The following is a 57,500-nucleotide window of genomic DNA, read 5'->3' as shown; positions in this document are numbered from 1 at the left end:
CGGGTAGTCAATGTAGCCGACGGGGCCCTTGGCGTAGAAGGTTTCCGGGCGGGCTTCATTCAAGGGGGCATCGCTGGCCAGACGCTCTGGCAGATCCGGGTTGGCGATGTAGGGCACGCCGAACGCCACTGCATCGGCTTTGCCTTCAGCCAGCCAGGTATTGGCGCTGTCCTTGGTGAATTTCTCGTTGGCGATGTACACGCCACCAAAGTCTTTTTTGAGCTGCGGACCGATGCTGTCGCCTGCGTCATGCTCACGCGCACAGATGAACGCAATACCGCGCTTGCCCAGCTCTTTGGCGACATAGCCGAATGTTTCCGCCAGATTGTCATCGCCCATGTCGTGCAGGTCGGCGCGAGGCGAAAGGTGCACGCCCACGCGGCCAGCGCCCCAGACCTCAACGGCAGCGTCGGTCACTTCCAGCAGCAGGCGGGCGCGGTTTTCCAGCGAGCCACCGTACTGGTCGGTGCGCTGGTTGGTGCTGGTCTGCAGGAACTGGTCGAGCAGGTAGCCGTTGGCACCGTGGATCTCCACGCCATCAAAACCGGCAGCCTTGGCGTTTTCCGCACCCACACGGTAGGCCTCGACAACGTCACCGATTTCCGCCAGTTCAAGCGCTCGTGGCGTCGGGAACGAGGTAATCGGGCGCACCAGGCTCACATGCCCTTCAGGCTGAACAGCGCTCGGTGCAACTGGCGCTTCGTCGTTCAGGTAGAGCGGGTGCGAGATCCGCCCCACGTGCCACAACTGCAGCACAATGCGTCCGCCCGCAGCGTGTACCGCTTTGGTGATATTGCTCCAGCCACGCACCTGATCGTTGGACCAGATGCCGGGCGTGTCGGGGTAGCCGACGCCCATCGGCGTCACTGATGTCGCTTCGCTGATGATCAGGCCAGCCGATGCGCGCTGTACGTAGTACTCAGCCATCATCGCGTTAGGAACGCGGCCTTCGTCGGCGCGGCAGCGTGTCAGCGGCGCCATGATGATGCGGTTTGGCAGTTGCAGGTCGCCAATGGTGATCGGGTCAAAGATAGTCGTCATGTGTCCAATACTCTTTATAGATCAATGAGTTGCCGGAGCCAGATCGGGATCGCCGGTCTGACGGAAAGTAATCAGGGTAATGAGCAGGGCGAGCACTGCCAGGACCGCTGCGGCCAACGGCACGCGAGTCAGGCCCAGACCGTGGGCGATGACGCTGCCGCCGACCCAGGCACCGAGTGCGTTGCCGACGTTGAATGCGCCGATGTTCAGGGTCGACACCAGGTTGGGTGCGGCCTTGCCGAAGGTCACCACATTGATCTGTAATGCAGGCACGGCGGCAAAGGCGGCAACGGCCCAGAGGAAGAGGGTGATCTCGGTCGGGATCAGCGCTGCACTCGTCCAGCTCAGCGCCGTGGAGATCACCGCCATCGAGATGAACACGCCTATCAGCGTCGACGACACTTTGCGGTCGGCCATCTTGCCGCCGATCACGTTGCCGACTGTCAGGCCCAGACCGATCAGCAGCAGTGTCCAGGTCACGCCTTGAGGCGAGACGCCAGTCACGTCACCCAGCAGTGGTGCCACGTAGGTGAACAGCGTGAACATCGACGCCGAAAACAGTGCAGTCATGGTCAGCGACAGCCAGATGCCAGCGCCCCTGAGCGCAGCCAGTTCGGCGCGCATGTCGAGTTTTTCTTCATCGCGTTTGGTCGGCAGAAAACGGATCAGGCCGATCAGGGCAATCACGCCGATGACAGTCACTGCCCAGAAGGTCGAGCGCCAGCCTGCGTACTGACCCAGCGCGGTGCCCAGTGGCACGCCCAGCACATTGGCCAGGGTCAGACCGGTGAACATCAAGGCCACGGCCGACGCGCGACGGTTGGCGGGCACCAGACCTGCCGCGACCACCGAACCGATGCCGAAGAAAGCACCGTGACACAGCGCCGTCACGACCCGCGCAAACATCAGCACGTCATAGTCGCTGGCCAGCGCGCAAAGCAGATTGCCGACGATGAAGATGCCCATCAGCGTGACCAGTGCGGCCTTGCGCGGCAGTTTTGCCGTGGCCATCGCCATGAACGGCGCACCGATGGCCACGCCCAGCGCGTAGCCGGTCACCAGCCAGCCGGCACCGGGAATGGACACGCCCAGGTCGGCTGCCACGTCGGGCAGCAGGCCCATGATGACAAACTCGGTGGTGCCAATGGCGAAGGCGCTCAGGGCCAGAATGATGAGTGAAAGAGGCACAGGGCATCTCCTTGGAAAAGTGGAAAGATCAGGCTGGGTTGTTCAGTTCCTGCACCAACGCCTGCACGAACGCCTGAAGGGTCTCTTCGTTGCGCCTGAAGAAATGCCACTGGCCGACCTTCTTGCTGCTGATCAGGCCTGCGCGTTGCAAGGTGGCCAGATGCGCAGAAACCGTGGACTGAGAGAGCCCGGCACGCTGATCGATCTGCCCGGCGCAGACGCCGTGCTCGATCGAGTGTTCCTGGGCGGGAAACGAGGCGCGCGGGTCCTTGAGCCAGGTCAGAATTTCTCGGCGGACCGGGTGGGCCAGCGCTTTTATGATGTCGTCGAGGTCGATAGGCATGTCGTTCTCACAGGCGATGTAGCGATATATCGCGATAGGGCGAACCTTATATCTGTATTTCGCGATATACAAATATGATTTTGGTCTAGGCTCAGTCTGAATCGGTATATCGGGTTATATCGATATATAGACCTGGCCCCGGAAAGCGGCGTACGCTTGGCTTATGAACTATCTGGCACATCTTCATCTAGGCGGCCATCGGCCCGCTCAATTGCTTGGCAGCCTCTACGGCGACTTCGTCAAAGGCCCGCTGCCGGGGCGTTTTCCTGCGGAGCTGGAAGCAGCCATCCGCTTGCATCGCAGCATCGACGCGTTCACTGACAACCACCCGATGATCAAGGCATCCATCGCCCGGTTTCCGGCGCAACGCAGGCGCTACGCCGGCATCATGCTCGACGTGTTTTTCGACCACTGCCTGGCGCGTGACTGGCATCGCTATGCCGATCTGCCGCTGGCGGTATTCACGGGAAAGGTCTACGGCGCATTGGCCGCCGAACCGCAGTTGCCGGAACGCCTGGCGCTGATTGCCCCACGCATGGCCGCGCAAGACTGGCTGGGTTCGTATCGAGAGTTCGAGGTGCTGGAGCAGGTGCTGGGCGGGATAGCCCGGCGTCTTTCACGACCCGAAGGGCTGGCAGGCGGCATGCAGGAATTGCAGACGCTTTACCAACCCCTCAGTGCAGACTTCGCTGAGTTCTACCCGCAGCTGCAGGACTTCGCTCAGGCCGCCCTGGCTGGGCGCGAGACCACTTCGCCGGGCTGAGCGCTTTCGCCGAACAAGGCGACCTGCACGGCTTGCTGCGCCTTGAACGCCAGCGCGGCGCGTTCCTGATCGGCGGTCTGGATAGGGGTGAGCAAATGGATGTGCACATCGCTTTGTTCATTGGCGAACAGACGACGCAAGTGTGACAGCAGGTCATCGTCACCAATGAACGGCGCAATCGGATCAGGCTTGCCGTCGCGGGTGTAGGCAATCGCAACCGGCTGAATCGCCACGCCCGCTTCGATGGCGCTGGACAACAGGCGACCGTGGAACGTGCGCAGGCTCTTGCCGTCAGTGGTGGTGCCTTCCGGGAAGATCAGCAGAGCGTTGCCCTGTTGCAGATGGTTGCTCATCTGTTTCTGGATCAAACGGCTGTCGCCCGAACCGCGACGAATGAACAGAGTGCCGGCTTTCAGGGCCAGCCAGCCTGCGACCGGCCAGGTGCGTACTTCGGCCTTGGACAGAAACGACAGCGGCGCAAGCATGCCCAGCAGTGCGATGTCAGTCCAGGACACGTGATTACTGACCCACAGCATTGGCTGGCGGGGCAGCTCGCCGGTGATGGTCACGCGAAACGGCAGCGCGCTGCTCAGGCGTGCCATGAACCAGCGACTCCAGCGCTGACGACGCTCCATGGAACCACCGACTTTAAGGCGTTCAAGCACTGCGAAGGCACTCGCAATCGTCAGTCCGAGCGCCACCACCAACAGCACCCGAACCACTCGGGCATAGCCGCGTACCCGGCTCATCACACCGCCGCCTTGAAGTGGCGTGCGTAGCGCGGGCACAGATCGTCGCGCTTGAGCAGGATGAACACATCGGCCACCTGGAAATCTTCATCCCAGCACGGCTCGCCGCAGATCTTCGCGCCCAGACGCATGTAAGCCTTGAGCAACGGCGGCATTTCGCAAATGACGTTGCCCGGAATGTCGAGGGCGGGCAGCGGGTTCTTCGGTTCTGCGCGCAGGTGCTCGTTGCACAGGTAGCGTTCGCGCAGGCGCTGCATGATTGCGTGGGCCTGAATACCGCCGTCCTGCATCGGGATACTCGCGCAGCCCATCAGGTAGCTATAACCGCCTTCGTTCAGGACCTCAGCCAGCTCGCTCCACAACACCGCGATGGTGCCGCCGTTGCGATAGGCCGGATCGACGCAGGTACGGCCCAGTTCCAGAATCGGACCCTGCAGATGCACCAGGCCGTGCAGGCTGAATTCTTCTTCGCTGTAGAAGCGCCCCAGCGTGCTGGCGGCCTTGTGATCCAGCAGCCGGGTGGTGGCGACCAGTCGCCCGGTGTTCAGGTCACGTACGCCGATGTGCGAGCAATGCACGTCGTAGTCGTCGATATCCAGACCTTGTTCTGCCCCGTTGAGACGGGCGTTGAACTCCTCGCTGAACACACTGAAACGTAAGGCCTGTGCTTCCTGCAAAGCTCGCGTTCCTATCAGGCGCTCGGCCTGAAGACGGCGTTCAGAAGTGTTGTCACGAATGCGTGCGATCTGGGTCATACGAATCTCCATGAACCAGCCTTGCAGAAATGGCCGGTCGACTGATTAGTCCAAGCGCTTTGCTGTATTTGCAGGCTAGGGAGATGGCGTGTCATGCCCATGAAGCTTTGGTGATGGTTGTGTGACGGCCGCAGACGTGTCGATGGAATACACATTGCGCGTACCATAGAGCCCACTGAAGCAACGTGATCGGTGTGGGAGATTTCGCTGCTTCTTCGGGGGCAGATCAGATTGTGGGAGGCGGCTTGCCGGCGATGAAGTCGACGCGGTGTATCAGGAGATCCGTGTCATCGTTCATCGTCGGAGTGCCGCCCAGACCGGTTGCCCTTCCACCGTTCCCCGATCAGGATTGTGCGGACCACTGTCACAATCGGCTGCTACTGTGCCCGGATCATATTGCGAGGACTCGTCATGCTGTCTCGGTTGGCTCGCCTGTGTCTGTGGGTTGTTCTGGTGGCAAATACCTTGAATGCACAGGCCCAAATCTGGCCCGGCGAGCAATGGTCTTCACGTCCATCCCCTCGCAGCGCCGCGCTCGATGCGCTGGAAACCTACGCCTTCCCGCCTCGCGACGAGGCCACGCGTGACGGCATCCGCACCGATGCGCTGCTGGTGATTCATGACGGCGAGATCGTCTATGAACGCTACACCGGCGTGACCACTGCGCAGACGCCTCACCTGACGTGGTCGATCAGCAAAAGCATCATGGCGACCGTGCTGGGCGTGGCATTCGGCGAAGGGCGCTTTCAATTGAACGATCCGGTGGCGATGTTCTACCCGCCGTTCAAGAACCATCCAGAGATCACCGTTCAAGATCTGATGCACTGGGCGTCCGGCCTGGACTGGCAGGAAGATTACGAGTACGCGCCTCTCAATTCATCGGTGGTCGCGATGCTCTACACCCGAGGCCGTAACGACATGGCCCGCTTTACTGCCAGCCACAAGGCAGCCACTCCTCCTGGCTCGCGCTACCTGTATTCCAGTGGCGACAGCAATGTACTGGCCGCCGCTTTGAAAAGCATGGTCGGGGTTGAGGCCTATCCGGATTATCCCTGGACTGCGCTGTTCGATCCGCTCGGCATCCGCAGCGCCATCTGGGAAAAAGACGCCAGCGGCACGTTTGTGGGGTCCTCCTACGCCTACATGACTGCCCGCGATCTGGCGCGTGTCGGCCTGCTCATGCAGCGGGGCGGGCAGTGGCAGGACAAGCCGCTCCTCAACAAGGCATGGATGGACTTCGTACTCACGCCCTTCAACGGTGAGCAAGTGCTGGCCAACGTCGAAGTGCCCGGCGGTCAATGGTGGCTCAACCACACGGCTGACGGTCATGCCGGACCCTGGCCGGACGCGCCGCCTGATACCTTTGCGGCGCTGGGCCATTGGGGCCAGGCGCTGTACGTGATCCCCAGTCAGAAGCTGGTCATCGTGCGCTACGCCGATGATCGCGACGGCCGTTACGACCACGACCAGATGCTCAAACGCATCCAGGCAGCGTTTGGCAAGGAGAACGTGCAATGAGCAGGCGTCGAGCGTTCATTCTGCGTCGTCCCTTCATCAGTCTGCTGTTGCTGATGCTTGCGGCCTTCATCGTGCTTATTTTCCAGTACCGCGTTGCCCTGCAGGCGTTTCCGACCATCATCAGTGCCTACACCGCCAAGGAATACTGCTCATGCCGTTATGTGGTGAACAACCCCGAGGACTATTGCCGGGCCTACGTCAAACAGTACGTGCCCAGCACATTGATCGATCAGCCTGAATTGAAAAAGGTGACGGCCAGCGGTCTTGGACGCACCAGCAGCGCCGTGTGGCAAGGGCCGCGCGAGGGGTGTCGCCTGATGCCCGAAACACCATGACAACCGATGGACGAACGTAGCGGTTTGCCAGCGGTCTGACAGGCGGATAAGGTGCTCCTCAATTGCCCGCCCGGAGTCTGCATGCTCAACACTATTCGCTGGCTGCTGGCCATTTTGGCCGCTGCGGCGCTTCCTGCCCACGCCAGCTGGTATCTGGATAACGAGTCATCACGCCTGTCGTTCACCTCCACCAAAAACGCCGACGTCGCCGAAGTGCATCGCTTTCTGGTGTTGCACGGCAAGGTTGACGGCAAAGGGTTGGCCGAAGTGGAAGTCGAACTGGAGTCGGTCAGTACCGGCATTGCCCAGCGCGACGAGCGTCTGCGTGATCAGGTGTTTCAGATTCGCAGCTTTCCCGCTGCCCGGATCAACGCCCAGCTCGACATGCGGCCCATCAACGCGCTGGCCCCCGGCGCACAGCTGGAACTGCGCCTGCCGCTGACGGTGAGCCTGCGCGGCAAGACTCACACTTACAACGCCGAACTGCTGGCAACGCGTCTGGATGATCGACGCTTTCAGGTGGTCACGCTCGAACCTCTGGTGGTTCACGCTCAGGATTTCGATCTGGTGCCAGACTTCAACGCATTACGCGGTAACGCAGGTCTCTCGGCGATCAGCCTGTCGGTCCCTGTCGGGGCCGTCCTGATCTTCACGGCGCGCTGACATGAACGGTGCGATTTTTCCGTGGCGTGAGAACAACCAGTTCCGCTTGCTCATCGACGGGCCTGCCTTCTTCCCGCGCATGATCACGGCCATCGACCGTGCCGAACAGCAGGTCGACCTGGAACTGTATCTGGTGGAAGCGGGCGCCTGTGCTGATGCCGTGGTTCGGGCGCTGGTGGACGCCGCCCGGCGTGGGGTGATCGTGCGGTGCCTGTTCGATGATTTCGGTTCGCAAGCCTTCGACGCTGGCCTGCGCAAACAGCTCACCGATGCCGGCGTGATCCTGCGCCTGTACAACCCGATCCATTGGCGGCGCGGCTTGCGCAACCTCTACCGCGACCATCGCAAGATACTGGTCGTGGACAAGGCACTGGCCGTAATCGGCGGCACTGGCGTGACCGATGAATTCTGGGAGCCGGACAAGGACGTCAGCCAGTGGCACGAAGTCATGGTGGAAATCACCGGGCCGCTGGTAATCGACTGGCAGGCGCTGTTCGACCGACAGTTTCACGTCAACCCACACCGCACCGCCTGGCGTCCGAAAGAGCACTTCGGACTGACGCACCTGCCCAGTGTGCCGACCTCAGGAGAAGGGCTGGGCCGCGTGGCTTACGCCGATTCACGCCAACACCGCGACATTCTGCAATCGCTGGTGCGCGCTTTGAACAGCGGCCAGACGCGCATCTGGCTGGCAACGCCGTACTTTCTGCCCACCTGGAAAGTACGCCGCGCCCTGCGCAGGGCCGCGGCGCGGGGTGTGGATGTGCGTTTGTTGCTGACCGGTCCGCGCACCGATCACCCATCGGTCCGATACGCAGGCCATCGCTATTACCCGCGCTTGTTGCGCGCAGGCGTGAAGATATTCGAGTACCAGCCGTGTTTCCTGCACCTGAAGATGGTGTTGATCGATGACTGGGTGAGCATCGGTTCGTGCAACTTCGACCACTGGAACCTGCGCTTCAATCTGGAAGCCAACGTCGAAGCCCTCGATCCCGGGTTGACCCGCGACGTGGTTGAAAGCTTCGAAAAAGACTTCGCCCTCAGCGCCGAAACCACTCTGGCCGACTGGAAAGCCCGGCCATTGTGGCGACGCGTCAAGCAGCGCCTCTGGGGCTGGATTGACCGATTGGTGGTCAACCTGCTGGACCAGCGCAACTGAAAAGGGAAGGGGCCGGCAATGGCCCCCGCAGCTCGGCTCGCTAGACCATACTGTCGAGCGAACGATCCACCATGGCCTTTGCCAACTCCGCCATATGCAGCACCGCAAACACCAGATCCCGACTGGTGCCTTCGGCGTTATCCCCGGACTCGTAAGCCGTGGTAATGATGCAGCGCAACAGGTCTGACGCGTAGTTGAGCGCCTGTTCCTGCGTGACGGACGGGTTGATGGTGTACAGGGCGTTCGGTGGGTCGGGGATGAGTTTTTCGCGCATTTTTAAACTCCAGCAGACAATGAAGGAGCCGTCAGTCATCGCTACCAAACGATAAGGTGGCGGCCGTGTGCAAGTTGGTAGACCGGCTGCTGGCACCCGGTGCATCCGAAGATGCCATGCGCACGGCCACCATAAATAGCAAGACGAAAAAGCTCGCCTCGCAGAGGTGACGCGTTGCGCCAGCACAGACAGGTCTACCAAACCTGATCGCTGATTTTGCAGCGACCGGGGCAGCCTAGAGACCGGAGTGAGCTGGCGCAAGGGGTTGTGATTCTCTCGGAAATTTCACTCAACGGATAGAGAGGCATCCTGCTATTGGGGGCGTTCGCTGGCTAATATCCACAGCCAGCGAAGACGTGTTTCAAGGAGCAACGTGCTGTCAGCCTGCCGGAATGCCTTCATCCAGACGTATCCCTTGGCTCCTGCCGCTCCATGAAAAGCCTGTGCTCCTGACACCGATTTACACGGTTTATCGCCGTCTGTTCAGCGTGTGGTCGTTTCTCGAGGGGGCGTCATGGCCGCCAGATTATTCTCGTCCAACAGGGCGTTAGGTTAGCCGGTAAAAAGTTTTATTGACTAAAATAAAATATCGGATAATTATTCCTGTGCATCTGCTCTCATGCAGAGTCATCTTCAGGGTTATCCCGATGAGTCTTAAAAAACCGTCTGTACTGGCGACTCTTTACGTCGAGGCCAATGAGTCGTCCGTTGCAACCCGCGTGTCACCTGTCCTGATGCAGGGTTTCCCGGCCGAGCCGGAACACCGGGTAACGTGGCACAACTGGATGCGCGCGCCCTTCAGTCAGTGGGGGTTCCGTCATCTAGCGCGGCTGCGTCCCACCATTGATGTGGCGGCGGGTCCAAGGCCTGCCGGTCCGCTCAAGGAAGCGCCTAAAGCGCTGGACCGCCTGTGTTTCGACAGCGAGTGCGGGCTTAGCATCAGTGTTATCGAGCACCTTGTGGCCAGCCAGACCGATGCCTTTTTGGTGATGCAGGGTGACACGGTGTTGTTCGAGCGCTACTTCAACGGCCAACGCGCGGATGACCGGCACATCATGTTCTCGGTGACCAAGTCGCTGGTCGGTACGCTCGGCGAACAACTGGTTTCCAAGGGCCTGCTCAAGCCCGAACTGTCCGTCGCGTACTACGTGCCTGAGCTGGTAGGCAGTGCGTTTGGTGATGCCACGGTGCGTCAGTTGTTTGATATGGCGGTGGGCATCGACTACAGCGAGGTCTATGACGATCCCGGCTCTGAGAGTTCACAGTACGGTTATGCCTGCGGCTTTCAGCCGGCACCGGCGCAGTACGCCCAGTTCGACTCGTTGTACCAGTACTTGCCGTCCCTCAAGAAGCGCGGCAGCCACGGTGGTTTTTTCCATTACGTGACCGCCACTACCGAAGTCCTGGCATGGGTCATGGAACGTGCCTCGGGCAAGGCGTGCAGTCAGATGCTGGAAGAGATCTGGGGGCGCTTGGGGTGCGACCGCGACGGTTATTTCATGGCCGATCCCTGGGGCCGTAACGTTGCCGGAGCGGGCTTCAGTGCCACCTTGAGAGACATGGCACGCTTCGGCCGGTTGCTGGCCAACGACGGTCGCCAGGACGGAGTTGAGCTGCTGTCACCCGAGACCATCGCCCGTATCGCTGCCGGTTCCGATCCGGCGATCTACGCGCAAAATGCCGAGTTCTCCAGTTGGACGCCGGGTGCGTCCTATCGCAGCCAGTGGTATGTGTTCAACGACCACAGCCAAGCCCTGATGGCCGGAGGGATCCACGGTCAATACCTGTTTATCGACAAGCCGTCCGGCGTGGTGATCGTCAAGCAATCGTCGCTCACCGATGCGGTCAGCCCGTTCGATACCGACAGCGTGCGCATGCTGCGCGCGATCGCCGCCCACCTAAGTCACTGATCCACAAAAAATAAGAGTTTTGCGTTCTATTCACCTGGCTTGCCCAGGTGTTGGCGACGCCCTGCGTCGCCATTGACTGCCCTGTAACAACAATAATTCCACAGGAGCTTCTTATGGTTTTCACCAAGCGTTTTCCCCAGGCGCTGTTAGCGCTCGGCTTACCCTTGACCACCCACGTCGCGCTGGCGGGTTATACCTTTGAGGACGGCAACCTCAAGGGTGAAGTCAATCTCACGGCAGGAGGGGCGACGCTGTTTAGCCGTGGCGTCAACTTCGGCAGCGGCCAGGTCGATACGCGCAACGGTAAAAACGGCGGTACCCGTATCAATTGGCAAGAGGTCTACGTAAAACCCGGGGTCAAACTCGAGTATGCGTTGCAACCGGATTTCAGCCTGCTGGCAGGCGGTTCGCTGGTGGGGGCGAGCACGTTTGGCGATGGCGATCCGGGTGGCCTCAGCCGCAGCTCCGATGGCAAGGTCGCAGCCGAAGAGTTCTACGGTGGTTTTCGCGCCGGCGAGTGGACGTTCACCGCCGGCCGCCAGAACTACATGATCGGTACGGGGTTCATCGTCATGGACGGTAACCTTGACCAGTTCAAGGATGGCGCCTACTGGCTCGGCCCACGAACCGCCTTCAAGGATTCGGCGATCCTGGCCTGGGATCATGGCGCGCTGAAGTCTCAGGCTTTCACCTTGCGTACCGATGATGACCTGGGCGATTTTCGCATGACCGGTGTCAACCTCGATTACAACGTCGATGACCAGGTAACGCTGGGGGCGATGGCCATGAAGATCAATGCCCTTGGCCCCAGAGGCAGTACGCTTCCGCGCCGTCGGGACGGCATGCAGGTGTACAACGTGCGGGCGCTCAACGCCAAGGTGCCCGGCGTAGAGGCGCTGACCCTGAATGCCGAGTACGCGCTGGAGCGCGGCAGCGGCGAGGGGGGCGACTACGATGCCAACGCCTGGTATGCCCAGGCCGACTATGCCTTCAGTACCTTGCCGCTGACGCCGGTCCTTGGCTACCGCTACGCCAGTTTTTCCGGCGACGACAACCTCTCCGACACCCGACAAAAAGCCTGGGATCCACTGAGCAAAGGCTTCGTCGACTGGAGTACGTGGCTGGTCGGGGACGTGGTCGGCAATTACCTGCTGTTCAACAGTAACGAAAACGTCCAGCAGTTCTCCCTCAAGACCCACCTCAACGAAACCCTGACCCTCGGCGCGATTCACTACCAGTTCTGGCTGGACGAGAAGAACTACATGGGCACCCCCGTCAGCGATCGGCGCTTTGCTGACGAAAGTGTGGTGTTCCTCGACTGGACCCCCACGCCGTCGCTCTACACGTCGCTGTCCTATAACTGGGTAAAACCACTGGCCGCCGCCAAACAGGTGTTCGGCGATGACCAGATGTTCAGTGCACTGGAACTGTATTTCACCTACCGCTATTAAGTGCTGCGAGCCATCGCGGCCGCGCTGGAGTGTTTTGATCATGAACAGATTTTTGCGTAATACCTTGCTGGGTATGTTTGCCTCTTTGTTCATCAGTGGTTTTTGCCTGGCTGAAGAACGAACCGTACGGATCTACAACTGGATCGAATACCTGCCACCCGAGGTGCTCAAGAGTTTCCAGGAAGAAACCGGCATTCGCCCGATTTATGACGTGTTCGACAGTCCTGAAACCATGGAGTCCAAGTTGCTGACGGGCAACTCCGGGTATGACGTGGTGTTCCCCGGCTCCGCCAGCCTGGGGCGTTTGATCACGGCCGGTGCCGTGCAGCCGCTGGACCGCAAGCAGTTGCCGAACTGGCAGCACCTGGACCCGCAATTCATGCAATCCCTGGAAACCGTGGGCGACACCGGTAACCGTTACGCCGCGCCTTACCTGTGGGGCACCACGCTTATCGGCTACAACGTCGACAAGGTTCGCCAGGTGCTCGGCCCCGACGTGCAGATGAACAGCTGGGAGATCATCTTCAACGAAGAAAACCTCGCCAGGCTCGCCAGTTGCGGCGTGGGTTTTATTGACGCAGGCAGCGAGATTCTGCCCATTGCCCTGCACTACAAGGGGCTCGACCCCAATAGCCAGAAGCGCGAGGACTATGCGCAAGCCCAGGCCGTGATGATGAAGATTCGCCCTCACATCACTTACTTCAACTCGTCGCGCTACGGCATGGACCTGGCCAACGGAGACATCTGCGTGGGCGTGGGCTGGTCCGGTGGTGTGGCGCTGGCCAAGCGATTGGCGGATGCTGCGGGCAAGGGCGTCAAGGTCGAGATGGCACTGCCCAGGGAAGGCGCGCCCATGTGGTCTGACGTAATGGCGATCCCGGCCAATGCACCCGATCTTGCGGAGGCCCATGCGTTCATCAATTACATCCTGCGCCCTGACGTGATTGCACGCATCAGCAACAAAATCGGCTATCCCAACCCGAACAAGGACGCCACAGCGCTGGTGGACGCGAGCATCCGCAACAACCCCAACATGTATGTGCCAGAGGAAGCGCGCAAGACCCTGTTCGCCCTGGAGCCTATTCCGGCCGCCGCAGAGCGCATCCGTACTCGCACCTGGACCGCCATCAAGAGCAACCGCTGATCAGTATGGCCCGGTGCGTGCGCGCCGGGCCTGGAGCTTGCCATGACTGAATTGATGGACATTATCCCCAACTTGCAGCGAGTGCTGACCCTTCGCGTAACGATAGAGGCGGGGGTAATGCTGGGCGCCAGCGTTGACGGCCTGCGCTGCAACTACCCGATTGTGGGCGGGGATTTCGAGGGGGTCGGCGTTAGCGGCCAGGTGCTGGCGGGCGGAGAGGATTGCTTTGTTTTGCGCCCGGATGGCGTCGGTCAACTGGATGCCCGCTACAGCTTGAGGACCGACGAAGGTGAGGTGATCAACATCCGTAACCGGGGCGTTTTGACCATGACTGAGTACGGGCGGCAGCTGGAGCGCGACGGTCAATGGCCGATTCCTGAGGCGGAGTACCGCTGCACGTGCACGCCGGTGTTCCAGGTGCCCAAGGGGCGGCTGGACTGGCTCAGCCGTTCAAGTTTTATCGGCCTGGTACATTACCCGAGCGCCGACCAGGTGGTGATTCGTTGCTATCGCTTTGACTGAGGCTCAACCCAGGAAACGGTCAGGCCTGCATACCGTAGAACAGCAGCTCGGTGATACGCCTGACCTGGGTAGAGTGTGCGTTGATATCCGGGGGTTCCTGGTTCACCAGCCGGAAGAGTTGCAGGTGCGAGTAGTCGTTCAACAGGAACGCGGCCAATTCCACGTCGAGTTGTGGACGCAGTTTGCCTGCCCGTTGCAATTCCCGTAGCAACTCGCTGATTTCGGCCCTGAGCGCATCGTTCATGGCCCGATAGCCCTCGGGCAGTTCGTTGCTGCCGCCGAACAGGATCAGCGGCAGCAGTTCACGCCACAGGCTGGGGTGCATCACTTCCAGTGCATAGCCCGTGAGCAAGCGTTCCAGGTGGCAAAGCGCTTCGACCGGGTCGTCTATTTCGTGGATCAGGCTGCGGGTGTCTGTGATTGCACGTTGATCGGCACCGTGCAGGATTTCCAGGATGATTTCCTGCTTGTTGCCGAAGTACTTGAACACCGTCGGCGGCGACACCCCGGCCTGGCTGGCGATCTGTTCGATGGTGGTGTTCTGGAAACCCTGGCGCTCAAACAGCTCGATCGCGGCCTTGCTGATGGCTTGCCGGCGTTCGGCCTTCTGACGTTCACGCAGTCCGCTCACAGGAGATCCTTGTCACTAATAAAAAGAGGGGCGCTTGCCGCCCCGGTGCTCTTGCAAAATACTTAATTGAATAAATTTTTTAAAGCACTAATTGCGGATGGTTTCGTGTACCACTGCCGTTTGCATGAAAGGGTAATGGCGCACTGCAGCCGTGAGTGCTGGACCGACCAGCCATATAAGTGGCATGTCGGCGAGGATGAGGAAGTGTTCGCAGTCCTCGACGGGACGGTAGATGAATCGGGAGGGGATCAACACCCCTTTACACACAAGTGATGTGCTGGTGTGGTTCTTCATGGCGCCGAACCAGACTCGTATATTGAGTCCACCGTGGCGTGCTGGCTCTTGCAGTGTGCTGATGATGAGACCCCCAAAACGAGACTTCATTATGAACAGTGCAATTCAACCGCATTCAAACCTGGAAGTATCTCCACACGAGATCGACGCTGAATACTTTGAATACAGCAAAGCGGCAAACCCGATCAGCGCAAACTTGATCACCCGCATCCCGTACCAGAGTTTCCCTGCTTCGCTCTATGATTCGGGCCCCTCTCGAACAGTTGCTCTCGATTTGAGCGAAAAACTAGGGTGTGAAGGCCCAGCAACCGGCCCAGGTCTTTGCGCTAGTTTTATTCGACTGAACGCTGGCGACGACATCACATTAGCGCCCAACGCGACCTCACAGGTTCTGTATGTCATCGATGGTAGTGGCAGCCTTGCGTACGGTGACGAGGCGTTTGAATGGACGAAAGGTTGTTTTATCGCCCTGCCAGGGATGAACAGCACACTCCTCAAGGCGTCGGCGGACGCACGATTCTACTGGGTCCATGATGAGCCTCTTCTTCGCTACTTAGGCGTGAGCAGAAGTGAAGACCGCTTTACCCCGACTCTGTACCCTGCGGATGTCGCATCGGCAAAGCTTCGTGAAGCCGCTGATGATCCACGTGCGCAGGATCGCAGCCGCATCAGCATTCTGCTGGGTAACAGTCACTTCCCTCAGACACGTACAGTGACCCATGTACTGTGGGCGATGTACGGCATCCTGCCAGCCGGCTCGATCCAAAAACCCCACCGGCACCAATCCATCGCCCTGGACTTCATCATTGACTGCCCAGCCGGGTGCTATTCGCTTGTCGGTACTGAACTGGAAGAAAATGGCCAGATTCGCAATCCAAAACGCGTAGATTGGACACCAGGGCTGGCGTTCGTCACACCACCTGGCTATTGGCATGCCCACTTCAACGAGTCGGATCGCGAAGCATTTCTGATACCAATTCAGGATGCAGGTCTACAGACCTATCTGCGATCACTGGATATTCGGTTCAGCTAAATGGACTCCCGGTATGACTGGCTCATACCGGGAATCATCACTGCCACACAGGCCGGTCAACCACGCGCTCAGCAATGAAATCGATGAAGCATCGCACCTTCGAAGAAACGATTCGCTTCGGGGGATATACAAACCAGATGGCGCCAGATTCCTGTGAGCCCTTGACCTCCCAATCAGGCAGCCAACGCACCAGTCGACCATCGCGCAAACTGGCGCTAGCGAGCCAATCTGGCAGCAATGCCATTCCCAACCCGCTACTCACCGCCATTAGCTGAGCGTCAAGGTCATTTATCCAAAGTACAGGATCAACGGGCAACGAAACCTGCTCGTTGTCGTTGGCCCATATCAACACCTCGGGGCACTCACGCCCGATGATCATCATGTCGACGGGAAGTTGATCAGGGCGATCCGGTTGAGGATAACGAGTGGCAAACCCTGGACTCACACATAGGAAAGTCTTTACCTCAGCCAGCTTTCTCGCCTTGAGATTGGAGTTGGCCAACCTGCCAATTCGAATCGCAAGGTCGATTCCATTAGCGATCAGATCGACTTGTGACTCATCAAGACTGAGGTCCAGTGTGATGTCTGGGTAACGCTCGATAAACTCGCCTACGAGAGGAAGTATATGATGACGTGCAAAAGCAGGAGGAAGACTAACCTTCAATCTCCCTCGGGGATTTTGATTGAGGGCGGATGTTGCCGCCCTGGCTTCTGACAATTCAAAGAGGACTTTTTGGGCGTGGTACAAGAACGTTTGCCCACCCTCCGTCAATGCGAGTTTTCGTGTTGATCGATTGAAAAGTGCAATGCCGAGATCGTGCTCTAGATCTTTGATGTAACGCGAAACCGTAGAAGCTTTGATCCCCAAACGCCCTGCTGCTTTGGAGAAGCTGTTGCCATTGGCAGACTCTACGAAAGCGGTCAGTGCGGCTAGGTAGTCCAAGTGCGCCTCTCTGGTTTTCTGGTGTCGCTAGCCCGGCTGTTCGGTGCACTTGAGCCTTAAGATCGATTGGAAAAACTCGGTTGCTTATGAGACCCCAGCCTGGGTCATATCCGGAGGGTATCCCATCGCAAGCGTTCAGTGAAGTCACCTCCCGCCCGCGCAGCAAGCATGACTGTCCCATTCAATAAATGTGTCACCTGTCGACCGAGAGCAACGGGGCTGCCCATCGCCAGGTTGTGAATTGCCCAGCATTTCGTAGACGTTTCCCCCGTCTAAAGGTGCAGTCGTTGCGGTTAGGTTTTGTACGAAAAGTCGGCGAGCGAAGGTCAGGCAAGGCAAAAACAGGCGAGGAACGGCCGGGGTCGCGTCCGACTCTACGTGTTGTAAATGAGCATTCCGATCGGACTCGCGCACGAGCCTGTTTTTAACGCAGCATCACCGAGCGCAGCCACTTTTCGTACAGAGCCTAGGATAGATGCTCGCCCCCGCACTCATACCTGGCACCTTCAAGGCTCGCTTCAAATGCCTCAAGTCCGGCGTATATCTGCTGCAAACCATTGATCTGCCCCATCACTTCCAGCTTCTTATCGGCAATGGCCTTTCCCGCTGACTCCCACGGCAAGCCAAATCCCCGATGGCCCTGGAGAATCGTCTGCATTTCCTTAAGTTTGAAACCTAGCTGCTGCGCGCACTTGATGAACGTCAACAGTTCAACGCTTTGCTGGTTGTAAATGCGATATGTCCCTTGGCGTTCGGGTGGCCGCAACAGCCCGATCTTTTCGTAATGACGGATGGTCTTGACCGTAGTGCCCGACAGCTGGGCGGCTTTGCCGATGTACATGAACGTCCTTTTTACATGGGTATTGCGCATCTTTGCATAGCGCTACCGGATCGGGAAACTCGGGCCTTGGTCAGCGGCTGGCGATGCCTTCAACCTGCTTGAGCCAGGCGTCCCGCTGCCGTGAACTGGAGCCCAGTAATGGCCCGAACATCAGCGTGTTCAGCGGTTTGATACCGCAGAAGTGCAACGTGTTTTTGCGCACCTGATGAACGCCAGGCATACGATAGACCCACCGGTAGTACCAGGGTGGCGTGTCCATCGTTACCAGCAGATGCGCCGTTCGGCCTTTCAGCAGTTGCTCAGGGAAGGCTTTACCTGGCCGGTACTGAAAAGCGTAACCGGGCAGGAAGACCCGGTCGAAAAAACCTTTCATCAAGGCCGGAATACCGCCCCACCAAATGGGGTAGATAAATACCAGGTGTTCGGCCCAGGTGATGTCTGCCTGGGCCTTGATCAGGTCGGGTTCCAGTGGCTGAGGCATCCTGTAACCTGCGCGCAGCAATGGGTCGAAGTTTAAGGAATCAAGTCGTAAAACCCGTACATCATGGCCGGCACTTCTGGCTGCCTCGACATAACAGCCGGTCAGCGCCCCGCAGAAACTCTCGCCTGAAGGATGCCCCAATATCACAAGAATGCGCTGGCTCATCATCACTTCTTCCTGAACATGAAGCCCTCAGGGTAAAGCCTGCCCCTAACAGGAGAGTCAATCGCCCAGTGCTACCGGAATGCCTGCGCCGATGACTGGTGCGCAGGGTAAAACGAACGTCTCCGCGACTCAGACGCCACAGTTCTGAAACCATTACTAAGTCCCTATCAGCCAATCAAGCAAAGGCATCCTGGCGAGCGTTCCATGTTTTGAACCGCCGATCTTATGATCGGGTGAACTTGAAACCTGCTGTTGGCGATAGTTCGCTTCCGGCCAGCAATGGCCTTTCAGCCCAGGTCTTCTTTTCGTCCCGCAGTGGGAAGGGCACAGGTTCTGATAGATTGGCAGACATTACGACCTGTCCGAGAACCGTGATCAATGAGAGTTATCCGTAGCAAAGACTTCACCGCCACTCGTGCTTGGGGGGCTGACGATATAGCTAACATGGATGGAACCACCGTGCGCCTCCACTGGACCGATCAGCCCTACAAGTGGCATGTCAACGACGGTGAGGAAGTGTTTGCCGTCCTCGATGGCAGCGTAGATATGCATTATCGCGAGTCAGGGGTCGAGCGCGTCGTGACCCTGGAGGTGGGTGACGTGTTTTTCGCAGGCGTTGGATGTGAGCATGTTGCGCATCCTCGCGGAGAAGCACGGATTCTGGTTATCGAACGTGAGGGCAGCGTTTGAGTTGACTACGCTATCGCTCAGAGCCAGGGTGACCATTGCGCATAAGGTGGTTTTCGTCGAGGTCCGTTGGCAGCAACCGCCCACCTGAACGTCATGCGTTGTTCCGAATCATAAAAATACTTCAGCCATGCTCCTCAAGGTGCCTTATGAGTTTGATACCCGAACTGAACAGCGAAGCTAATGTACTGATAGGTGGAGCCAGCCGAGGTATCGGTTTGGCGCTGTGCGCTGCCTTGCTTGCTCGCGATGACGTGGCTCAGGTGTGGGCCGTCGCGCGAAAAGCCAGCACCTCCACAGAGCTGGCAAAGCTTGCAGAACAATACGGCCAACGCCTGAAAAGAGTCGACTGCGACGCGCGCAATGAGCAATCCCTCGAAGCGCTGGTGAGCGAGACGCTTCAAGGATGCGGTCATCTGAATCTGGTCATCAGCACGCTAGGCATTCTTCATCAGGACGGCGCAAAAGCAGAAAAGGGCCTGGCACAACTGACGCTGGCGAGCCTGCAAGCGAGCTTTGCGACCAATACCTTTGCTCCGATCCTGTTGCTTAAACACCTACTCCCGTTGTTGCGCAAACAACCTTCCACCTTCGCGGCGCTCTCCGCGAGGGTAGGCTCTATTGGCGATAACCGATTGGGTGGCTGGTACAGCTACAGAGCCAGCAAAGCGGCGCTCAACCAGTTGCTGCACACGGCCAGTATCGAATTGAAACGCCTGAATCCTGCCTCCACTGTGCTGGCAATACACCCAGGCACGACGGACACGGAACTGTCTCAGCCATTCCAGGCGAACGTGCCTGATGGGCAACTATTCGAACCGGCTTTTTCGGCGGAACGCATTCTTGGGTTGGTGGGCGCACATGGGCCGGCCGACAGCGGGACTTTCTGGGACTGGGACGACAAACCTATTGTCTGGTGACTTGTTTCACTCGCGTAAACAAGTTAGCCATGAGCCCGGTCTGTTCTGTCTGATCTTCGCTCGCCGACTTTTCGTACAGAGCTAACACTTTACTGAGTAGACGCTTTGGGCAGCGAAATGTCGGCAGTTGGGTCAACGCTGCATCAGCGGCAACAATCAGACCCTTGATAGCAAATTCGCCGGTGCCGACAGCGAAAGCGCCCACGGCCATGGCCATGGCCGCTTCCATTTTGGCGGGGCCGATGCTACGCAGCGGCAAGTCCAAACCGCGTGTGGCACGAGCGTTCCCCATCGCCTTTCAGATCCGTCTTATTCAAGTCCCCGCTTGCCACACCTACTATTGGTGTGATGAAACTCAAACATTTCCTGCAACCGCTCGACTCTTCCTTTTCGACGCCCAAGGCGGCTCGCAAGTTGTTGCGCCTGTTCGCCCTGACGTTGGTGCTGGGCGTTTACGTGGGCGCCTACAGCTATCTGCGCGCGGCGTTTAATGAGGAAATTTCGCTGCGACGTAGTTACATGAATGAGGCAATTTCCGATGCGCAAAGTTTTTTCGTCAGCCGCCAAACGCTGTTAAAAAGCCTCGGCCTGTCGACGGTGCGGCATGTCACGCCACCGGTCGGCAACCTCAATAACGTGCCGTCCGAAGAGGTGCACATCACCCTGGGCGAGCCGGGCAATCTCTGGAGCCTATGGCTGACCAAGCGTTTGCTCGATTACCTGGACGCCAACCAGGTCAACCTGATCTACGTTGCTCAGCGTGCCGAGCCAGTGGTGGAGCGCCTGTTCAGCGTGAGTGCGCAGTCGGAAAAAGTGCCGGAGCCGGTGTTGCAGCGGTTGATGGCGGTGGACACCGGCAAGGTCTCGGTCAGCGATGAGTTGTGGCTGACCGAACAGAGCCGCCTGGATTCGCCACTGTACATCTTCACCCGCCTCGACGACCGCAGCCCGACTTCTGGTTGGCTCGGATTGGAAGTCGATGGCCCGGACCTGATCAACGCCCTGCAACATGAAAAAGCCGGCGATTTCATGTTGCTCGACAGCGCCGGTCAGCTGATTTTCAGCAGCATGCCGCGTCAACCGGCGGCGGCGCACGCGCTGCGCCAGTATCACTCCATCGCCAGTTTCGGCTGGGAGGGCAGCCGCTGGTTGCCGGACCGCCTGGCCATTCGTAAGCACCTGGGCTATTCCCAGTGGCAGATCGTTTATAGCCTGGAGCTGCGTTCTTTGTTGCCGAGCCTGGCAATGCCGTTGCTGGTATGCCTGCTGCTGTGCGTCTTGGCGAGCCTGTTGATTGTGCGGCTGGTACGGCGCATCGACCAACGCCTGATTATCCCTGCGGCCCACCGCATCGAAGCACTGGTAGAGAGTGAGGCTTTCAGCAGCGCGGTGATTCGCATCGCACCGGTGGCCTTGTGTGTACTGCGCCGCAGCGACGGCGAAGTGGTGTTGGAAAACCCCTTGTCGCGCCAATGGCTGGGCAACGGGCATGAGCGCGAGCAACTGTGCCACGGCTGGATTCGCCGTGCCTTCCATGAACACGATCAAAGCAGCACCGACGAGCTGCAAATGGAAGACGGCCGCCACTTGTACCTGAGTTTTGCGCCCACTCGTTACCAGCGTGAAGAGGTGCTGATTTGCGCCTTCAGCGACATCACCGAGCGCAAACAGGTGGAGTTGGCGTTGCAGCAGGCAAGCACCCTGGCGGACGCTGCGAATGAGGCCAAGACCCTGTTCTTGGCGACCATGAGCCATGAAATCCGCACGCCGCTGTATGGCGTGCTCGGCACCCTGGAATTGCTCGCGCGCACCGATCTCAATAACCAGCAGCGCGGTTACTTAAACGCGATCGAAGGCTCCTCGGAGAATTTGCTGCAAATGATCTGCGACGTGCTGGACGTGTCGAAAATCGAGGCAGGGCAACTGTCTCTCGAATTCAGCACGTTCTCGCCGATCGAATTGGTGCAAGAAGTCATCCAGGGCTATGCGGGTGCCGCGCAGAGTAAGGGCCTGCAGTTGTTCGCCTGCCTCGACCCGCAGTTGCCCGATCGCGTGCGCGGCGATGTGACACGCATCCGCCAGATCTTGAATAACCTGCTGAACAACGCGCTCAAGTTCACCGAGAGCGGCCGGATTGTGTTGCGCCTGCGCCTGGAAAGCCGTGAGGGGGAACGCACGATGTTGCAGTGGCAGGTGGTCGACACCGGCAAGGGCATTGCCCAGGAAGATCAGCAGTACCTGTTCGAGCCGTTCTTCCAGGCCAGCGGCAATGCCAATGTGGTCGCCGGCAGCGGGTTGGGTTTGTCGATCTGCAAGCGCCTGATGCATTTGATGAACGGCACCTTGCGCGTGGTCAGCGAGCCGGGCCTGGGCAGCAGTTTTGCCTTTACCCTGCCGCTCGAGCAGGTCAGCGACGACGGCCAGCCGGCATGGGCGCAACCGCTTCTGGGCGGGCGGGTATATGTGGTGTCGCCAGTGCGTGAGCTGGCGGAAAGTGTCGGCGGCTGGTTGCGCCGCTGGGGCGCGCGGGCGCAACTGGGTGCGCCGGAGTCCGCCGAGGCCGACCCCGGTGCAGTGCTGGTCGAGCTGTATCCCGGCCCGACTGAGCCCGGCCAGTTGTTGCAGTGGTCCGGGCCACGGGTGATGGCCTCCGTCGATCAACAGGGCGCGTATCCCTGGCAGATCGGCCTGAACAACTTGCAGGCTCTCAACCGTGCGGTCAGCCGCGCCCAGGGCGACGAAGAATTGCTGACGCCGAGGGTAAGCGAAAAACCCACCGAGTTCAGCCTCAACCTGCGTCTGCTGGTGGCCGAGGACAACCTGATCAACCAACTGATCCTGCGCGACCAGCTGGAAGAACTCGGCTGCAGTGTCGTGCTGGCCGGCGATGGCATTGAAGCGCTTTCGCTGTGGGGCGACACCGCGTTCGACATGATCCTCACCGACGTCAACATGCCGCGCATGAATGGTTACGAACTCACCGAACAACTGCGCGGCCTGGGCTGCTCGCTGCCGATCATCGGTGCCACCGCCAACGCGATGCTCGACGAAGCCGAGCGCTGCCTGAACGCGGGCATGGATCATTGCCTGGTTAAACCGTTCACCCTGCGTGCCCTCTATCAGTGCTTGCATCGCTATCAGAGGAGGGTGCTTTGAGCGCCTATCGTGTACTCATCGTAGAGGACCATCCCTTTCAGCATGAGTACCTGATTAACCTCTTCCAGGCAATCGGCGGCTTTGACGTCGACGTGGTCTGGGATGGCGCCGCTGCGTTGCAACGCCTGGCCCGCCAGCGCTACGACCTGTTACTCAGTGACTTGATGATGCCGGGGATGGACGGCGTGCAGCTGATCCAGCACCTGGCGCAGATGCCGGCACCGCCCGTGTTGGCACTGATGAGCGTGGCGTCGCGGCGCATGCTGGTGGGCGCCGGGCAGGTGGCCGGGAACCTCGGCCTGACGGTCGCCGGGCTGATCTCCAAACCGCTACGCGAACCCCAGGTGCGCACCCTGCGCGACTACCTCGACAAACTCGCCGAGCAAGCACGCACGCCATGTTGCCACCGGGCCGTCAGCCACGCCCCGGATAACCTGGTGCGCGCTTTGGCCAACGGTGAGATCCAGGCCTGGTTCCAGCCGAAAAAATCCCTGCACGACGGGCGCATCGTCGGCGCCGAAGCCCTGGCGCGCTGGGTGCACCCGGTGGAAGGCTTGTTGATGCCCGGCGCATTCCTCGGGGATATTGAGCGTCTGAGCCTGGAAACCCAGCTGTTGACCTGCATCCTTGGCCAGGCCCTCAGCGCCCAGGCCCAGTGGGCGCAGCTGGGCTATCGGCTGGCGGTGTCGATTAACCTGCCCACGCACTTGCTTGACCAGTGCGACCTGGTCGACCGCCTGCTCGCCGAGGTGCGAAGCCGCGACGCCGCACCTCGGCAAATCACCTTTGAATTGATGGAAAGCTCCACCACACAACGGCCCAGTAACTACTACGCTGGAGCATGTCGCTTGCGCATGATGGGCTTCGGGCTGGCGCAGGATGATTTTGGCAAGGGGTTCAGTTCCTACTTCAACCTGGTGTCGACGCCGTTCAACGAGGTCAAGATTGACCGTTCACTGGTGCATGGCTGTGCCGAGAACGAACACCTGGCGTCGGCCTTGCAGAGCATTGTCGAACTGGGCCGCAAGCTCGGGCTGACCACCATCGCCGAGGGCGCCGAGACCCAGGCAGAGCTGGCGGTATTGCGGCGTATTCGCTGTGATCAGGCGCAAGGGTTCCTGATTTCCCAGGCCGTGACGGCAGAAAAATTCAGTGCGTTGCTGATAGAGGATGGCCCCGCGCCAGCACTTATGTGAACGACCAGGGTCACACTATCAAGAAGCCCGAAGGAAGGGTCGCCCGGTTCGCTGGGCGTTATTGGCTAATGCCGGGATTTCGCATAGGCCCCACGTCCTGATTCAGGCTTTTTCGGTATTGACCATGAAACATGCAAGTCTGCGCCTGGACAAGCTGGCGCAAAGCTCCCAACGCCTGAACAAAGCCTTGTTGTTGCTCACGGGTATCGCCTTGTTGCTGTCCAGCAGTTGCTACTGGGCGGTGTCGCGATTGCTCGACGCCGAACAGGAAAAGATCGAGTTCCACTTCGCCCGTGTGATGGAGATCATCCATGAACACGAGGGGTTCCTGCGCAACGTGGCGAGCGGCTACAACCGCAGTAACGCGCCGCCCCTGCCGGCGGTGCAGTCTACCTCGGTGGAGGAGTTGCAGCGCGAGGCCGGTCAGGTGCTGCTGCAGGCCAAGGGGTTTGCCCTGTCGCTGCCGTTTACGTTGTCCCACACCGAGACGTTTGCGGCGCAGGACACGCAGCGAGCGCTGGCGTTTGGTGTGCAATTGACCGACTACTATGGCAGTTATTGGGCCGGCTCGTTTTATGCCTCGCCGCAGTTGTTCGTCCTCACCCCCGATAACGTTGCCAGTCTGGCCGTGCCCGGTATCGGGGGTCTGCGTCATTACCCGCCGTTACTGCGTGAGCAGTACCACGAGATAGTGAGCCGCTTATATCAGTTACAACAAACCCAGAGTCTGTTGTTCAGTGACAGCCGTGTGCGCTGGATGCGCGCGCCGTTAAAGCTGTTTCGCAACAGCCGCAGCATCGTCGCCATGATCGGCCTCGACGTTGCCGCCGCTGTACTGCCGGCCAATCAATCCCAAGGCCCGTTGACGCTGGCGGCGGTGGTGGATACGGCTCAGGTCGATGAGTTCGAGCGGGTGCTGCAACGGTCGGTTTATAACCAGTTCACGCTGATTACGCCTCAGGGCGATGTGCTGCTCGGCAACCTCGGCGATGAACACATGGCACCCCTGGGCTTGAGTTTCAATCGCCAGGGCTTGCGCTTCAGGATGCTCAGCGAGGGCGGCGAACACTGGACCGGTTTGTATGCGATCAGCTATCAGGATTTTCTGCGCTACGCCAAATGGCCGCTGCTCGGCCTGGGCCTGACGTTCCTGGCGGCCGTGCTACTGGGCTGGTGGATCAACCATTGGTACAAGACCCGCATCGTCATTCCGGCGCAGCGCGCCCAGGAGCGTTTGTTCGAGAGCGAGGCGTTCAATCGCATCATGCTGCACAACGCCCCGGTGGGCTTGTGCGTGGTGCGCCGCAGCGATCATCAATTGCTCCTGGAAAACCAGCGTGCTGTGCAACTGCGCGGCACCGTACCGCTACTCGACGTGCTCAAAGCCAACGATCGCCGGGACATCCCCGGCGAGATGTGCCTGGCGGTAGAGGGGCGTTACTTGCAGGTCGTGGTGGTGGCAGCGCGCTACGAAGGCGAGGACGTGTTCCTCTGCGGCTGCAATGACATCACTCGGCATGTAGACGAAGCGCAGTTGCTGAACCTGGCGCGCCAGAAAGCCACCGAAGCCAACGAAGCCAAGACCGTGTTCCTGGCAACCATGAGCCATGAAATCCGCACCCCGTTGTACGGCGTGCTCGGCAACCTGGAACTGATGGCGCTGACCGACATGACTGAGCGCCAGCGTCACTACCTGGACATTATCCAGGGCTCGTCCACGGTACTGTTCCAGTTGATCAGCAACGTGCTGGATGTGTCGAAAATCGAGTCCGGGCAAATGGCCGTGGAATCGGCGCCGTTTAACCCGAGCCAGTTGGTGGAAGAGTCGGTGCTGGCATTCAGCGCGACTGCGCGCAACAAAGGCTTGGATATTGATGCCGAAATCGACCCGCAGTTGCCGGCCCAACTGCTCGGTGATGCCGGGCGCATCCGGCAGATTCTGCATAACTTGCTGGGCAACGCGATCAAGTTCACCGATTCGGGGCGCGTGCGTTTGCGCCTGATTGTGCAACGCCTGCTTGAGGATGAAGTGACCCTGCAGTGGCAGGTCACGGACACCGGCGTGGGCATTCCGGAAAAAGCGTTGGAGCAGTTGTTCAAGCCGTTTTATCAAGTGGCGAGCGGCCAGGACGGCAACGGTGCCGGTCTGGGCTTGTCGATCTGCTTGCGCTTGAGTGAGCTGATGGGCGGCAGCATGCGCGTGGTGAGTGAGCCTGGGCTGGGCAGCAGCTTTTCGCTGTTCATCACCTTGCCGGTGCACCCGGAAACGCCGGACCTGGCTGCTCAACCGTTCATGCCGCTGTGCCCGGACGCACCGTGTCTGAACGTGCGCGTGCTGGTGGCCGAAGACAACCCGGTCAGCCAGGCCGTGCTGCAAGAGCAGCTCGAAGCCCTCGGCGCCCACCCGACCATGGCGCGAGACGGCGAGCACGCCCTGCAGATCTGGGGCTCGCAGCCGTTTGATCTGGTGATCACCGACATTAATATGCCGCGCCTCAATGGCTACGACCTTGCCCGCGCATTGCGTGAACAAGGCGTGCAAGTACCGATTATCGGAGTGACCGCCAATGCCTTGCGCGAGGAGGGCGAGCGCTGCCTTGCGGTGGGTATGAACGCGTGGGTGGTCAAGCCGCTGAGCCTGAGCATGTTGCGCCAGGCGTTGATGGCGCACTGTCGGCGCGCGACAGCCCTGTCGGTGCCGCAACCGCAGCGCGACCGCGAAGGCATGATCGAACTTTCCCCGACCATGCGCCAATTGATGGCCGACACCTTGCTGGCCGACGTTCAGCAGCTCGAGCAAGGCCTGGCGAGTGATGATTCAACCCTGGTCCGCCAGCGCTTGCACAGCCTTAACGGTGCGCTGGCCAGTGTGGGTGCCAAGGAACTGTCGAGCGCGTGTCAGGCATGGGAAAACACCCTCCACGATGTCCCGCTGGACAGCCATGCCACCACGCAGATCCGTGCGTTGTGCGCGCGCTTGACGGCCGTCGCGCAGTGCCTGCTGTCAGAGTCATCCACCTTATGAACGCCCCCTATAAGAGAGCTGAACCATGCGAGACATGAACGTCGTCATAGCCGATGACCATCCCATCGTGTTGGTGGGCGTGCGCGAAATTGTGCAGCGCGATGCCCGCTACCGCCTGGTGGGCGAGGCGGTCAGTTCGACGCAGTTGATCGAGCAGTTGCGCAGCCATCGACCGCACGTGCTGATCACCGATTTCAACATGCCCGGCGATGACACTTATGGCGATGGCCTGAAGCTGATCGAGTACATCCTGCGCCACTTCCCCGAGACCCAGGTGCTGGTGCTGACCATGATCTCCAACAGCCTTATCCTCACGCGCTTGCAGGAGTTGGGCGTGGCGGGGGTTATTCAGAAGAACCACCTGCATGGCGAAATCGAAAAAGCACTAGGCGCCATCAGTGCCCAGCGCAGTTACCGGGCACCGGAACAGGTGGCCACCTCGGTAGTGGCTAACGCGTCGCAGGTTCAGGAGCGGTTCCAGAGCCTGTCACCGCGCGAACTGGAGGTGGTGCGTTTGTTTGTCACCGGCATGAGCGTCAGCGACATTGCTCGGCAATTGAGCCGCAGCATTAAGACCGTCAGCGCACAGAAGATCTCGGCCATGCGCAAGCTGGATGCGGACAGTGATCAGGCGCTGCTGACCTATTGCATCGAGGCCCGGCAGTTTCAGTAGATGGCTTAACGGTACGTCATCTGCATCAACAGCGTTGCGCTGTAGCTGCCCGCGTCGGGCAGTTCGCCCACGGTCACCGGCTTGACTCGCAGGGTCAGTTCCAACGGTTCTTTTTCCACCGTCCAGTTGCTGGTTTCTCCCAGACTGAAATCAGCCTTCGCGCTTTTATTCAGCAGCCCCAGGCGCAGTCCCAGACCCACGCGATTGGTGAGCAGGGTCTGCTTGTCAGCGCTGCCCGACCCCGCTGAAAACGTCAGGCTCACCTGGCTGTCAGCCTGGCAATCGAAGATCAGCGGTACGTCGGTGGCGGCTACGCTGTCATCGACCAACTGGTTGATGTTGGCGTCACCCAGTTTCAACTGTTGCGAATCAGGAAAGCGCGCGGTGCAGGGCGGCGCGATCAGCTTGCCGCTGACATCGATCTTCGCCTCATCCGCCGGTTGCGCAAACGCCGTGCCGGTCACCGCCAGCAGTATCCAGATAAGCGCTTTCATAGGTAGTTGATGGTCATGACTATCGACGAGGTGAACGCGCCCGGCGTCAGGGTGCCTTGTGCGATCAGTTTCGCCTTGAGGCTGATGTCGACGTTGCCGCTCAGGTTGCTGTAGGCCTTGGCGGTGCCTTTGAGGTTGGCCACCGTATTGTCTGCCCACAACAGCGAAACGCCGAGGTTGTTGGCCGTGGTCTTGGCCACGGTGTCGGTGTACGTACCTTTGCTGGAAGTGAAGCTTACGTTCAGCGATGAGCCAGCCGGGCAAGTCATTTTCACGGGAACCGCTACGGTATCGGTGGTGGCGACCTGGTCGGTGCGCACATTGCCGAACGCTGCTGTGAGGGAGGCGCCAGACGTCAGTACGCAGGGCGGCCGGGTGAGGGTGCCGCTTACGGTGATATTCACGGTGTCGGCGGCCTGGGCGGCAGTGCCGAGCAGTACCAGGGCGAGCAATGACGTTTTCATGAAAGCCTCATTGGTAATTGATGTTCAGGGTGTATTGGCTCTGGAACGCACCGGCAGGCGATTTCCCTGCCTCCAGTTGCGGCTTGAAACTCAAATTCACGCTGTTGCTGCCGGCCCTCAGTTGCATCGCGCGCGGGCTGGTAAAAATCACCGGGTTGCCGGTGTCGGTCCAGATAGCCTGCATGTTCAGCCCCGCAAGCGTGGTGCGTGACACACCGGTATTGGCGCTGACCACTGCCTGGCTCGGCGTCAAGGTCACGTTGGCGCGCATCGACGACGGGCAGGTGAGTGAGACGCTTGTCGACTGCGACACGGCGTTGAGATTGGCGCTGTTGATAGTGCCGAATTTCAAATTGACCGCACTGGGTGAGCTCAATGTGCAACTGACTGCGCGGACGTTGTAAGTGAATGGCCACTCATGGATCCATTCCGCATAGGCCTGCCAACCACCGGTAGAGGTCACGCCAAGTTTCACTCTCGCGGTGCGCCGGCCCGGCGTACTCGGGGCGGTTCCCACTACGTAGTACACGTAAGAAACCGAGCGTCCGGCGAGTATGGGCGCGCAAGTCCCGCCCAGGCACGAGGCTCCCCAACTGCCCAGCGGCAGTTGAAGCATATAGGTGTTGCTATAGGGGTCCAGGACCTGCAAGTTAGCCGGGGCCGCTCCGGAAATCGCGGTGATTTCCAAATTGGTACCTGCGCCAGACGGGTAGGTACGTACCGCTGTGCAGGTACCGCTGAATGGGACTTTCATCTCGGCTCCGGCCGCGAATTCGTAACCGTTGGATGGATAGCCCGAGAGAGAGCAATTTATGCTTCCACTGATAAAGGCCTGTGCTTGAGGCGACAGCCAACCCAGTACCACCAGTGTCATGAGCTTTAGCAAGCAGTTTCCAGGCTTGACTTTCATGATCATTAGTTACGAATCCTTGGCACCCGACCCACCGGCCGCGCGCTCACATTGAATGTTCAGTTGTGTAATCCCGCCCTCGGCAGGCCCTTTATCGTCCAGTTTCAATTCGCGGCTGCACCACGGCTGGTTATCCACGCTGATCAACAGGCGTGACTGCGCGGGTACACCGCTCAGGTACGCACGGCCCTTGTCGGCCACCAGTGTGCTACCCAAAGAGCGCCCATCCGCGGTGAACAGCTCGGCCTTGGCGGCAAACGGTGCCGCTTCGCCGCGTGCATCGATGATGCGAAACAGAATGCGTTGGCCTTTGCGGGTCTCGAAGTCCGCCAGCACGAAGGCACCGCGATTAGGTGTGACCTCTTGCACCAGTTGGGTGATGTCGACGTCAGCCGGCATCGACTGGGTGTCCAGCGACATACGGTTCTTGCGGTAGGGCAGGGCAGACGGCACCACCGTGTAGCCATTGGCATTGGTGCGCACCCCCCGCTTGTTGGCGATACCCACGTCTGCGGCGCCGGGTGTGGCCACGATCACGTTGGTTTCACCCAGAGGCTGACTGAAAATCAGATTGCGGTCATAAGCGACCACCGAGCCCTCGATGCCCATGTCCAGTTGCCGGCTACCGGAGGTCTCGTTATAGCCGCCGTGCACGATGGCATTGGGTGCGTCATAGCGCGCGGCAAATGTGCTGCCCATCACGCGGTCATTGGCGTTGACTTGCTGCGACACGCCAGCGCTGTAGGCCAGGGTGTTGTCCTCCAGTGCATTGCCGCTCAACGTCGCTGTGCGCGAGGCCGTGCCCCGCGCGCTCTGGTTCGCGTTGACCGATACACGCTGGTTGCGTGTACCGCCCAGCGGCATGCTGATGCTCAGGGACAGCGTGCGGTCATTGCTGCTGTCCCCTTTGTTAGCGCTCAAGCCGAGTGTGTAGGAAATGTCCCCTACGCTTGCGCTGTAGCCCAGTTGAATTGAGGTGGCGGCACTGCTCTTGTCCCAGTAGTCGGTTTTCGTCACGTTGGTATACACACCGCCGTAGCCGCCCAGTTGCTGGGACACGTTGGCGGTGAAGTTGCTCTTCATATGGCCGCTGCGGTACATCTCCAGTGACTGTTCGTGGGTGCGGCTGTTGAGCGCCTCGTTGAACGAGTAGTAGCCGCCGGTGGAATAGCGATAGCCGATCAGGCTGAAGTTGGTGTCGGTGGCCGCCAGGGCTTTGGAGTAGCGAAAGCGAAACGACTGGCCGCTGGTGGTGGTTTTAGCCGGGCCCATGGCTTCGCTGCGCGCGTGGGTCATGTCCACCGAAATCGCACCGAAACCGGCGAAGTCGTGGGCAAACCCTAGCAGGCCGGCGCTGTACTGATCACTCAGCAGGCTGCCGCCGAACAGCGTGGTGCTGCCGGCCAGGCCGCGACGCAGGGACGCCTGGATAAAATGTGGGGTGTCCTGCTGCGTGGTCGCTTGCGCCGGGCGGTACTGGCCGGCGAATACCGAGTAGCTCTGTTGGCCCTCACGCAGCATGTAGGGCACCGACGAAAACGACTGGGTAAACACCTGGCGCTGGCCATCGGGGCCTTCCACGGTGACTTCAATGTCGCCATTGCTGGCGGTGGGGTACAGATCGGTCAACGCGAACGGCCCCGAGGGCACCCACTGCTCATGGATCACGTAACCGCGCTGGCGGATGATCACCCGCGAGCGGCCGTTGGCGATGCCACGAATCACTGGCGCGAATTGGCGTGCCTGGTCGGGCAGCATGTCCATGTCCGAGGCAATGCCCAGCCCGCGATAGGGTATGGCGTCGAACAGGTCACCTTCGGTGGTGGAGTCGCCCACGGTGGCAATCGCCATCATGTTGCCCATGTTGCGCTGGGCGTAGGTTTCCATCGACTCCCAACGCCCGGTGTCGCCTGTGCCTTTCTGCCAGGTGGAGAAATTGCGCAGCCGCCAGGCTCCGGCGTTTATACCGCTGCGCAGGCTGCCGAACTGGTCCTGGCGGCGGCCGGTGTCGGACTCCACCGTACTCCCGGAAAAGCTGTAGTTGGTGAACGCCACTTGCTCGCCGTCACTCCACTGCCGGCGGCGTACTTCAAACGGGATGCTGCCCAGGTATGCTTGGGGGATCTCAATCGACAGCACCTGGCGGTTGAAGTCGTAGTCGTAGACCATCCCGGCCAGGCCCTGGTCGAACGCGATGCAGGTAGCGTCGGCGTCGCTGCGGTTTTGCAGGGCGGTATCGGCAACCCCCTGGCTACGAAAAAAGTCGGTATCCAGGCACGGGAAAAGCCCGGTGGAGGAACGGTCCGACGTACCGCTGGCGCGAATAAAGCGTACATCGCGCTGCTCGACCGAATGCTCATTGACCAACACGTCTACCCGGTAAATCCCCGGCAACTGGCCTTCGCTCATGGCGCTGACCTGTTGTTTCACGGCGGCCGAACTCTGCCCGCCGCCGATCTCGAGGAACGACGCATCGAACTCGTAGCCAGCCTGTGCAGGGGCCAAATGCAAGGCCAGGGCCGCCGCGAGCGGGCAGCCGAAAGCCTTCATGGCGCAACGGCGCATGAATGGGAGTGAACGGGGCATGGGTGTTCCTGAAATGGCGTTTCGGGGTTGGCGCTTGGGTATCAGTGAAGGCGGACGGCGGGGGCGGTCACGACGCTGCCGTAGTCATCGATGTAGCTCATTTGCACTTCATCACCGGGCTTGGCCTGGATCGCCAGTTCCTGCTGTTGGCCGGGGCGCAGCACATCCGGTGCCTGGGTGATCGGCTGGCCGTTGAGCTTGAGCTCGCTGACCACAACATGGAATTTGGACGTGTTGTTGAACATCAGCGCGCCGGCATTGGCCTTCCAGTTCACTTGCGCCACCGCATCCTTGAGTTCGCCTTTGAGGCCTGCGGGGCGGTAGAACAGCTTGATGGTGGTTTTGAGGGCGATCTGCAGCACGTTCTTGCCTTTCTGGTCGTCACTCATGGCCGGGATCGCTTTGACGTTCATCAAGAACAGGCTTTCACGGTCCTGCGGCACGTCGGCACCACCGGCAAAGATCACACGCAAGATGTTTTCCTTGTTGGCGTCGAGCCGGAACAGCGGCGGGGTGACGATAAAGCTGTCGACGCTTTCTTCACGGGTGCCGCCGAAACGGCTGACCCAGGACTGCACCAGGTAAGGCGAGGTGTCTTCGCGGTTGCTCACATTAAGATTGGCTTCGTTGGAGGCACCGTTGTAGATCAGGCGCGTGGCGCCTACGGTCACGGCGGCGTCCGCCGCTGCGACATGCAAGAGCGGTAATAGCGCGAGCAAAAAATACAGTTTCAAACGCATCAGGGGAGACCTTTAAAAGTTCGTGGGCCGGCGCTGCGGTGCCAGGCCCACGGTGTTGACGACCAGTTACTTGTAGGTAACGTCGAAGCTGGCCAGGGCGTTGACTTGACCGGTACCGATACCTGAGGTGGTCACTGCCTCGTCGCCTGTGCCCGTAGTCACATCGGCGGCGGTGCGCACATAGGCGGCGGTGAAGTTGAAGGTGTTGGACATCGCTCGCAGGTCGTAGTCGGTGGTCGCGGTGTTCAGTGGCACCACGTTTCCGGTACGCGCGTCAGCGATCTGGATGGCGATGCCTGTCACCTGGTTGTCACCGGTCAGGCCCAGCAGGCTGGAGTTGCTGGCATCTTCCTGGCCGCTGAAGGTAATCGCGACATTTTTCTTGGTCGCGGTGCTGCAGTTGTCCAGGCTGATGGAGAACGCTTTCGGCTTGGCGGTGGCACCCACAGTTTTCCCGAAGTCAGCGATGCGAACCGGTTCGAGCGTCACGGACTTGCTCTCGTCGCCGGTTTTGATGGTGCACGCGTTGTCGGTCACGGAACCGGTGAATTGGATCTGCCCGTCCGCCGCCTGTACGGTACCGGCCAGCAGCCAGCAAGCGCCGCATGCGAGAGTGATTTGGCTCAGTTTGTTCAGCATTGCAATGCCCTTTACGAGATGGAAGGTTGTCTGCTTACCCCCCTTGGGTAAGCCAATCCATGGTGCATTGCTTCCTTTTCCAGGCACATAAGACAGATCTTAAAAGCTGGCGAACTAATGGCTCTGCTCGACCGACGAGTCCATGTCAGACGCCTCACTGCCGCATGTAAGGATATTCTGCGCGCCATCTTGGTCCAGGGAGTGTTCTCACTCAGGCTAGCGATATGACAGTAGACACAAGGGATAACATCGGCTGGTAATCCCTGGCCTGTCGCTCGTAACGGAATAAATTCAGGTTGCAGCGCCGTGCTTTGCTGCGTTCGTACCAGCATCCATTTGTGAGCAAGTTTTGCGTCGAGGCTGTGGCTGAGGGTGTTACTGCTGATGCAGAGTTGACCCTGCTGCCGACGTGGCGTTGCCCCATACGTATTCAGCCCAACGTCAGACCTGCTGACACTTTATGAAGTAGAAGCTTGGGTCAGCGAGCTTTCGGCAGAGGGGTCAACGCTGTATCAGCGGCAACAGGCCAGGCTCAGCATCACGTCTTCTGAAAAATTGACTTTTTCAACAGAATCGGCAAACAGCAGACGGATCGTGATCGTTCTACAGCCTCGGCGCTTTGTATCAGCCAGCAGAGCACTAGCGCAGAGAGGAAAAGTACTGGGTAGGCGGTTTACCCAATGCTTTCTTGAACATCGTGATGAATGCATTAACAGAGTCATATCCCAGGATGCCCGCCACACGTTGTACGGAGACCCCCTCTGCCAAATGACTCAGTGCGATCATCAAATGCAAGTGTTGGCGCCAACGTCCGAAGCTCAGCCCCGTCGCACTTTCTACTAGTCTCGCCAGTGTTCGTTCGCTGGTTGCAAGCCGAGTAGCCCACTCGCGCAAAGTGGTTCGGTCGCCGGGTTCTGCAAAAAGCGTATCCGCAATTTTTTTGATCTTGGGATGATCTGATATCGGCAAGTGCAGCTCTTTCAGCGGGGCATCGGAAAGCTGTTCAAGCAGTACTGCAACCAGCCGCGCTGTCTTGCCCTCGGACAGATAAGACGGTTCCTGTTCAGCGAGATGCAGGATCAATTCCCGGACAAGGGGCGTGATGGCAACCGTACAGCATTCATCAGGCATGGCTGCTGCGCTGGGCTCCACGAACAGAAAGCAGGTACGGGCGTTTTCGGTCACTCGGCAACTGTGAGGCGTACCGCCTGGGATCCATACCGCGTGCTGGGGAGGTACAAGCCAGAGTGCGTTTTTCACCTCACAGCTCACTGCACCATGCAAAGACAGGATCAGCTGACCTTTACGATGATCATGCGGGCTGGCACCCAAATGATTGAGTTCGGGCGCAACCTTGAGGGCAATCGCTGCCTGAGCAAAAAGGTCTGAATCGAAATCTTCCGGCGAGGAAACGACATTTTTTGAGCTTGGCATAATTTAGGTATCAGGTGTCTTGATATCTATATTAGACGGTTCTGAAGTTATCTACAGTTGTCTTCTTTTAAGAGGACAGATAAAGAATATGTCAGATACAAAAAACAAGTGGCATGCCATCGCGCTCGTCGTAGGCATTCTGCTTATCGCCGTGAACCTGCGCGCTCCCTTTACCAGCATCGCGCCCGTTTTGCCGCTGATCCAGAATGATTTTGGCTTGAGCGCCTCAGCTCTAGGCCTGCTTACTTCACTGCCATTACTTGCCTTTGCCGCCTTCTCCCCGCTCAGCGCATCGGTCGCCCGCAGGTTCGGAATGGAGCGCACGCTTTTCGGTGCACTGGTGGTCATTTCATCGGGCATCCTGCTCCGTTCCGCAGGCAGCGCATGGGCGTTGTACGCCGGTACGATACTGATAGGTACCGGGATCGCCTTGGGAAACGTGCTGCTGCCCGGCCTGATCAAACGCGACTTCTCGACAAAAATGGCGTCCATGACCGGCGCTTACTCCATCACGATGGGCGCAGCGGGCGCTGTCGGTTCAGCCGCCATAATCCCCCTGACCCAATCATGGGGATGGCCGATTGCTCTGAGTTTGTTGGTCGCAGCCCCTTTGTTGGCGCTGGTGGTGTGGTTGCCGCAGTTGAAAAAACACGATCACGTGAATCTGTCCGGCCCAAAACAATCCTCAACCGTGGCCGTTTGGCGATCGCCACTGGCATGGCAGGTCACACTGTTCATGGGGCTGAACGCGATGCCTTTTTATGTCGCCGTCGGCTGGCTGCCGACCATTCTGATGGACCATGGCATATCTCCCGAGCAAGCAGGCACGGTACACGGCACGCTTCAACTGACCACGGCCATACCCGGCTTGATTCTGGCGGCCACGCTTCGCCGTCTAAAAGACCAGAGACTGGCAGCCGTTACCGTCAGCCTGTTAACCGCCTTGTCCCTGATCGGGCTTATTTATGCGCCCAGCTACGCCATGTTGTGGGCCGCATTCCTGGGCTTTGGCTCTGGCGCCAGCATGATGCTCGGCCTGACGTTCATCGGGTTACGTACAAAGAATGCCGGCGACACGGCGGCACTGTCAGGAATGGCGCAGTGCGTGGGCTACATGATGGCAGCCGCAGGCCCCTTGCTACTGGGCCAACTGCACGACTGGACGGGTGGCTGGACAGCACCGCTATTGATCACAGCAGCAATCTCCATTGCAGGCGCATTCACCGGCATGCTGGCCGGGCGCAACGTTCAACTTGAACCTGCTGAACAATCGTCGCGAACAAGCCCGGCAATCCAGTCAGCGAATGCGCTCACGGCTGGCGAAAGAAAGCGCTGATGCGGGTATAGCAGGTGCACAGGAACCGAAGCCGGCCGCCAGTCTGCAAGCACTTCGACCAGCCGCCCATCTCGCAGATGCCCGGAAACCACGTTCTCAGCGAGTTGCACCAGCCCGAAGCCTTCAAGGCACATTTTGATGTAAAGCCCAGTCTCGTTGACAGCCGCTGTGCCGTTCACCGGGACTGAGATCTTTTCGGTGCCACTGGCGAAGCGCATTTCGCCTGCTTGCCTTGCGCGGCCCGAGAAGTAGTGGATGGCCCGATGGTGAGACAAATCTTGCGGAGTTTGTGGAGTACCGTTTTCTTCGAGATAGGCGACAGACGCACAGGTCACCCAGCGAAATCGGCCGAGTGGGCGCGCAACGAGCGTTGAGTCATCGAGCTCGCCTGTACGAATAACGCAATCGACACCCTCTTGAACCAGATCAACCTGCCGATCGTTGACGCCTATCATCAGGTAGATATCCGGGTAGCGCCTGTAAAAGTCTTGCAGGTTTGGCATGACGATGAAGTGTGCAATGCCCCCCGGCATATCGACACGCAAACGCCCCTGTGGCCGTTTTACGGAATCCGTCAGGCTGGTCTCTGTGTGTTCGATCAGCTCCAATATTTCCCGGCATTGCGCCAGATATTGTGCGCCCTCAGGCGTCAGGCTGACCCGCCGCGTTGTTCTGTTCAGCAGGCGCACCTGTAAGTACTTCTCAAGATTTTTAACGCTGCTGGTGACTGTCGAGGCTGGCAAAGAGAGCGTCTGCGCCGCCTGGATAAAGCTTCCTGCTTCAGCCACACGTACGAAAACCTGCATCGCTTGAATACGGTCCATGACTGTTAGCAGCCTCAAAGCAGTGATCGGGGGACGTCATTACTATTCGTAAATATTGAATAATAAAAACAGTTTAACCATCTTTTTCCCGCAGTATCGCATTGCGTACATTTCTTCCAACGAAATGTGAAGAGGTGTACAGAAAATGGCTGAATATAACCGCAGCATCGTGCAGGCCCCCGCCGCTCCGGCCGCCCGCACCCTTATCCGCGGCGCCACTGTGCTGAGCATGGACGGTGATATCGGCAATCTGGCGCGCGGCGATATCCTTATCGAAGGCAGCACCATCACGGCCATAGGTGAAAACATCGAGGCTGGCGACGCTGTTGTTATCGAGGCATCCGGCATGATTGCCATGCCCGGCATGGTCGATACGCATCGTCACTCCTGGGAGGGCCAACTGCGTCGAATCAATCCGAATGCCGAAACCCTGGAAGACTACTGCAACGCAACGCACTTCTCGTTCGCCAAATACTATCGCCCGGCTGACATGTATATCGGCAATCTGCTGACTGCATTGGGCTGCATCGATGCAGGCATCACCACCGTGGTCGATAACTCGCACAACAGCCGCACCGGCGCGCACTCCGACGCCGCGGTCGAGGCGCTGCTCGATGCTGGTATCCGGTCTGTACACGCCTCCGGTGCGCCAGTTTCCGGTGAGTGGGACAAAGCCCACTGGCCGGGCAACCTGGAGCGACTGCAGGAAAAATATTTCCAAAACGGTGACAACCCGCTGCTCTCGCTGGCGGTGATGGCGCAGCTGGAACCTGAGCTGTGGGCTGAAGCCCGGCGTCTGGGGCTGCCGATCATTACCGAATTTTTTGGCGGGGACATGGCAGCTGAGTTGGAGGGTTTGCATCGCGAGGGCCTGCTGCGCTCCGATAACATCTTCAACCACTGCACCGCGCTGCCGGACGCTGGCTGGAAAATCCTTCGCGAGGCTGGCGTGCGGGTTAACGTATGCCCGCGTTCAGATGCCCACTACGGCATTGAAGATGGAATGTTCGCCATGCAGTCGGCCCAGCGTCACGGCATCAGCCCGGGGCTAAGTGTCGATAACGAAACCTCCTACAGCGGTGACATGTTCATGGAGATGCGGGTGGCGTTTTACCTGCAGCGCGTCATGGGCATGCACCAGCAGCGCTGCTGCGGCGCAGAACATCATCCGGTGACACTGCCCGCTCATGGCCTGCTCAAAGCCGCCACTCTCGACGGCGCCACCTGTGCCGGATTGCAGGACAAAGTCGGCAGCCTGGCCCCCGGCAAACAGGCCGACCTGATCCTTATCAACGCGCAGGACATCAATCTCTACCCGTCAGGCAACGCCTTCGGCACCGTTGTACACGCGGCCGAACGCAGCAATGTCCACACGGTCATGATTGGCGGGCGCATCGTCAAGCGCGGCGGCAAGGTGCTGGGCGTGGACAGCGACAGGCTGCGCGCAGCAATCGACGAATCCCGTGAGCATCTGTTTGCTGCCGCAGGCTACCAGCCGGATATTTTTGCCGAGACATTCATGCCGCTTGAGTCAGCCAGGTAAGGAGGCGCGAGATGAACGTAGCCTTCTACCTGCTGGCCATCGCCGCGGGGCTTGGCATAACCCTGCAGACCACGCTCAACGGTCAACTTGCTAAAGGTGTGGGTGGGGATTCCGTAGCGGCGGCGCTGTTCTCATTTACTGTCGGTGCGGTATGCCTGGGCGCCTTTTCATTGATGCGCGGCGGGATAGTGGCCTCACTGGCGGCTATACCTGCGCAGCCCTGGTGGAGCCTGCTGGGCGGTCTGCTGGGTGCCGGTGCCTTGCTTAGTTATGTGGTGCTTGCGCCAAAAATCGGTCTGTCAGCCCTGCTGGGCCTCGCTATCGCAGGGCAGATTATTTCTTCACTGGTTATCGATCATTTCGGATTGATGGGGGCATCGGAAAGGCCGGTGTCTCTCGTCAAGTTGGCCGGGGCGGTGGTGATGCTCGCAGGCCTGGGCATCGCTCTGTTCGGAGATAGAGGGTCAGCACTTTTCTCCAACTGACTGCCTTGTTTAACCCATCCTGTTTCGTAGGACGCAACCATGTTTAACACCCTGACCGACACCACCAGTCTTCTTGGAGAATGCCCTGTCTGGTGTGAACGAACGCAACGCCTCTTCTGGACCGATATCCCGGGTTGCGAACTGCTTGCTCTGGACCCTGTGAGCGGTGAAGTACGGCGCTGGCGAGTGCCGGAGCCGCTGGGGTCGTTTGCCCTCACAGCAGACAAAGACGTATTGCTGTTGGGGCTGGCCTCCTGCCTGGGTTATTACAACTTGAGTACCGGTCGCTTCACCAACATTACAGTCACACCTGGAGTACCCGGAACCCGGATCAATGATGGCCGCTGCGACCGTATGGGCAACTTTGTGTTCAGCACCATGGATGCCGGTGAGCCGGTGCAAACTATAGGACGATTTCACCGGCTCAATGCCGAGACGCTCAAGACTGAAACGCTGGACATTGCCGAAGTGGCGATCCCGAACAGCCTCTGTTTCAGCCCGGACGGCTCAACCATGTACTACGCGGACTCCCTGCAGGGGTGCATTTTCTGCTGCGATTACCCATCGCTGGAAAACAAGCGTGTGTTCACGACAATCAACGGTCAGGGTGCTCCAGACGGTTCTTGTATTGATGCACAAGGGTTTCTCTGGAATGCGGAGTGGGGCGGCTCCAGAGTGGTGCGTTATGCGCATGACGGAAAAGTTGACAGCCTCATCGAATCCCCATGTGTCCAGACCACTTGTCCGGTGTTAGCGGGACCGGGTTATAAAACGCTTTACTGCACCAGCGCACGGGCAGGGCTGGACACACCGTCAGACAGCGATGGCGCACTGATAAAAGCCGAGGTGATTGTTGGTGCGGGGCTTCCTGAAGAAAGATTCGCTGGGCAGATGAACTGAATAGTCAGGTCATGCCTGTCGCGTCGTTCTGAACCGTCCACCGTTTCGTAAACGTTTCCATGTCCTAAACCGAGATCCGTCTGGAGACGAATACTACGGCTTTAAAAAGACACCGCTGAGCGGCTGCTCCTGCCAGTCGGACTGCGCGGTGTTGTCTGATTACTGAGTTAGCCGTTGGAGTACATCGGTTCGCCGGTGAGCAGCACACATGTTTTGGGCGAGACATAAAAAAACCGCTGCCTGTTTGAGCAGCGGTTTTTTCTTTCTGTCGGCGATTCCGGTTATCTCAATACGCCGATGCTGCTACAGGAGTTATGCCGGCAAGGTGGGTAGCGTCACAACACCACTGGCAATGGAAGCCCCGGTTAGCGTTTGCTGCCCCGTCAATTCGATCACGCTGTCATGACCTGCCGAGAAGGTGGTGCTGGCCGAGGTGTCTTGGACGATGTAAGTATTAGTTCCGAACTGGAACCAACTGAGTACTGTGTTCGCGCTGCCATCCCCAGCCGTAGCGGCATCCAGATACTCCTGGAGGGAGGCTTGCGTCGTCACTGGCCCGGACAAACTCGTCTGTGTTGAAGCCGCCGCTGCGCCGCCCAACGCCCCGGCGAAGCTGATAATGTCGCCATTACCCAGCCCGGTGACTTTGGCAAATACCGTTGCTGAGGTGGACGCAGCGGTCAGGTTGATCCGGTCGGTACCTGTGCCAACGTCAATGGTCAGCGGACCGTTGATAGCCCCCACGTTGATAATGTCATTGCCCACCCCAGTGCTGAACGTCCCTGAAACACTGGCGATGGTGAGCGTGTCGACACCTGAGCCGCCTTTGTAGTCGATAGGTCCTGTGGTGCCGTTGATGCCAATGGTCATATTGCCGCTGGTCGAGCTTGCGTCGATCGTTGACAGCGTCGAAGAGTTGAAGCTGGCAGTCAGCCCTGCTGCGCCGCTCACTGTCACGTCTTCAATGGCCGACAAGCCCGCCGTGGAGTTCAGGGTCAATACCTGAGTGCCGTTGAGCGTCAGAGTTTGAAGGCCGCCAAAGGTGTTATTGGCCAGCGTGGACGCTGTGCCCGTGGTGGTGATGTTCAGCGTCTGGTAGATGTCGGCGTCGTCCAGCGTGCCGCCGGTGAGGCCGTTGATGGACAGGTTGAGGGTGGTGTTGGTCGGGGTGTTCAGTCCGCTGTTATCAATGATGATGTTGCCTGAACCGCCCTTGAGGGTCAGGTTGGTCAAGGCGTTGTCGTTAATACTGGCACTCGTGTAGTTGTTAATCGTGATGTTCGTGATCGTGCCCGGAGTATTGGCCCCATATGAGTCATCGCTGATCCGCACGTCTGCCTTGGTGATACCTGCGACGAGCGCGGTGGCTGTGACGGCAGCGGCGTTGTCGACGATCACCGAGGTGGTATCGGCGCTGCCCTGCACGTAGACGCTGCCAAGGCGGGCGGTGGTGTTGACTGCGTTTTCAGCGCCCTGGGTCACATGGACAGTGGTGCCACCAGCCACACTGATCGTACCCATCGTAATCGCATCGGTAGCGATGTGGGTGACGTCTACGGCACCCGTCGGGGCGATAACGTTGCCTATTGAAATTTGTGCGCCACTTGATCCACGGGCGTTGACGGTCACATCCGATCCACCCTGGAACGTCAGGCTCGTATTGGCCATGTTCTCCACAGTGGCATTGATCACCGTGCTGCTGCCCGCTGTCACGGTGGCGTAGCCTTGGCTGGAGGTCGTCAGCTGGGTCAGGCCGGTCCAGGTGGTCGTATCGACGGTCAGCGTACCGCCGGTGGTGAGAGAGGCTGTCTCGACATTGGTGACGGTGATGCCTGAGGTCACTATCTGCGACGCGCCAGTCACCAGCAGCGTGTCGTTGCCACCGCCGCCATTGATCGAGTCACCGGAGGAAAAGGCGCCATTCAGCGTGGAGCGAATGGTGTCAGCCGAGGCCGTGCCGCTGATGGTGTCGACGCCGGCAGTCAGTGTGAAGGTTTGGCCGCTTGGCGTGGTCTGGGTGCCGGTCGCGATGGCCACGGCGGTGCTCAGGCTGATGGTCGCCGCTTGCAATGAAGCGGCATCTGCGCCAACGGTTTTAAGGAACGAGCGGGCGTAATCCAGGGAGGCGCTGCCACCGTAGCCGCTGAGCTCTGTGGAGGTATCGACCTGCGCCGTAAAGGCTTTGGCGACTGTCAGCTTGTTGGCCACCGACGTGACGTCGCTCGTCAAGGCGCCAAGCAATATGGCCTGCGCGGCTTGCGCTTGGGGTACTTCGCCGCCGTCCAGTTGTTGCTTCCAGTAGGCCAGACCTGCAGCGTCAGGTTGACGATTGAACAGGTTGACGTAGATGGCGGTGATTACCTGATCAGTGGTCAGTTGACCATATAGCGCAGAGGATTCTGCCGACGCCGAAAAGCCGCCGATGACCCCGGCGAGGCTGCCGCCTTCGGCATCTACCTGGCTTGCCCAGTAGTCCAGGCCGTCGGGGTCAGCAGGACGTCCGAGGTAAGCAAGGTAGATTTGTTGAATCTGATCAAAATACGCTGAAGCAGCCATCGTTAAGACTCCATCACAACGTCGCGGAATGCTCGATTGATACGCTACTTCTAGCATGAGATTCGAGAAATATCCTGTTTGCAAAATAATTTATATCAGGCTCTGGGCCATGAAAACCGGCGCTATTGAGCGCAGCGGCTCCTCCATTTACCCAGCTCAGTGACGGGCAGGTCCGTTGTTACAAGGCTTGCGAGCTGGCTCGAGGCCACTATCTCGCGGGTGGTGGCTGTTTTGGTCAGATTGATCAGCCTTGATAATTTGATCAGGCTGTCGCCTTATCGCGAGGGTTATGCTGGCCGAGGTGTTCTGGACAATGCGCGCAGCCGTCGCCAAGGGTGGCCGCATCCAGGCAGGTATTCAGCAGGGTTTGGCCGGTCGGTTTGCTGGTATGGTTGGTGTGCATTGATAAAACTGCCGACCCGCTAGCGCGCCGTTTGAGTTGATGAAGTCGGCCCAATAGGCCAGACGGGATGGATCAGCCGGACGGCCCAGCCAGGAAATATGGATGGTTGGACCTGGTCAAGATACTCAGAAGCAGGCATAGGCTGATACTCCCTGAAGTCGCGGCGGAATGCTCGATTGAGACGTCAGTGAACTCGTATTGATAGTTAATTGGCTTGCAGATTGGTTTGTTCTGCCGCCACTATTTTCAAGCGCCAGGATTGGCCGTTTGAAAAGACTTGAAAGTTCGCCGGGGCAGCCTTGTACACTGCGTCGTCTGCACCTTTCCTTCGCGGCACTAAGGCTTTAGGCACCATGGAACTGACGTTGGCACTGGATGCATTGGAAACCGTCAAGCGTGCTGCGCATTCATCCCTGCTGTGGCAACGGTTGTGCAAATACGTCGGTGAGTTGTCAGGCGATGCGCGGGTGCAGATGGTACAGCGCATTACGGCCCTTGAAGTGGCTCCTGGCCAGGCGGAGTGGTTGCGGTGTTCGGTGCTTGCCGATTTGACCAAAGACCCGCTCTGGTATGCTCGGCAAGGCGCGCAAGCTGACGCGAGCTGGCCAGCCGATGCGTTGATGAGCTTGCTGGGGCTGGCTTGGCACAACGCTTTGGCGCGAGCGACCGACCGTACTCAGATGATCGAGCGTTTGCGTAATGTCGATGTACTGCGCCTACAAACTCTCATCTGCGCACAACTGTCCGCACCGCAACGCCTTGCTCCCGCCATGTCCATGGGACGCAATGGCACCCGACGCCTGCGCATTGCGCTCTATACCCCGCACATCGCCAACCCCAACCACGGTGGTACGCTGTTCACCCTTAATGTGATGAGCGCACTGGCCCAGGCATCTGTCGACATTCATACCTTCACCGCCCAGGAAAACGCTATACCGGCGATCGGCAGCTACCTCGGCGGTAGCGAATACGTGGTCCCGGTCATCGCGCAGCCGCAGACCTTGCAGCTCAAACGTACAGGCGAGGCGCCGATCACTTTGCCCAACCCGGATTTATCACTGCACGGGCGCTTGCAATCGGTGTCGGATGCCATCGACGCATTTGCCCCGGATGTGGTGCTGTTTGTCGGGTTTATATCGCCCCTCGTGCACAGCCTCTATGAGCGCTACCCGGTGCTGGGCCTGTCAGTGCACGCTCTGCCTCCGCTGGCACCGGTCGACTGCTGGCTATGCGCTGATCCCCAAGCCGATGCGGCATGCTGGCAAGGCTTGCCGGCACCTGTTGCGTACCCGTTCACCTATCGTTTCTGGCCGGTAGGGCAAGCTGCTGCGGTGCCTCTTACCTCGCTGAACCTGCCCGCGGGCGCGACTGTGCTGATTTCTGTCGGTTATCGCCTCGAAGTCGAACTGACCGCTGAGTGGCAAACGCGCATGCTTGCGCTGGTTGATCGTCACCCCGATACGCACTGGCTGCTGGTCGGTGTTGGCGACAACGTTGCCATGCACAGCTTGCCGCGCCATGCCAGGATCTACCGCGTCGGCCCGCAAGCCCAGGTGCAGGCCTGGCTGGCAGCGAGCGATATCTTTGTGAACCCGCCGCGGGTGGGCGGTGGCGGCGCTGTGGCAATGGCCATGGAGCAAGGCGTGGCAGTGGCGGCGCTGTGCGACGGTGATGCCGGGGACAAACTGGGGCCATTTGCAGCGCAAGGCATCGATCAGTACTTTGCCACGCTGGAAGACTGGATCGCCCGACCCGAGGTGCGCAGCCAGGCCGGTGCCGCGCTCAAAGAGCGTTTCTTCGAGCGCCTGGATTTTTCAAGTGACGCCGCCACTCAAGGTTTAATCGACGCCTGCTACGCGGCGAGTAATTCCTTCCAGCAACGTCGAGGGCTGACCTGTGAGTAACTTTTATCAGAATGCGCTGGACGATACCCGTCCGGTGGTGGTGTTCGGCAACCTGCGCTCCGCGAGCCTGGCCTGGTACTGCCTATGCCACGACACCCCGTGGCAAGTCGCAGCCTTTACCGTGGACCAGGCCTACATCACCAGCCCTACGTTTGAAGGCCTGCCGCTGGTTTCCTTCGAACATCTGGAAGCGTACTACCCTCCCAGCGATTACCGTCTGCTGATTCCCATGGGCTACCAACAGATCAACGGCGTGCGTCGTGAACGTTTCGAGGCGGCAAAGCGCAGGGGCTACGATTTTGTCAGCTACGTGTCCAGCCGCGCCAGTGTCTGGCCAGACCTGAACATTGGCGAAAACGTGTTGATTTACGAACACGCGATCATCCAGCCGTTCGCGCGCATTGGCAGCAATTGCATCATCCGCAGTGGCGCGCACATTTCCCACCACTGCCAGGTTGCCGATCACGCTTTCGTGGCCGCCGAGGTCGCCATGGGCGGTGAAGGGCAGGTCGGTGAGCAGGCTTTCATCGGCGTCGGCGCCGTATTACGCGATCGCATTCGCATCGCCGAACGCACCTTCGTCGGTGCCGGGGCGGTTGTGCTCAAAGACACCGACGCCGACGGCCTGTACGTCGGCAACCCGGCGCGAAAAGCGTCCAAGACCGCGCTGCAAGCGTGCGGAGGCTGAATGCAGGTCGGCAAGCCGTATTTCATCAATCTGGCGTGCACTGGCGTAATGCCGACCAAGGCTATGAACAGCCACGTGCCATTACATCATGAAGAAATCCTGGCCGATGTCGCCCAAGCCTTGGCGCTGGGCGTGCAGATGGTGCACCTGCACGCTCGTGACAATGCGGGCATACAGACTGCGGACCCCGCGCCGTACGGCCGTTTGGTGGAGGCCATTCGAGCCTTGCCGGGCGGTCGGGAATTGATCGTCGGGGTTACCACCAGCGGGCGTCAGGACGCAGATTTCCAGTCGCGCTCGCGTGTGCTGGAACTGGACGGCTTGGCCAAACCAGACATGGCCAGCCTAACCTTGAGTTCGCTCAACTTCGCGCAGTCGGCCAGCGTCAACGCCCCGGATACCATCCGCCAACTCGCAGAGCGCATGGCGGCAAACGGCATCAAGCCGGAGCTTGAAGTGTTCGACGCAGGCATGGCCAATTTCGCCGCTGTGCTGCTCAAAGAAGGCCTGCTCAAGCCACCGCTGTACGTCAATGTGCTGTTGGGCAACGTCGCCGGTGCGCAAGCGGATCTTCTACAACTAGCGGCAATTCTGGCGGCCTTGCCCCACGACTGCATCGTCGGTGTGGCCGGACTTGGCCGCTTTCAACTGGCCGCCAACGGGCTTGGCCTGCTTGCCGCCGATGGCGTGCGCGTGGGGCTTGAAGACAATCTCTGGTTCGACCAGCAACGGACGGTTCTGGCCAGCAACACACGACTGATCGAGCGGGTCATCACCCAAGCGCATCTGCTGGAGCGCCAGCTGTTGCCCACAACTGCAATCAGAGATCGTTTGGGGATGGCTTCATGAGCCAGGATTTCATCGTTTTTGGCGCACCTGACATCGGCGAGGAGGAGATCCTCGATGTCATCACGACGATGCGTTCCGGCTGGCTGGGCACTGGCCCCAAGGTGAAGGAATTCGAAGAGCGCTTCGCTGCGTTCAAAGGGATGGATGCCGAGCAGGCTGTGGCGGTCAATTCATGCACGGCAGCGTTGCACCTCAGCCTGCTGGCAGCAGGAATCGGTCCAGGTGACGAGGTCTTGACCACCCCACTGACGTTCTGCGCAACCGCCAACGCCATTTTGCACACTGGCGCCACCCCGGTGCTGGTGGACGTGGACCCGCAGACCATGAACATCGACCCGTCTGCCATTGCCGCGCGCATCACCCCGCGCACCAAAGCGCTGATGCCGGTGCACTTCGCCGGGCTGCCTTGTGCCATGGACGAGATCCTTGCGATCGCTCGCGACAATCGTTTAAGCGTGATCGAGGACTGCGCGCATGCCGTGGAAGCCACCTATCGCGGAAGGGCTACGGGCACGCTGGGCGATTTTGGCTGTTTCAGTTTCTATGCCACCAAAAATGTCACCACCGGCGAGGGAGGCATGGTGCTGTCCCGCGACATCGCACAGGCTCGGCGCATGCGGATGTTGGCCTTGCACGGCATGACCCGCGATGCCTGGAAACGCTTCTCGGATGAGGGCTACGAGCACTACCAAGTGGTCGAGGCCGGTTTCAAATACAACATGATGGATATGCAAGCGGCGATTGGCGTGCACCAGCTTGCGCGGGTCAACGGTGGCTGGGAGCGTCGGAAAACCATCTGGAATCGCTACCGCGAAGCGTTAGCGGATTTGCCGGTTATTCTGCCCGCTGAGCCACCCGGCTACGTACGCCACGCCTATCACTTGTTCACGTTGCAGATCGATTCCACCCACAGCCCCGTCAGCCGTGACGTCTTTATCAGGCGGATGACCGCCGTCGGGATCGGGGTCGGCGTGCACTATTTGGCGCTGCCCGCGCACCCTTACTACCAGGATCATTTGGGCTGGCGACCCGATGACACGCCCCACGCCAGCGCTATTGGTCAGCGCACCGTCAGCCTGCCGTTGAGCCCTGCATTGAGCGATGCCCAAGTGCAACGGGTCATCAATGCCGTGACGGCCATCCTGTGCCATGCCTGACCCGCACTGTGCGCCTGTTCATCACAGACCAGGCTTGCCGCCGTTTCGCCATAGCGCGGATCAAAACCTGGTGTCGCAGTCCGCTTTCGATGGAGCACTGATAAAAGCCGAGGTGATTGTTGCTGCGGGACTTCCTGCAGAAAGATTCGCTGGGCAACTGAACTGAATAGTCAGGTCATGCCTGTCGCGTCGTTCTGAACCGTCCACCGTTTCGTAAACGTTTCCATGTCCTAAACCGAGATCCGTCTGGAGACGAATACTACGGCTTTAAAAAGACACCGCTGAGCCGTGCTTCAGGCCGATTACTGACCATCACGGACGGCAGAAATCGGCCAAGAGCGGTCGCCTGAGCGATGTCCTTCGAGCGTTTCAGGTTTGTCATGCAGGGGAACAATCGAAAGCGCTCGGCAAATTACTCTCATCCAGGGTAATGCTCTACGCGTAGTTTTGAGCAGGCGTGACCGCCGTTACCCTTGCACCTGCGGAGCCTCCTGAACGTCTGGGTTTAATGTTCTTTCTCAAGCGCAGGCGTGGCGCTTATGAGCTAGTTTTGTAGTCGTGATCTCTATATCTGTACTCTTGGCGACTACGCAGCCACTGAACAGTTTACGGACGGACGACTCAATCAATGCGCATGGTGCAAAACCCAGCTTTGTTTTATGCAGTTTGGCGATGGATGGTGGCAGCACTCCTGTGCTTCGCGCCTTTTGCCAATGCCGATACGTTATCCGCAAGTGCGACGCCACCGAACGCGCCCTCGACAAAAAGCTTGCCGATTGCAATGACGGATATTCTTAATCGCGCTGACGAAGATCAGCAGCGCGTGGACAGGGCAAAGCGGCTACTGACTTCGCCGGACCCAGTAGACCACTTGAGTCGCGCGCTCGACGATATCGCTCGTCCTGCTTATGCCAAACAGAACACGGCCCACAGTGTCATGTTTGGTGAGTTGCCAGTCATGCGAATTGAGAGTTTGGCTCGACATTGGGAGTTCGATGCTCGCCGTCTGGAGCGCTGGGATTTACAGGCGCGCCGAGCGTTTGCCCCTTACTCTGACAGCGCTCTGCAATTGGCTCAGCGCCGGGCTGTTTGGACGTCGACCCAGGCAGCAGGATTGCTCGACAGTCTGCCATCTGTTCTTTCCGCTCGCATTACCAGCATGCTGACCCAGATTGATTCTACTGAGGCTGCTTTGGGTGTGGAGCTTTCCCGGCAATTTGCACTCATGCAGCAAGCAAGCGAACTTAAAGCCACTATCGAAACAGGTAGCAACGAGGTGGCTTTGGCACTTGATAATCTGGATCGCCGATTGCTGCGTATCGACGTAGCGCCTCTTTGGCAGGGCCTTGGCTCGAGCTTGGATCAGGCTTCGACATGGGATGCCATGTGGCGAGGCTTGGAGATCGAAGGGCAATTCGCTCGCGACTACCACTCAGCTGGCACCCGCAATCAGGTGGTTCTGACGCTGGTGCAAATACTGCTCCTGCCGCTGATTTTGTGGCTGGTTGTGCGCAGCCGACACACGCGACGTCTCAAGGACAAGCCGGAAAAGCTTACACGCGCATTACGTCGTCCTTTCTCAACCTGGCTGCTTCTGTGCATGCTTGCCGTGCTGGTGCTGGTGCTGGAGCCTGATGCACCGCTACTGGCACAGGAAGTTGCACTACTGGTGGCTCTGGTGCCGGTTCTTCGGTTGCTACCCAGCGGGGCGTTACGCGCTCTAGGCGTGTGGCCCTATATAGCAATTGCGATGTATGCACTGGATCGGTTGGGCATCTTGGCAGCCGACAATGGCGGGATTTATCGGATTTATCTTCTTGTGGTCAACAGCCTTGCGCTGGTGATGACACTCTGGCTGCTTTGTCGCGCAATACCTGCAATCCAGAAGCCCGACAGCCGATTGCAGCGAGTCATGCGCCCAATAGGCTGGGTAGCGGTGGCCTTGCTGAGCGTAGCGCTAGGCGCCAACATCCTGGGTAACACCTCATTGGCTGAGACATTAACCAGTGGCGTAATCGATAGTGGTTACATGGCGTTGTTACTCTACGCAGGTCTCTCTGCAGGCGTGGGGCTGTTCCAGGCGCTATTAGGGCAACCGGAACTCGCGAATCGTCATTACGTCCGGAATCAGGAAGTCGCTCTACAATCAGGATTTACTCGCCTGATGATGCTGGGTGCTGCAATCGGTTGGCTTGTCTACAGCATGGATCGGTTCCGCGTGCTGCGGCCACTGTATAGCGTGGGCAGCACAGTCATGGAGTTTGGTATAGATGTCGGTGAGGTGTCCGTAAATATCGGTCATGTGCTGGTGTTCCTGCTGTCTGCATGGCTTGCCTTTTGGGCGGCCCGCACCGTAAGACGACTGCTTCGTGCAGAGTTGCCACATCACGCTGGATTGCCGCGGGGAGTGGGCAACAGCATCGCGTCGCTCAGCTATTACGGCGTGCTGCTGCTCGGCTTGCTTGTGGCGCTCTCTGCGGCAGGGTTCAAGGTCAGTCAACTGACGCTGATATTCGGTGCGCTGGGTGTGGGGATCGGGTTCGGCCTCCAGAACCTGGTGAGCAATTTCGTGTCTGGCCTGGTGCTTATGTTTGAACGGCCAATTCAGCCTGGCGATCTGGTGGATGCGGCTGGAACATCAGGCACTGTTCGCGAGATTGGCTTACGCGCGACGACCATTCGCACATCAGATGGCGCCGATGTGGTTGTGCCTAACGGCCTGCTGCTCAATGGCAACCTTACCAACTGGACCATGTATGACAAAAGCCGGCGCATTGAAATTCCCATAGGCGTTGCGCACGGTTCTGATCCGTTCAACGTCACATCCGTGTTGAGTCGTGTCTTGAATACAACACCGGGGTTGGCTGAGCAGCCTGCTCCTGTGGTCGTATTTACCGGCTATGGTGACGGCGCCCTGAACTTCACGATAAGTGCATGGACACACGATATCAGCAGCTGGGGAAAGCTGCGCGGCGAGATACTTACCCGGGTGCTGGACGCTCTCCAGCAGGCAGGAATATCGGTGCCCTGCAAACGTCTTGATGTGAACTTGCACACTGTGCAGGCGGAACAGCCGTTTTCCCCCTCATCCTGACAGGGGACGGAACCCTCGCACGCGGCGCAGGCGATAAATACTGAACAGGCGAGCATCAACCTCTTACGCGTCTGCTTGCGCAATATCCTGTAGGTCAGTGCCCAGATAAGCGAGGAATGCTTCAGCGCTCGTCGCTTTGGCGAAAAGCCAACCTTGTGCGTATCTGATGTGGTGGGAGCGCAAATAGGCCAATTGCTCTTTTTCCTCAACGCCTTCAGCCACACCAGAGCTTCTGCCCCACACATCGCCCGTGCTCAAGCTCAACAATTGGCCGGTAGTTCGTAATAAACTCACGAAACTTCACCACGCGCTCAAGTGCAGCCACCGGTGATAGGCGTCGTGTCTATATTCGAACGATACCCGATACCCGATACCGATGCTCCAGCGAGTAATGCACCGAGCGGTAGCATGTATAGCGAATGCCAGAGAAGAATACTCAACTCCTCAGCGCGGGGTATCGCTGCGACCGTGATCCAGGAACCTTGGCGGATTGATGTGTACAGGTAACCATCCCTTAGCCCCTGGGTCGGGCCCGAATGCGCCAGCGCCAATGCCTGCGCTCCCGATTCAGCGGTCGAGCCTGGTCCCGTGGGCATGACCATCGCACGGGCCCATCATGGGACTTGTACTTTATTCCAGCGTGCAAATGAGTCGCTGGATTCCTGTATGCAATACCCATCCTCTACAACGGGTATCCATCGCCGAGCGTCGGCTCAGCCTACTGCTAAAAATTGCCCACTGGGTTTCTGGGCATGCTCTACGCTTGACCTGAGCAGATAAGGAGAAACCAAATGCTCTGGAATAAAAGCAGTAAAGAACTCGGGTTACTTAAGGTGAGGCTGGAGGCGCTCGAGCACATTGTTCAAGGTTTGGACCGCGCAAGAATGGTGGTCCACATTGACCCATCAGGAATTGTTACGCGGGTTAATGAACGCTTCTTATCTGGCATGGGGTATCAGGAAGAGATGATCATAGGTCATCACCTGCGTGAATTCGTTCCGGACCATGTAGGCCAGGATTTCCATAAACCGATCCGGGAAGCCAATGCGGCGGGTCAGCCATTCGAAGGTATGGTGCGCCTTAAGAACAGGGCCGGCACTGAAGCGTGGTTAGAAACTGTGTCCATCCCCCTGAAGAGTCCTGCAGGCGTTTTGGAAGGATTCGTACAGTATTTTCATGACGTCACCCCGCAGGTGGAGCGGGCATCGGAACAAGAAAGCTTCATTCAAGCTTTATTACGTTCAAGCGCTGTTATCGAGTTCTCTCTGGACGGAAAAGTCATTACGGCGAATGAACGTTTTCTCTCCGCCATGGGTTACCGTCTCGAGGATATTCAGGGTAAACACCACAAGATGTTCTGCACGTCAGAGGAGTCAAGCTCTCCCGATTACCAGGCTTTTTGGGAGAAGTTACGTCACGGCGAGTTTGTGGCTGCGCGTTTCAAACGACTCGATAGTCGCGGTAATCTTGTCTGGCTTGAAGCGTCCTACAATCCCGTTATCGACTCTTACGGACGGCTAGCGAAGGTCGTCAAGTTTGCAACCCTGGTCACTGAACAGGTGGAGCGTGAAGAGGCTATCTCCCAAGCAGCTAACATCGCCTATACCACGTCTATTCATACGGATCATACGGCTCAGCAAGGAGCCCGAGTCGTTCAGCAAACCGTCACGGTGATGGACGGCATCGCTAGTCGAATGCAGGAGGCTACTGCAGGCATTGCGGCGCTCGACCAGCAAAGTCACGTCATCAGCGCGATCATCAAAACGATCACTGGAATTGCTGAACAAACCAATCTTCTAGCGCTCAATGCCGCGATCGAAGCTGCGCGAGCGGGTGAGCAAGGACGGGGGTTTGCGGTAGTCGCCGATGAGGTGCGGCAGCTGGCCTCTAGAACCACGCATGCCACCGCTGAAATCGCCGGCGTTGTTCAGGAGAACCAGCTACTGGCGTCAAAGGCTGTTCAGGTTGTCGAAAGCGGTAGAAGTCAGGCGGAGGAGGGCCTTGGCCTGGCACGTGAAGCTGGAACTGTAATTGTCGAGATTCAAGAAGGCGCGCAGAAAGTGCTTAGAGCTGTGGAGAGTTTTGCTACCGAGCTGACCGCTAAATCCTGAGGCTGAGCGCTGACGGCGAGTCACGCCGCTTATGTTCAACCGGTCCCTACACCATAGCCTGGTGTGGGGGGCACCTTACCGTGTAATAACGATAGAGGCGCAGCCCAGCGTTGCAACAGGAGGATGGAGGCGCGTTGATTGAGACGTCGTGTGAGTCCTGCATAAAAGGTTAACTGCCGATTTTGCTCTGTGACTTTGAAATGACTGCTGGCTGATGCGCGACGACGAGGTCAGTTGCAACTACTGTCTTGCCTCACAATGGTCCAGCCATGTTGATGCTCCGCGGGGCCATTGTGAAAGCTTTGAACTTACCCATGAACATTTCCTGCTGCGCGATTTGATGTCACGAATACATGGCTACAGTAATCGCGCCAATAAGCAGGCAAACGCTAGCCACCGTCGTCAGGCGCAATCGCATTGGCAGGTACCAGGCGTGCAGGCTCACAACCCTGACCAACTGCCTGTCTTGCCAGAAGTGGACAACGAACCCGACGATCAATAGCGAACAACCCAGTGGCATGGGCAGTAACGTGCTGAGCCAGGCAACAAGAGCCGGGATCACGCTCCATATAAAACGGTCGCGGCGCAGTTTGGCACTCATGTCTTGTACTGACATGGCGAAGCCCCAGTGCAAGGCACCGATGAAACTCAGAATTACCGCGCCATAGTTGACCAGCGCCGCAGCCCAAAGCGGTCGATATTCTGGAGAAGTAAGGATGAGCAGCGCGAGCCCCATAAACGGCAGCAAACCGCCATAGCCCAGCAGGGCGACATACCTTGGCGGAGAGGTCGAAGACGACACATTCATTTCAATTTATTCCCATGTCCGAGAGACGAGACTATAAACCCAAACGCATCCGACTTGATGCCAATGTATGTTCACTTGAACAGTTGTTCATTCCATCCCTTGATTGACCGGCCGCGTCGGGTCGAGTTCTGGTTGTTGCGATCGGCTGAAAATGGCCACAAGCCGCCACCCCCCAACCCTTCTATATACAAGGAACATCAGCATCCGCCTGATGGACTAAATTGAATCGCTTTACGGCCAATCCCACAGGAACGAATTCAATGCATATCCTTCACATCGCCAGCTCTCCACGCGGGGAGCGCTCTGCTTCTCTCAAACTGGCCGCACGCTATCTCCAGACCCTGAGCTCGCTTCATGCCGAAGTCTCGGTGGATGTACTGGACGTATGGACGACAGATCTGCTGCCCTTCGATGGCCCGGCCCTGAATGCCAAGTACGCGGACCTGCAAGGTCTGCAAATGAGCGCCGAACAACAGGCGGTTTGGAAGCAGATCCACGCACTGGGCGAGCGCTTTCACCGCGCCGATGTCATCGTCTTCAGTGTGCCGATGTGGAACTTCGGGATTCCATATCGCCTGAAGCACTTGATCGACGCCGTGTCGCAGCGCGGGGTGCTGTTCGATTTCGACGCCCAGGGCATGCGCGGTCTGCTCAAAGGCAAGCAGGTGGTGGTGTTCGCTTCGCGTGGGGTGGCGCTTGGAGAGGACTTCCCCACGGAGGACTTCGATCACCAGGTCGCGTATCTCAAAACCTGGGCCCGTATGGTCGGTATCCCGGCCATCGACGCGGTGGTGTCGGAAGCGACCCTCGCGGATCCGGCGACGGCAGAGGCCAATTTCACGGCGGCGCTGGCCAAAGCGTCAGCGCTTGCCGCCAAACTGAAATGAAGGGTTAGTGATCTGGGCCCGAGCGCTGGGGCCTGAATTTTCGTGACCTGCGCATGCCGGGGCTGAGGCAAAAATTGCGCATCAGCCAGCTGTCAGGCCCTATGACTACGGGCCTGACACGTGCGTCAGTGCTTACTGCACTTCCACCGCCAGGCTGTCGCTGATCTTCTTCTGCCAGATCGCGGGGCCTGTGATGTGAACCGACTCGCCGTTGCTGTCGACCGCAACGGTCACCGGCATGTCCTTGACCTCGAACTCGTAGATCGCTTCCATGCCCAGTTCGGCGAAGGCGACGACCCTGGATTTCTTGATCGCCTGAGCGACGAGGTACGCAGCACCGCCGACGGCCATCAGGTAGACGGCTTTGTGGTCACGAATGGCTTCGATGGCTGTTGGGCCGCGCTCGGATTTGCCGATCATGCCCAGCAGGCCGGTCTGGTCGAGGATCTGACGGGTGAATTTGTCCATGCGCGTGGCAGTGGTCGGGCCTGCCGGGCCAACGACTTCTTCGCGCACTGGATCAACCGGACCGACGTAGTAGATGAAGCGACCCTTGAGGTCGACCGGCAGGGTTTCGCCCTTGTTGAGCATTTCGACCATGCGCTTGTGCGCAGCGTCGCGGCCGGTGAGCATCTTGCCGTTCAGCAGCACCGTTTCGCCCGGCTTCCAGCTCTGCACTTCTTCTGGAGTCAGGGTATCGAGGTTGACGCGGCGCGCCGATGGGCCAGCTTCCCACACGATTTCCGGGTAGGCGTCCAGCGGCGGTGCTTCCAGCGAGGCCGGGCCGGTGCCGTCGAGCACGAAGTGCGCGTGGCGGGTGGCGGCGCAGTTGGGGATCATGCACACCGGCAGCGAAGCCGCGTGGGTCGGGTAGTCCATGATCTTGACGTCGAGCACGGTGGTCAAACCGCCCAGGCCCTGAGCGCCGATACCCAGTTGGTTGACCTTCTCGAACAGCTCCAGGCGCATTTCTTCGATGCGGTTCTGCGGGCCGCGGGCCTTGAGTTCATGAATGTCGATGGACTCCATCAACACTTCCTTGGCCATGACCGCTGCCTTCTCGGCAGTACCGCCAATGCCGATGCCGAGCATGCCCGGTGGGCACCAGCCTGCGCCCATGGTCGGAACGGTTTTCAGGACCCAGTCGACGATCGAGTCGGACGGGTTGAGCATCGCCATCTTGGATTTGTTTTCCGAACCGCCGCCTTTGGCCGCCACGTCCACTTCCACGGTGTTGCCCGGGACGATGGAGTAGTGGATGACCGCTGGAGTGTTGTCCTTGGTGTTCTTGCGAGCACCGGCCGGGTCGGCCAGGATCGAGGCGCGCAGCACGTTTTCAGGCAGGTTGTAGGCGCGACGCACGCCTTCGTTGATCATGTCGTCCAGGCCCATGGTGGCGCCGTCCCAACGTACATCCATGCCGACGCGCACGAAAACGGTGACGATGCCGGTGTCCTGGCAGATCGGGCGATGACCGGTCGCGCACATGCGCGAGTTGATCAGAATCTGGGCGATGGAGTCGCGGGCCGCAGGCGACTCTTCACGCAGATACGCCTCGTGCATGGCCTGGATGAAATCCACGGGGTGGTAGTAGGAAATGAATTGCAGTGCGTCTGCAACGCTCTGAATCAGGTCGTCTTGCTTGATCACGGTCATGCGGCGCGCTCCTCTGTAAGGACGGGAACATTCAATTACGCTATCGGCGACAGTCCAGGACTGCGGCTTGAACCAGAGCTGTCAGGGTAGCCGTAGCGGGCGCAAAAAGGCGCGGCAGTATAACCCGCCCGACAGGCCAGTCTGTACAATCGCCGTTATTTTCTGCACGGGGCGTCTTGATGCCGCATTTGCACGTCGGTGATCGCCAGTGGTCGGTCGCCGAAGCCAGTAATCTGCTCGATGCCCTGAACCAGGCAGGCGTTCGTGTGCCTTACAGTTGCCGGGCGGGCAGTTGTCACGCGTGTCTGGTGCGCTGTGTGAAGGGCGACCCACTGGACGCACTGCCCGAGGCACTGCCTGCTGAAAAGCGTCAGCAGGGATGGCGGCTGGCGTGTCAGTGCAAAGTCGTGCAGGACCTCACCGTCGAAGTCTTCGATCCTTTGCTGGACGGCTTGCCGGCAACAGTGCAGAGCTGCGACTGGCTGAGCCCGACGGTGCTGCGTTTGCGGCTTGAGCCGGGCAAGCCGCTGCGATATCGCGCGGGTCAGCATCAGGTGCTGTGGACCGGGCAGGGCGTGGCACGGCCTTACTCACTGGCGAGCTTGCCTGGGGATGACGGTTTTCTGGAGTTTCATCTGGATTGCCGACGGCCTGGCGCTTTCTGCGACCATGCACGCCTGTTGCAGGTCGGCGATGAGTTGAGGCTCGGCGAGCTGCGCGGCGGGGCGCTGCGTTATGACCCGGACTGGCAGGACAAGCCTTTGCTGCTGCTGGCGGCGGGCACCGGGCTCGGGCCGTTGTGGGGCATCCTGCGTGAGGCATTGCGGCAGGAGCATCAGGGCGCCATTCGCTTGATTCATCTGGCCCATGACGCGCAGGAACACTATCTGGCGACTGAGCTGCAGGCATTGGCAGCGCTTCACCCGCTGTTACAGGTTCAGCTCATTACGCAGGAGACGCTTCAGGATGCTCTGGCCGACCTGCGCATGCTGTCGCGCCACGCGATGGCGCTCGTGTGTGGCAGTTCCGAAAGTGTCGAGGTGTTTGCCAAACGGCTTTATCTAACAGGGCTGCCGCGCAATCAACTGTTGGCGGATGTGTTCGTTCGGCGGGAGTGATGTGACGCGGAGCTAGCGGTAAACACACGGTCCGCTGACAGACTCTGGACTGTG

Annotated in this window: 50 protein-coding genes and 1 pseudogene (1 of these 51 running past the window's edge); 29 read left to right on the top strand and 22 right to left on the bottom strand. The window is 59.1% G+C overall.

Annotation, left to right across the window (positions count from 1 at the left end; genetic code table 11):
• The 3 genes in view from H8S56_RS15575 to H8S56_RS15565 are tightly spaced (at most 28 nt apart) and all read right to left on the bottom strand, a layout consistent with a single transcriptional unit that may run on beyond the window.
• Positions 1-1,041, bottom strand: partial view of an alkene reductase gene (locus H8S56_RS15575; protein WP_024686753.1) — the 5' portion only. The gene continues 9 nt to the left of window position 1, outside the view; 1,041 of the gene's 1,050 nt are visible here — the first part of the coding sequence; the start codon lies at positions 1,039-1,041; its stop codon lies beyond the left edge, outside the window.
• Positions 1,042-1,062: 21 nt separating this feature from the next.
• Positions 1,063-2,229 carry an MFS transporter gene (locus H8S56_RS15570; RefSeq protein ID WP_187519131.1) on the bottom strand — a complete coding sequence of 389 codons (1,167 nt, stop codon included), beginning with the start codon at positions 2,227-2,229 and terminating at the stop codon, positions 1,063-1,065.
• A gap of 28 nt (positions 2,230-2,257) precedes the next feature.
• Positions 2,258-2,572: an ArsR/SmtB family transcription factor gene (locus H8S56_RS15565; protein WP_024686755.1), complete on the bottom strand. Its 315-nt coding sequence runs from the start codon at positions 2,570-2,572 to the stop codon at positions 2,258-2,260.
• Positions 2,573-2,735: 163 nt separating this feature from the next.
• On the opposite strand from H8S56_RS15565, the gene H8S56_RS15560 reads away from it, so the two are divergent.
• Positions 2,736-3,335, top strand: a complete 600-nt coding sequence (locus tag H8S56_RS15560) for an acyl carrier protein phosphodiesterase (protein ID WP_024686756.1) — start codon at positions 2,736-2,738, stop codon at positions 3,333-3,335.
• On the opposite strand, the gene H8S56_RS15555 is transcribed toward H8S56_RS15560, so the two are convergent.
• Positions 3,293-4,084, bottom strand: a complete 792-nt coding sequence (locus tag H8S56_RS15555) for a lysophospholipid acyltransferase family protein (protein ID WP_024686757.1) — start codon at positions 4,082-4,084, stop codon at positions 3,293-3,295. The genes H8S56_RS15560 and H8S56_RS15555 overlap by 43 nt on opposite strands.
• Positions 4,084-4,839 carry an L-ornithine N(alpha)-acyltransferase gene (gene olsB, locus H8S56_RS15550; RefSeq protein ID WP_024686758.1) on the bottom strand — a complete coding sequence of 252 codons (756 nt, stop codon included), beginning with the start codon at positions 4,837-4,839 and terminating at the stop codon, positions 4,084-4,086. The genes H8S56_RS15555 and olsB overlap by 1 nt, the downstream gene beginning before the upstream one ends.
• A 411-nt stretch (positions 4,840-5,250) precedes the next feature.
• Between olsB and H8S56_RS15545 the strand changes: the two genes are divergently transcribed.
• From H8S56_RS15545 to H8S56_RS15530, 4 genes are all read left to right on the top strand, one after another.
• On the top strand, positions 5,251-6,357 hold the full coding sequence (locus H8S56_RS15545; RefSeq protein WP_187519130.1) for a serine hydrolase domain-containing protein: 1,107 nt from the start codon (positions 5,251-5,253) through the stop codon (positions 6,355-6,357).
• Positions 6,354-6,692: an amidase gene (locus H8S56_RS15540; protein ID WP_187519129.1), complete on the top strand. Its 339-nt coding sequence runs from the start codon at positions 6,354-6,356 to the stop codon at positions 6,690-6,692. The genes H8S56_RS15545 and H8S56_RS15540 overlap by 4 nt, the downstream gene beginning before the upstream one ends.
• 81 nt (positions 6,693-6,773) lie before the next feature.
• Entirely contained in the window at positions 6,774-7,355 is a 582-nt protein-coding gene (locus H8S56_RS15535) for a YceI family protein (protein ID WP_024684903.1), read from the top strand.
• 1 nt (position 7,356) lies between these two features.
• Entirely contained in the window at positions 7,357-8,514 is a 1,158-nt protein-coding gene (locus H8S56_RS15530; RefSeq protein WP_187519128.1) for a phospholipase D-like domain-containing protein, read from the top strand.
• A gap of 40 nt (positions 8,515-8,554) precedes the next feature.
• Here H8S56_RS15530 and H8S56_RS15525 read toward each other — a convergent pair whose 3' ends face one another.
• Complete coding sequence (locus H8S56_RS15525) at positions 8,555-8,788, bottom strand: DUF6124 family protein (protein ID WP_024684901.1); 234 nt, start codon at positions 8,786-8,788, stop codon at positions 8,555-8,557.
• Between the two features lie 647 nt (positions 8,789-9,435).
• Here H8S56_RS15525 and H8S56_RS15520 point away from each other — a divergent pair.
• From H8S56_RS15520 to H8S56_RS15505, 4 genes are all read left to right on the top strand, one after another.
• Positions 9,436-10,698, top strand: coding sequence for a serine hydrolase domain-containing protein (locus H8S56_RS15520; protein ID WP_024684900.1), 1,263 nt, complete (start codon positions 9,436-9,438; stop codon positions 10,696-10,698).
• A gap of 113 nt (positions 10,699-10,811) precedes the next feature.
• On the top strand, positions 10,812-12,149 hold the full coding sequence (locus tag H8S56_RS15515; protein WP_187519127.1) for an alginate export family protein: 1,338 nt from the start codon (positions 10,812-10,814) through the stop codon (positions 12,147-12,149).
• A 40-nt stretch (positions 12,150-12,189) separates the two neighbouring features.
• The gene (locus H8S56_RS15510; protein ID WP_187519126.1) at positions 12,190-13,293 is read left to right on the top strand and encodes a polyamine ABC transporter substrate-binding protein; all 1,104 of its coding nucleotides are present in this window, start codon (positions 12,190-12,192) and stop codon (positions 13,291-13,293) included.
• A gap of 42 nt (positions 13,294-13,335) precedes the next feature.
• Positions 13,336-13,815 carry a DUF3237 domain-containing protein gene (locus H8S56_RS15505; RefSeq protein ID WP_187519125.1) on the top strand — a complete coding sequence of 160 codons (480 nt, stop codon included), beginning with the start codon at positions 13,336-13,338 and terminating at the stop codon, positions 13,813-13,815.
• A gap of 19 nt (positions 13,816-13,834) precedes the next feature.
• Here the strand turns inward: H8S56_RS15505 and H8S56_RS15500 are convergent, their stop codons facing one another.
• Complete coding sequence (locus tag H8S56_RS15500; RefSeq protein ID WP_024684896.1) at positions 13,835-14,446, bottom strand: TetR/AcrR family transcriptional regulator; 612 nt, start codon at positions 14,444-14,446, stop codon at positions 13,835-13,837.
• 385 nt (positions 14,447-14,831) lie between these two features.
• Between H8S56_RS15500 and H8S56_RS15490 the strand changes: the two genes are divergently transcribed.
• Positions 14,832-15,773 carry a cupin domain-containing protein gene (locus H8S56_RS15490; RefSeq protein ID WP_187519124.1) on the top strand — a complete coding sequence of 314 codons (942 nt, stop codon included), beginning with the start codon at positions 14,832-14,834 and terminating at the stop codon, positions 15,771-15,773.
• A gap of 37 nt (positions 15,774-15,810) precedes the next feature.
• Here the strand turns inward: H8S56_RS15490 and H8S56_RS15485 are convergent, their stop codons facing one another.
• The 3 genes from H8S56_RS15485 to H8S56_RS15475 all read right to left on the bottom strand — a co-directional run bounded on the left by H8S56_RS15485 (position 15,811) and on the right by H8S56_RS15475 (position 18,206).
• Positions 15,811-16,716, bottom strand: coding sequence for a LysR family transcriptional regulator (locus H8S56_RS15485; RefSeq protein ID WP_187519123.1), 906 nt, complete (start codon positions 16,714-16,716; stop codon positions 15,811-15,813).
• Positions 16,717-17,182: 466 nt separating this feature from the next.
• Positions 17,183-17,557: a MerR family transcriptional regulator gene (locus tag H8S56_RS15480; protein WP_187519122.1), complete on the bottom strand. Its 375-nt coding sequence runs from the start codon at positions 17,555-17,557 to the stop codon at positions 17,183-17,185.
• A gap of 70 nt (positions 17,558-17,627) precedes the next feature.
• Positions 17,628-18,206 carry an NAD(P)H-dependent oxidoreductase gene (locus H8S56_RS15475; protein WP_187519121.1) on the bottom strand — a complete coding sequence of 193 codons (579 nt, stop codon included), beginning with the start codon at positions 18,204-18,206 and terminating at the stop codon, positions 17,628-17,630.
• A gap of 375 nt (positions 18,207-18,581) precedes the next feature.
• On the opposite strand from H8S56_RS15475, the gene H8S56_RS15470 reads away from it, so the two are divergent.
• On the top strand, positions 18,582-18,893 hold the full coding sequence (locus H8S56_RS15470) for a cupin domain-containing protein (protein ID WP_187519120.1): 312 nt from the start codon (positions 18,582-18,584) through the stop codon (positions 18,891-18,893).
• Between the two features lie 146 nt (positions 18,894-19,039).
• On the top strand, positions 19,040-19,810 hold the full coding sequence (locus H8S56_RS15465) for an SDR family NAD(P)-dependent oxidoreductase (protein ID WP_024684889.1): 771 nt from the start codon (positions 19,040-19,042) through the stop codon (positions 19,808-19,810).
• On the opposite strand, the gene H8S56_RS15460 is transcribed toward H8S56_RS15465, so the two are convergent.
• Positions 19,797-20,027 (bottom strand): hypothetical protein, encoded by a 231-nt coding sequence (locus H8S56_RS15460; RefSeq protein WP_187519119.1) that lies wholly within the window; start codon positions 20,025-20,027, stop codon positions 19,797-19,799. The two genes, H8S56_RS15465 and H8S56_RS15460, sit on opposite strands and share 14 nt — an antisense overlap.
• A 131-nt stretch (positions 20,028-20,158) precedes the next feature.
• Between H8S56_RS15460 and H8S56_RS15455 the strand changes: the two genes are divergently transcribed.
• The 4 genes from H8S56_RS15455 (at position 20,159) to H8S56_RS15440 (ending at position 27,860) form a co-directional block, all read left to right on the top strand.
• Positions 20,159-22,966, top strand: coding sequence for an ATP-binding protein (locus tag H8S56_RS15455; protein ID WP_187519118.1), 2,808 nt, complete (start codon positions 20,159-20,161; stop codon positions 22,964-22,966).
• Positions 22,963-24,162: an EAL domain-containing response regulator gene (locus H8S56_RS15450; RefSeq protein ID WP_187519117.1), complete on the top strand. Its 1,200-nt coding sequence runs from the start codon at positions 22,963-22,965 to the stop codon at positions 24,160-24,162. Before H8S56_RS15455 ends, H8S56_RS15450 begins: the two co-directional genes overlap by 4 nt.
• A 124-nt stretch (positions 24,163-24,286) precedes the next feature.
• Positions 24,287-27,187: a hybrid sensor histidine kinase/response regulator gene (locus H8S56_RS15445; protein ID WP_187519116.1), complete on the top strand. Its 2,901-nt coding sequence runs from the start codon at positions 24,287-24,289 to the stop codon at positions 27,185-27,187.
• 25 nt (positions 27,188-27,212) lie between these two features.
• Positions 27,213-27,860 (top strand): response regulator, encoded by a 648-nt coding sequence (locus H8S56_RS15440; RefSeq protein WP_024688740.1) that lies wholly within the window; start codon positions 27,213-27,215, stop codon positions 27,858-27,860.
• A 5-nt stretch (positions 27,861-27,865) separates the two neighbouring features.
• On the opposite strand, the gene H8S56_RS15435 is transcribed toward H8S56_RS15440, so the two are convergent.
• From H8S56_RS15435 to H8S56_RS15405, 7 genes are all read right to left on the bottom strand, one after another.
• Positions 27,866-28,354, bottom strand: a complete 489-nt coding sequence (locus H8S56_RS15435; RefSeq protein WP_187519115.1) for a fimbrial protein — start codon at positions 28,352-28,354, stop codon at positions 27,866-27,868.
• Positions 28,351-28,818 (bottom strand): fimbrial protein, encoded by a 468-nt coding sequence (locus H8S56_RS15430; RefSeq protein WP_024688738.1) that lies wholly within the window; start codon positions 28,816-28,818, stop codon positions 28,351-28,353. Before H8S56_RS15430 ends, H8S56_RS15435 begins: the two co-directional genes overlap by 4 nt.
• 7 nt (positions 28,819-28,825) lie before the next feature.
• Positions 28,826-29,734 (bottom strand): fimbrial protein, encoded by a 909-nt coding sequence (locus H8S56_RS15425; RefSeq protein ID WP_235986798.1) that lies wholly within the window; start codon positions 29,732-29,734, stop codon positions 28,826-28,828.
• Positions 29,735-29,737: 3 nt separating this feature from the next.
• Complete coding sequence (locus tag H8S56_RS15420; protein ID WP_187519114.1) at positions 29,738-32,314, bottom strand: fimbria/pilus outer membrane usher protein; 2,577 nt, start codon at positions 32,312-32,314, stop codon at positions 29,738-29,740.
• Positions 32,315-32,355: 41 nt separating this feature from the next.
• Entirely contained in the window at positions 32,356-33,054 is a 699-nt protein-coding gene (locus H8S56_RS15415; protein ID WP_187519113.1) for a fimbrial biogenesis chaperone, read from the bottom strand.
• A gap of 66 nt (positions 33,055-33,120) precedes the next feature.
• Complete coding sequence (locus H8S56_RS15410) at positions 33,121-33,693, bottom strand: fimbrial protein (protein WP_024688734.1); 573 nt, start codon at positions 33,691-33,693, stop codon at positions 33,121-33,123.
• Positions 33,694-34,332: 639 nt separating this feature from the next.
• Positions 34,333-35,127, bottom strand: coding sequence for an AraC family transcriptional regulator (locus tag H8S56_RS15405; protein ID WP_187519112.1), 795 nt, complete (start codon positions 35,125-35,127; stop codon positions 34,333-34,335).
• A gap of 88 nt (positions 35,128-35,215) precedes the next feature.
• On the opposite strand from H8S56_RS15405, the gene H8S56_RS15400 reads away from it, so the two are divergent.
• Entirely contained in the window at positions 35,216-36,463 is a 1,248-nt protein-coding gene (locus H8S56_RS15400) for an MFS transporter (RefSeq protein WP_187519111.1), read from the top strand.
• Here the strand turns inward: H8S56_RS15400 and H8S56_RS15395 are convergent.
• The gene (locus H8S56_RS15395) at positions 36,376-37,287 is read right to left on the bottom strand and encodes a LysR family transcriptional regulator (RefSeq protein WP_187519110.1); all 912 of its coding nucleotides are present in this window, start codon (positions 37,285-37,287) and stop codon (positions 36,376-36,378) included. The two genes, H8S56_RS15400 and H8S56_RS15395, sit on opposite strands and share 88 nt — an antisense overlap.
• A gap of 145 nt (positions 37,288-37,432) precedes the next feature.
• Between H8S56_RS15395 and H8S56_RS15390 the strand changes: the two genes are divergently transcribed.
• Genes H8S56_RS15390 through H8S56_RS15380 form a run of 3 tightly spaced genes read left to right on the top strand, consistent with a single transcriptional unit; the run spans position 37,433 to position 40,215 of the window.
• Complete coding sequence (locus H8S56_RS15390; protein WP_187519109.1) at positions 37,433-38,830, top strand: amidohydrolase family protein; 1,398 nt, start codon at positions 37,433-37,435, stop codon at positions 38,828-38,830.
• Positions 38,831-38,841: 11 nt separating this feature from the next.
• On the top strand, positions 38,842-39,315 hold the full coding sequence (locus tag H8S56_RS15385; RefSeq protein WP_187519108.1) for a DMT family transporter: 474 nt from the start codon (positions 38,842-38,844) through the stop codon (positions 39,313-39,315).
• 39 nt (positions 39,316-39,354) lie between these two features.
• Positions 39,355-40,215: an SMP-30/gluconolactonase/LRE family protein gene (locus H8S56_RS15380; protein ID WP_187519107.1), complete on the top strand. Its 861-nt coding sequence runs from the start codon at positions 39,355-39,357 to the stop codon at positions 40,213-40,215.
• A 312-nt stretch (positions 40,216-40,527) separates the two neighbouring features.
• On the opposite strand, the gene H8S56_RS15375 is transcribed toward H8S56_RS15380, so the two are convergent.
• Positions 40,528-42,771 (bottom strand): DUF4214 domain-containing protein, encoded by a 2,244-nt coding sequence (locus tag H8S56_RS15375; protein WP_187519106.1) that lies wholly within the window; start codon positions 42,769-42,771, stop codon positions 40,528-40,530.
• A gap of 756 nt (positions 42,772-43,527) precedes the next feature.
• Between H8S56_RS15375 and H8S56_RS15370 the strand changes: the two genes are divergently transcribed.
• The 7 genes and pseudogenes from H8S56_RS15370 to H8S56_RS24935 all read left to right on the top strand — a co-directional run bounded on the left by H8S56_RS15370 (position 43,528) and on the right by H8S56_RS24935 (position 52,977).
• Positions 43,528-45,078 (top strand): glycosyltransferase family protein, encoded by a 1,551-nt coding sequence (locus tag H8S56_RS15370; protein ID WP_187519105.1) that lies wholly within the window; start codon positions 43,528-43,530, stop codon positions 45,076-45,078.
• Complete coding sequence (locus H8S56_RS15365) at positions 45,071-45,766, top strand: acetyltransferase (protein ID WP_187519104.1); 696 nt, start codon at positions 45,071-45,073, stop codon at positions 45,764-45,766. Before H8S56_RS15370 ends, H8S56_RS15365 begins: the two co-directional genes overlap by 8 nt.
• Positions 45,767-46,615 carry a BKACE family enzyme gene (locus tag H8S56_RS15360; RefSeq protein ID WP_187519103.1) on the top strand — a complete coding sequence of 283 codons (849 nt, stop codon included), beginning with the start codon at positions 45,767-45,769 and terminating at the stop codon, positions 46,613-46,615.
• Positions 46,612-47,772, top strand: a complete 1,161-nt coding sequence (locus H8S56_RS15355) for a DegT/DnrJ/EryC1/StrS family aminotransferase (protein ID WP_187519102.1) — start codon at positions 46,612-46,614, stop codon at positions 47,770-47,772. The genes H8S56_RS15360 and H8S56_RS15355 overlap by 4 nt, the downstream gene beginning before the upstream one ends.
• A gap of 628 nt (positions 47,773-48,400) precedes the next feature.
• Positions 48,401-50,866, top strand: a complete 2,466-nt coding sequence (locus H8S56_RS15350) for a mechanosensitive ion channel family protein (protein WP_187519101.1) — start codon at positions 48,401-48,403, stop codon at positions 50,864-50,866.
• Positions 50,867-51,657: 791 nt separating this feature from the next.
• Positions 51,658-52,431, top strand: a pseudogene (locus tag H8S56_RS24940) (PAS domain-containing protein); the annotation flags it as partial.
• A 108-nt stretch (positions 52,432-52,539) separates the two neighbouring features.
• Positions 52,540-52,977 carry a methyl-accepting chemotaxis protein gene (locus H8S56_RS24935; protein ID WP_408003821.1) on the top strand — a complete coding sequence of 146 codons (438 nt, stop codon included), beginning with the start codon at positions 52,540-52,542 and terminating at the stop codon, positions 52,975-52,977.
• Between the two features lie 343 nt (positions 52,978-53,320).
• Here H8S56_RS24935 and H8S56_RS15335 read toward each other — a convergent pair whose 3' ends face one another.
• Positions 53,321-53,785: a DUF3429 domain-containing protein gene (locus H8S56_RS15335; protein WP_024688725.1), complete on the bottom strand. Its 465-nt coding sequence runs from the start codon at positions 53,783-53,785 to the stop codon at positions 53,321-53,323.
• 260 nt (positions 53,786-54,045) lie between these two features.
• On the opposite strand from H8S56_RS15335, the gene H8S56_RS15330 reads away from it, so the two are divergent.
• Positions 54,046-54,672 carry an FMN-dependent NADH-azoreductase gene (locus tag H8S56_RS15330; RefSeq protein WP_187519099.1) on the top strand — a complete coding sequence of 209 codons (627 nt, stop codon included), beginning with the start codon at positions 54,046-54,048 and terminating at the stop codon, positions 54,670-54,672.
• A 132-nt stretch (positions 54,673-54,804) separates the two neighbouring features.
• On the opposite strand, the gene H8S56_RS15325 is transcribed toward H8S56_RS15330, so the two are convergent.
• Entirely contained in the window at positions 54,805-56,328 is a 1,524-nt protein-coding gene (locus tag H8S56_RS15325; protein WP_024688723.1) for a fumarate hydratase, read from the bottom strand.
• Between the two features lie 179 nt (positions 56,329-56,507).
• Between H8S56_RS15325 and H8S56_RS15320 the strand changes: the two genes are divergently transcribed.
• Complete coding sequence (locus H8S56_RS15320) at positions 56,508-57,446, top strand: iron-sulfur-binding ferredoxin reductase (protein ID WP_187519098.1); 939 nt, start codon at positions 56,508-56,510, stop codon at positions 57,444-57,446.
• The last annotated feature ends 54 nt before the right edge of the window (positions 57,447-57,500 follow it).

The organism is Pseudomonas triticifolii, from assembly GCF_014358015.1.
GTDB lineage: Bacteria > Pseudomonadota > Gammaproteobacteria > Pseudomonadales > Pseudomonadaceae > Aquipseudomonas > Aquipseudomonas triticifolii.
This window is presented reverse-complemented; position numbering and strand designations above follow the sequence as displayed.

Excerpts from the sequence above, each read along its gene's own strand:
- H8S56_RS15470 (WP_187519120.1), top strand. The coding sequence starts at position 18,582 with ATGAGAGTTATCCGTAGCAAAGACTTCACCGCCACTCGTGCTTGGGGG.
- H8S56_RS15530 (WP_187519128.1), top strand. The coding sequence starts at position 7,357 with ATGAACGGTGCGATTTTTCCGTGGCGTGAGAACAACCAGTTCCGCTTG.
- H8S56_RS15385 (WP_187519108.1), top strand. The coding sequence starts at position 38,842 with ATGAACGTAGCCTTCTACCTGCTGGCCATCGCCGCGGGGCTTGGCATA.
- H8S56_RS15325 (WP_024688723.1), bottom strand. The coding sequence starts at position 56,328 with ATGACCGTGATCAAGCAAGACGACCTGATTCAGAGCGTTGCAGACGCA.
- H8S56_RS15380 (WP_187519107.1), top strand. The coding sequence starts at position 39,355 with ATGTTTAACACCCTGACCGACACCACCAGTCTTCTTGGAGAATGCCCT.
- H8S56_RS15545 (WP_187519130.1), top strand. The coding sequence starts at position 5,251 with ATGCTGTCTCGGTTGGCTCGCCTGTGTCTGTGGGTTGTTCTGGTGGCA.
- H8S56_RS15390 (WP_187519109.1), top strand. The coding sequence starts at position 37,433 with ATGGCTGAATATAACCGCAGCATCGTGCAGGCCCCCGCCGCTCCGGCC.
- H8S56_RS15555 (WP_024686757.1), bottom strand. The coding sequence starts at position 4,084 with ATGAGCCGGGTACGCGGCTATGCCCGAGTGGTTCGGGTGCTGTTGGTG.
- H8S56_RS15410 (WP_024688734.1), bottom strand. The coding sequence starts at position 33,693 with ATGCTGAACAAACTGAGCCAAATCACTCTCGCATGCGGCGCTTGCTGG.
- H8S56_RS15520 (WP_024684900.1), top strand. The coding sequence starts at position 9,436 with ATGAGTCTTAAAAAACCGTCTGTACTGGCGACTCTTTACGTCGAGGCC.
- H8S56_RS15505 (WP_187519125.1), top strand. The coding sequence starts at position 13,336 with ATGACTGAATTGATGGACATTATCCCCAACTTGCAGCGAGTGCTGACC.
- H8S56_RS15560 (WP_024686756.1), top strand. The coding sequence starts at position 2,736 with ATGAACTATCTGGCACATCTTCATCTAGGCGGCCATCGGCCCGCTCAA.
- H8S56_RS15525 (WP_024684901.1), bottom strand. The coding sequence starts at position 8,788 with ATGCGCGAAAAACTCATCCCCGACCCACCGAACGCCCTGTACACCATC.
- H8S56_RS15360 (WP_187519103.1), top strand. The coding sequence starts at position 45,767 with ATGCAGGTCGGCAAGCCGTATTTCATCAATCTGGCGTGCACTGGCGTA.
- H8S56_RS15395 (WP_187519110.1), bottom strand. The coding sequence starts at position 37,287 with ATGGACCGTATTCAAGCGATGCAGGTTTTCGTACGTGTGGCTGAAGCA.
- H8S56_RS15405 (WP_187519112.1), bottom strand. The coding sequence starts at position 35,127 with ATGCCAAGCTCAAAAAATGTCGTTTCCTCGCCGGAAGATTTCGATTCA.
- H8S56_RS15370 (WP_187519105.1), top strand. The coding sequence starts at position 43,528 with ATGGAACTGACGTTGGCACTGGATGCATTGGAAACCGTCAAGCGTGCT.
- H8S56_RS15475 (WP_187519121.1), bottom strand. The coding sequence starts at position 18,206 with ATGATGAGCCAGCGCATTCTTGTGATATTGGGGCATCCTTCAGGCGAG.
- olsB (WP_024686758.1), bottom strand. The coding sequence starts at position 4,839 with ATGACCCAGATCGCACGCATTCGTGACAACACTTCTGAACGCCGTCTT.
- H8S56_RS15515 (WP_187519127.1), top strand. The coding sequence starts at position 10,812 with ATGGTTTTCACCAAGCGTTTTCCCCAGGCGCTGTTAGCGCTCGGCTTA.
- H8S56_RS15400 (WP_187519111.1), top strand. The coding sequence starts at position 35,216 with ATGTCAGATACAAAAAACAAGTGGCATGCCATCGCGCTCGTCGTAGGC.
- H8S56_RS15540 (WP_187519129.1), top strand. The coding sequence starts at position 6,354 with ATGAGCAGGCGTCGAGCGTTCATTCTGCGTCGTCCCTTCATCAGTCTG.
- H8S56_RS15330 (WP_187519099.1), top strand. The coding sequence starts at position 54,046 with ATGCATATCCTTCACATCGCCAGCTCTCCACGCGGGGAGCGCTCTGCT.
- H8S56_RS24935 (WP_408003821.1), top strand. The coding sequence starts at position 52,540 with ATGGACGGCATCGCTAGTCGAATGCAGGAGGCTACTGCAGGCATTGCG.
- H8S56_RS15535 (WP_024684903.1), top strand. The coding sequence starts at position 6,774 with ATGCTCAACACTATTCGCTGGCTGCTGGCCATTTTGGCCGCTGCGGCG.
- H8S56_RS15480 (WP_187519122.1), bottom strand. The coding sequence starts at position 17,557 with ATGTACATCGGCAAAGCCGCCCAGCTGTCGGGCACTACGGTCAAGACC.
- H8S56_RS15355 (WP_187519102.1), top strand. The coding sequence starts at position 46,612 with ATGAGCCAGGATTTCATCGTTTTTGGCGCACCTGACATCGGCGAGGAG.
- H8S56_RS15420 (WP_187519114.1), bottom strand. The coding sequence starts at position 32,314 with ATGCCCCGTTCACTCCCATTCATGCGCCGTTGCGCCATGAAGGCTTTC.
- H8S56_RS15425 (WP_235986798.1), bottom strand. The coding sequence starts at position 29,734 with ATGATCATGAAAGTCAAGCCTGGAAACTGCTTGCTAAAGCTCATGACA.
- H8S56_RS15455 (WP_187519118.1), top strand. The coding sequence starts at position 20,159 with ATGAAACTCAAACATTTCCTGCAACCGCTCGACTCTTCCTTTTCGACG.
- H8S56_RS15430 (WP_024688738.1), bottom strand. The coding sequence starts at position 28,818 with ATGAAAACGTCATTGCTCGCCCTGGTACTGCTCGGCACTGCCGCCCAG.
- H8S56_RS15435 (WP_187519115.1), bottom strand. The coding sequence starts at position 28,354 with ATGAAAGCGCTTATCTGGATACTGCTGGCGGTGACCGGCACGGCGTTT.
- H8S56_RS15440 (WP_024688740.1), top strand. The coding sequence starts at position 27,213 with ATGCGAGACATGAACGTCGTCATAGCCGATGACCATCCCATCGTGTTG.
- H8S56_RS15320 (WP_187519098.1), top strand. The coding sequence starts at position 56,508 with ATGCCGCATTTGCACGTCGGTGATCGCCAGTGGTCGGTCGCCGAAGCC.
- H8S56_RS15445 (WP_187519116.1), top strand. The coding sequence starts at position 24,287 with ATGAAACATGCAAGTCTGCGCCTGGACAAGCTGGCGCAAAGCTCCCAA.
- H8S56_RS15415 (WP_187519113.1), bottom strand. The coding sequence starts at position 33,054 with ATGCGTTTGAAACTGTATTTTTTGCTCGCGCTATTACCGCTCTTGCAT.
- H8S56_RS15465 (WP_024684889.1), top strand. The coding sequence starts at position 19,040 with ATGAGTTTGATACCCGAACTGAACAGCGAAGCTAATGTACTGATAGGT.
- H8S56_RS15375 (WP_187519106.1), bottom strand. The coding sequence starts at position 42,771 with ATGGCTGCTTCAGCGTATTTTGATCAGATTCAACAAATCTACCTTGCT.
- H8S56_RS15335 (WP_024688725.1), bottom strand. The coding sequence starts at position 53,785 with ATGAATGTGTCGTCTTCGACCTCTCCGCCAAGGTATGTCGCCCTGCTG.
- H8S56_RS15565 (WP_024686755.1), bottom strand. The coding sequence starts at position 2,572 with ATGCCTATCGACCTCGACGACATCATAAAAGCGCTGGCCCACCCGGTC.
- H8S56_RS15350 (WP_187519101.1), top strand. The coding sequence starts at position 48,401 with ATGCGCATGGTGCAAAACCCAGCTTTGTTTTATGCAGTTTGGCGATGG.
- H8S56_RS15460 (WP_187519119.1), bottom strand. The coding sequence starts at position 20,027 with ATGGCCATGGCCGTGGGCGCTTTCGCTGTCGGCACCGGCGAATTTGCT.
- H8S56_RS15490 (WP_187519124.1), top strand. The coding sequence starts at position 14,832 with ATGAACAGTGCAATTCAACCGCATTCAAACCTGGAAGTATCTCCACAC.
- H8S56_RS15510 (WP_187519126.1), top strand. The coding sequence starts at position 12,190 with ATGAACAGATTTTTGCGTAATACCTTGCTGGGTATGTTTGCCTCTTTG.